This is a genomic window from Streptomyces sp. NBC_01429 (genome assembly GCF_036231945.1).
Classification (GTDB): domain Bacteria; phylum Actinomycetota; class Actinomycetes; order Streptomycetales; family Streptomycetaceae; genus Streptomyces.
In genome coordinates this window covers 114,721-172,039 of the sequence record NZ_CP109599.1, presented here as the reverse complement: position 1 = coordinate 172,039, position 57,319 = coordinate 114,721, and the positions used below count along the sequence as shown (strand labels likewise).

Below are 57,319 nucleotides of genomic sequence, written 5' to 3'. Positions count from 1 at the left end.
CCTTTCGCGAGTGGCGGGATGAAGCGTTCGGGATGAGGCGTTGTGGATACGGCCCGGCGACGCGGCTCGGCCGCGCGAGTCGTCGTGGACGGCGATCGTCGGCTCGCCGGTGCACATGTTCCTGGGGGTGCCGACCGGGTCCAGCGCCATGGACCCGATCCGCGGCGCGAACGAGCGCGGTTCAGAAGGAAACCCAAGAGGGTTGTAGACCCCGCCCACAGCCGGAGTCAAGGGTTCGAGAGGGAACCGGCCGACGAAAGTTACCCACGGTACCCTCACGTCAGGACGTTGCCTCGGGCGGCGTCCACATGAGCAACACACAATTGCCACAGGGTGGTTGACCCGCCTGATACCTGGGAGTAACTTGACGGCGACTCCCATGGCCGCGCCGGCGCCGTGTTCGAGGAAGCCCGTCGGTGCCGGGAGTGTCCGCGCCAGGGCATCGCCGCGCAAGCTCGTTCCGGTCAACACACCTTCGGGAGCAGCTCATGGCAACGTCCGAACACACCGGCGGTGAAACGCCCCTGAGAGCCGCGCCGCGAGGGCGGGTACGGCTGCGCCGGGCCGCTCTGATGGGGGTGCCCGCGTTCGCCGTGGCGGCCACCCTGGTGGTTCTCACGGCACAGGGGGCCATCGCCGCGCAGTTCGCGATCTCCGGCATGCCCTTCACGGTCACCGCCGACCGTCTGGAGGGCCAGGGCTTCGAGCAGTTCGGCGCCCTGGACAACATGGCTGAGGGCAGCCCCAACGCCGGTGACACCGGCGGTCAGGTCCTCACGGTCGTGTCCGCCATCAAGAGCGCCAAACTCACCAAGCTGTGCCAGAGCGTCGAACTCGGCGGCACGTACCTGCACATCACCGCCGGGGACAAGGGCACCCCCGTCGCGGCGACCGACCTCACGACCGACTCCACGGTGCTGTCGGGCGACGACGCCTCCTTCGACAACATCGAGATCGGCGGGGACGCCAGCACCTTCACCAAGGCGGGCGTCAAGGGTCCGCTGGGTGTCTTCGGGCAGCAGGCCGACACCGTCACCATCACCAAGTTGCGGCAGACCAACTGGGCCACCACGGCGGCCAAGTTCAGGCTGCCCAACCTGCACCTCAAGTTCAGTTCGAAGGGCTGCTGAGCGTGGCTTCCGCCGCGTCGCGTCCGCCGGCCGGGGCGGCTGTCCCGGCCGGCGGACGCCGCCCGCCGCGCGCCTTCGCCGCCTGGCGCAGACGCCGGCCCTTCTGGGGCGGGCTTCTGCTGCTGCTGGGCGGGGGAGAGATCCTGCTGACCGAGCAGGCGTCCATCTCGGTGGTGCTCCAGGCGGGCGCGGGAGGCATCGCCGCGTATCTTCTGCCGCTGGTCATGGCGGTGTGCGGGCTGCTGATGATCCTCAACCCGGCCCAGCGGCTGTTCTACTCGGTCGTCGGCGTACTGGTCTCGCTCGGCAGCTGGATCACCTCCAACCTGGGCGGCTTCTTCGTCGGCCTGCTTCTCGGCGTCATCGGCTCGTCCATGGCCTTCGGCTGGCTGCCCGATCAGGAGCCGCGCCGCTGGCGGAGGCGCGCGCCGGGGAAGAAGCCGGACCCCGAAGTCCGGGCGGATTCGGCCGGTTAGGACCTGTCGGCCGTTCGGTGTCAGTCGGCCGGTGAGTCGGCGTGCCCGGAGCCGGACGCGCGCATCCGGCGGGCGTAGCCGTCCACGAGCTGCCGCAGCACGGTGACGGTGGTGGTGATGTCCGCCTCCGCGAAACCGTGCAACGCCTGCTGGAGACTGGCCCTGTTGGCCAGCCGGAGCCGGGTCAGCAGCGCCGTACCGGACTCCGTGATCGCCACCCGGCGCGCCCGGCCGTCGAGCGGGTCGGTGGTGCGCTCGACCAGCCCCTGTGACTGGAGCCGGTCGATCTGCCGGGTGACGTGCGAGGGCTCGACCATGAGCCCGGTCGCGAGGTCACCGACCCGGCAGACGCCTTCCCGCTGGTCGAGCGCGAACAGCAGATAGACGTCCGAGCGGTGCGCGTTGACCCCGGCCCTGGAGATCTGTTCGCCGTGCGCCTGGGCGCGGGTGAGCAGATAGGACAGCGAGGTCAGCGTGTGTTCCAGTGCGGCGGTGGGTTCCTGAACCGTGGCGGCATCCGGCGTGGAGTGACTGGTGGCGTCCGGCATGGGGGAACTCTAGCGGCATCGCCGCGCAAGGGTGCGGGTGTGTCATGGACCGCATCCGGACAACCTGGACCTTCCCTGCCGTACCCCTTTCGCTCACCGCCGGTGGGCGTTAGCGTGACCGTGCGTTAATTGCTTTTGTCAAAGTAATCCAGGTAATCCAGGTCCGCTCCGCGCGCGAAGGAGACCCCCCCGTGACCGTCACCGAACACACTCCGCAGCTCACCGCGCCCGCCTCCCGGGGCGGCTGCCCCTTCGATCCGCCGCCCGCCTACGAACGGGCCCGCGAGGAGTCCCCCGTCACCCGCGTACAGCTGTGGGACGACTCCCCGTGCTGGCTGATCACCCGTCACGAGGACGTCAGAACGGTGCTGGGCGACCGGCGGTTCAGCGCCGATGCCCGGCGGCCCGGCTTCCCCTTCCTCAGCGCCGCGCGCAAGAGGCTTCCCAGGGGCAGGCCGAGCTTCATCGGCATGGACGACCCGGGCCACGCCAGGATGCGCCGAATGCTCACCGCCGAATTCATGGTCAAGAAGGTCGAGTCGATGCGCCCGGATGTCCGGCGCATCACCGACGACCTGCTGGACCGGATGACCGCCACCGGCCGCACCGCCGATCTGGTCGGCGAGTTCGCGCTGCCACTGCCCTCCCTGGTGATCTGCCGGCTGCTCGGAGTGCCCTACGAGGACCACGAGTTCTTCCAGAGCCGCAGCGCCGTCCTGCTGAACGTCCGCTCGTCGCCCGAGGCACTGGCCGCCGCCCAGGGAGAGGTGAGCCAGTATCTGACCGATCTGGCGAAGCTGAAGCGGAGCAGTCCCGACGACGGCATCATCAGCCGGCTGATGGAGCGCGGCGAACTGAGCGTCGAGGAGGTGGCCGGCATGGGCTTCCTGCTGCTCGTCGCCGGCCACGAGACGACCGCCAACATGACCGCGCTGTCCGTGCTGGCCCTGCTGCGCCGCCCCGACCAGCTCGCCCTGCTGCGCGACGACCCCTCCCTGATCAAGGGCGCGGTCGAGGAGCTGCTGCGCTATCTGAGCATCGTCCACAACGGACTCGCCAGGACCGCCACCGAGGACGTCACCGTAGGCGGCCGGACCATCCGCGCCGGCGAGGGCGTGCTGTGCCTGCTCAACACCGCCAACCGCGACGAGGAGGTCTTCCCGTCCGGCGACGGCCTCGACGTGGGGCGCGACGCGCGCCGCCACATCGCCTTCGGCTTCGGCGTGCACCAGTGCCTGGGCCAGCCGCTGGCGCGGCTGGAACTCCAGGTCGCCCTGGAGGCCGTGCTCCGCAGGCTGCCGGGGCTGCGGCTCGCGGTGCCGTTCGAGGACATCCGCTTCCGTACCGACATGATCGTGTACGGGGTCCACGGGCTCCCGGTCGCCTGGTGAGCGCACCGGCTCCGTAACGGAACCTCCCGCAGGGCGTGATGTGATGAGGCCGCGGCTCCCGAGCCGCGGCCTCCTCACGTATGTCCGGGCCGCACACGAGGATTCAGCCGGAGTCGAAGCGCTTCGATCCGACTATGGACAGGTCACAGCGCGGGACATTACGCTCGGAGGCCGGTGCGTCGAAGCGCTTCACCCCACAAGGCCCGCTTTGGAGAGCTGTATGGTCACCCTCGCCGATGTAGCTCAGCATGCCGGAGTCTCCGCCAGCACGGTGAGTTATGTCCTCAGCGGCAAGCGGTCCATCTCCGCCACCACACGGGAGCGGGTCGAGCGCAGTATCGAACAGCTCGGCTACCACCCCAACGCCGGGGCCCGCGCCCTGGCCAGCAGCCGGTCCAACATCATCGCGCTCATGGTGCCCCTGCGGACCGACATGTACGTACCGGTGATGATGGAGATCGCCATCGCGGTCGCCACCACCGCCCGCACCTTCGGATACGACGTCCTGCTGCTGACCGGCGAGGAAGGCCCCACCGCCGTCCGCCGCATCGAGGGCAGCGCGCTGGCCGACGCGATGATCCTCATGGACGTGGAGCTGCACGACGACCGGCTGCCCCTGCTGCGCGAGGCTCAGCGGCCCGCCGTCCTCATCGGACTGCCCGCCGACACCACCGGGCTGAGCTGCGTGGACCTCGACTTCGCCGCCGCCGGCGCGCTGTGCGCGGAGCATCTGGCCGGGCTCGGCCACCGCGAGATCGCGGTCATCGGCGAGGCGCCCGGCGTCTACGAACGGCTCACCGGCTTCGCCGAACGCACCCTGAGCGGACTGCGCGAACGCAGCGGCGAACTCGGACTCAGACTGCTGCACCGCCCCTGCGAGGGCAGCTACGCGGCCGTCTCCGCCACCGTCGGCCGGATCTTCGACGAACGCCCCGGCACCACCGCCTTCGTCGTACAGAACGAGGCCGCCACCGACCCGCTGCTCGCCCTGTTGCGCCAGCACCGCAGGGCCGTGCCCGAGGACGTCTCGGTGGTCGCCATCTGTCCCGACCAGGTGGCCGTCCACGCCTCGGTCCCCCTCACCTCCGTCGCCGTTCCCGCCCAGGAGATGGGGCGGCACGCCGTCGAACAGGTGGTCGCCAAGCTCGCGGGACGCGGCGCGGACGAGGTCGTGCTGATCAAGCCCGAGCTGACCGTACGGGAGAGCGCGGGCCCCCGGGCCGTGCCCGGGAACCCGCTGTAGCCGGTGATGCCCCGTCAGCTGCTCGACACCGAGAAGCTGTTGGTCGTGAAGTCCAGACCGCCGGAGGACGAGGTGATCTCGTACCCGAACTGGACGTCACCGACGGTCACATTGCCCCACCAGCCCTTGGTGTCCTTGATCCACTTCAGGATCGGCAGCACGTCGACCGTTCCCGAGGTGGAGTTCGAGGTGCGCAGGAACGAGAAGACCTCGTTGGAGCCGTTGCTCCCCTTGTAGACGGTCCAGGTGTGACCGCCCAGCGTCAGGTTCCCCTGCGAGGTGCCGAGCGGACCGACCGCTCCGCGGTAGTTCACCCAGAGCATGATCTCGTAGTTGTAGTTGGTGTCCCAGATGTCGTACGACGTGTTGTACGCGCCCGACGACGGTACGGTCACGTTGTAGCCGCTCTTGAGGGAAGTCAGCGAGTTGAGCGGCTTGTTCACGATCTTCTTGGCGTTGGGGTAGGACTTGATGCCGCCGGTGTTCGGGTGGTTGGCCCACACTCCCCAGTTCGAGGAGGAGTTGGCCCAGATGGACTGCGAGCCCGCGCCCGAACCCCAGATGTTGTTGTAGAGGATGTAGCCGTCGGAGGTGGTGTAGTTGCCCCACTGGTCCGACGAGGACCAGATGGCGGCCTGGGCGGGCGCGGCGGCGAAGCCGACGAGTGCGGCGAACGCGGCCACGGGGGCGAGCAGCAGCTTGCCCGGGGTGCGGAGTTTCATGGCGTCCCTTCCATGGGGGATTCGTGGGGGGATGGTGCGGCTCTGTTCAGGGCGTGGCCTCCCGCAGGACGGCCACGCCGTGGCGCTCCAGTTCCACCGGACCGTCCACCGGACGGCCGGCGAGCACATCGTGATGGTCACCGGCGACCGGGAAGGCGACGGCCTTCGCGCCGTGGTTGAGCAGGAAGAGCAGGTCGCCGCGGCGTACGGCCTCCACCCCGGACGGCAGCCCCTCCAGCGCGGGCGTCACCCCCGCGCCGTCCGCGATCCGGGCGAGCAGACCCCGCAGGGCCTCGGGCTCCGGCAGCGTCGAGACGTACCAGGCGCGTCCCGCCCGTACCACCGCCGGGAAGCCAGCCAGCTCCCCGCTGCGGTAGGAGGCGACGGCCTCGCCCGTCGACAGCTCCAGCTCCTCCGACCACAGGGTGGCGCGGAAACCGTCGCACTCCACGCTCTCGTCGGCGTCGAGCGGCCACCACTCGTGGACCGTGCCGATGCCGAAGAGTTCGCGCAGCCGTACGTCCATCCCGCCCGGCCGCACCCGGTCGTCCTCATCGGCGACCCCGGTCAGGAAGCCGGAGACCAGGGTGCCGCCGCCCCGCACGTACCCGGCCAGATTGTCGATCGCCGCGTCGCCGAGCAGATACAGGTGCGGCACCACGACCAGCCGGTACCCGCTCAGATCGTGGTCGGGACGGGCGAAGGCGGCCGGCAGGTTCGACTCCCACAGGGCCCGGTGCCAGGCGCGCATGACCTCGGTGTAGTCGAGCCGCGCCGAGGGCCGGCCGTCCTGCTGGTCCGCCCACCAGGAGTCCCAGTCGTGCAGGACGGCGATCTCGCTCTTCACCTGAGTGCCCGTCACATACGGTCCGAGCCGGTCGAGATCGGCGCCGAGCCGCTTGATCTCCCGGAAGGTGCGGCCCTGCTCGCCCGCGTGGGTCAGCATTCCGGAGTGGAACTTCTCCGCGCCCTGACGGGACTGGCGCCACTGGAAGTAGCACACCGCGTCGGCGCCCCTGGCCACCGACTGGAGCGACCACAGGCGGTTCAGCCCCGGCGGCTTGGGATGGTTGACACCCCGCCAGTTCACCGGACCGGCGGCCTGCTCCATCAGCACCCACGGGCCGCGCGCCTGCGAGCGGGTCATGTCGCCGACCATCGCGTTGTACTGACCGCCGAGCGGGTCCCGCGGATCCGGATAGATGTCGACGGAGACGACATCCTCCTCCTCGGCCCACCGCCAGGCGTCCTGACCCGACCAGAGCGGCATGAAGTTGCTGGTCACCGGGGTGTCAGGAGTGTGCCGCAGCACGATGTCGCGCTCCGCAGTGAAACACTCCAGCAGCGCGTCCGAGGTGAAGCGCCGGAAGTCCAGCACCTGCCCCGGGTTCTTCATGTACTGCGCGCGGCGCGGCGGGATGATCTCGTCCCAGTCGTCGTAGCGCTGGCTCCAGAAGGCCGTGCCCCACGACTCGTTGAGCGCGTCGAGATCGCCGTGCCGGGCCCGCAGCCAGCGTCGGAAGTGCCGGGCCGTCTCGTCGCACCAGCAGTGGGTGCAGTACTCGTTGTTGATGTGCCACATCCGCAGCGCCGGATGGCCCGCGTAGCGCTCCGCCAGATCCTCGGTGAGCGCCGCCGCGTAGTCCCGGTAGACCGGTGAGCTGGCGCAGAACTGCTGCCGCGAGCCCCACCACACCGTGCGCCCGTCCTCGTCGCGCGGCAGGGTCTCCGGATGGCGCGCGCCCATCCACGGCGGCGGAGAGGCAGTGGGAGTGGCCAGCAGCACCCCGATCCCGGCGTGCTCCATGAGATCCATCAGCCGGTCCAGCCAGCCGAAGTCCCGTGCGCCGGGGCGTGGTTCGATCTTCGCCCAGGAGAAGACCCCCAGGGTGACGGAGTTGACACCGGCCTCCCGCATCAGCCGTACGTCCTCGGACCACACCTCCTCCGGCCACTGCTCGGGGTTGTAGTCGCCGCCGAAGAGCACCCGGCCGCGGGTCGAGTCGTTCAGGGAGGACATCAGGCGGGATCTCCGTACTGGATGCCCCGGCCGTTGGTGCCGAGGTAGACGCGGCCGTACACCCGGGGGTCACCGGTGATCGTCTCGCCGGTCCACCCCCACTGACGGGAGTCGTCGTTGATCCGGGTCCAGCTGCCCCCGGTGTCGTCGGAGCGGTAGACCCCGACGAAGTTCTCGGTGGCGCCCGTCTGGAAGACCGCCGGATACGAGGCGCCGGGGGCCGCTCTGCCGAAGCCCAGGGCGTACGAGCCCCAGCAACTGGTCACCTTGGTGAAGGACGTACCGCCGTCGGTCGACCGGTACAGCCCGTTCCACTTGGCCGACAGCCACAGATCGCCGGTCCGGCCGGGGGCCGCCGCGATCCGGAACTGCACATCGCCGGCCGGCAGCCCGCTCGCGCCCCGTACGAAGGTCGCGCCCCCGTCCGTGGAGCGCAGCACGGCGCCCGCGTCCGTGTCGTACGCGTAGAACCGCCGGGGGTCCACCGGATCGGCGACGGGCACCGCGCCCTTGGGGAAGGTGGTCACCTCGCTCCAGCTCGCGCCGCCGTTCGTGGAGCGGAACCCGGGGTGCTTCGTACCGTCCCAGTGGACGAACGACCACAGCAGTGTCGCGCCGTCGGCGCTCACCGCGATCGGTCCCGGCGCGGAGGAGGCGATGGCGGGCTGCGCGGCGAAAGGACGCCAGCTCTGGCCGCCGTCCGTCGAGGAGGCCCCGTTGCCCGCGTCGCCCCAGCCCGCCCGCACCACGTACGTCGGGTTGAGCGTGGCCAGGGCCAGCCCGGTCGCCGAGCCGAAGACCGGATTGGCGGCCATGCCACGGGACGGCGATGCGGTCAGCGACTCGTGGTACATCACGCCGATGTCGCCCAGCCCGCTGAGGAGTTGGGCGCCCCCGGACGGCGGCGCGATGAGCTGGCGCACCGCCGACTCCTCCAGACCGCGGATCTCCGGCGCCCAGCGCACCAGGTCGCGGGTGCCGAAGAGGGTCGCGCCGGTCCCGAACACCAGGTGCTTCGAGTCGTACGGATCGAGCGCGACGGCCTGGATCCACCAGCCGAACTTGGCGGTGCCGCCCCAGTTCAGATACGGCGTCTCCCGGACGTCCAGCGTCGCGGAGTCCTTGAGCGAGGTCCAGACGCGTCCGCCGTCGGTGGACCGGTAGAGCGTGTCGACCGGACCCCAGCGGTTGTTGGTGGAGACCACGACCGTACCGGCGACCCGGGCGTCGACGGCCACACCGCCGTAGCCGAACTGATCGCCGCCCGACGGCTTGACGGGAGTCACGTCCGTCCAGGCGCCGGTGGCGGTGTCGAGCCTGCGGACGGATCCGTCGGTCTGGTTGTTGGGGCCCGGGGTGTTGGCGTAGGTGACGTACAGGGCGGCGGAGCCCGCGTCGTAGGCCGCGCGGATCGGCACCTGCGCCGACGCCCCGGACGGCTGGCCGGGGACCGCCTGCCAGTTCACCCCGTCGGTGGTGCGGTAGAGGGCGCTGCCGCCGTCGCCCCACCCCGCGTACACCACGCGCCCGGCGGCCACCAGGAACGTGATCCCCTGGCCGCCCGCGTTGACGGAGGCGGGGAACGGGGCCGAGGCCCAGCTGGCACCCCGGTCGGTCGACTTCAGCAGCCCGTCGTGCCGGGTCCCGAGGTAGAGGGTGTCACCGCTGAGCGGGGACACCAGCAGCCGTTCGCCCGTGCCGCGCCCGTCCTCGTTGGCACCGAGCTTCACGGAGAGGTCCGTCCGGCTCCAGGTCGCGCCCCGGTCGTTCGAGCGCAGCACGGCGCCGTTGCCCGCCCAGGACTGCGCGTAGGCGCCGAGCGCGAGATAGAGCCGGTCCGGCTGGTTCGGGTCGACGGCCAGGGCCTCGACGCCGAGCAGGTTGTAGTCGTCCCAGCCGAGATGGTCGGTGAGCGCCGTCCAGCGCTGCGCCCCGTCGTCCCAGCGGTAGGCGCCGCCGATGTCCGTACGGGCGTAGGCGAGCCCCTTGACCGCCGGATGGAACAGCACACCGGTGATGAACCCGGTGCCGCCGATGGCCGCCGTGCGCCAGGTGTACGCCTGCGCGGCGGCAGCGGCGGAGGCACCGGGCCGCGTGGTGTCCGCCGCCCGGTCGCGCGGCGCGGCGAGGGCGGGGGCCGAGGTGGAGGTGAGGGCGAGCGCGGCGGCGGCCCCCGAGGCCGTGGTGAGGACCGTACGTCTGCTGGGTCCGTGGGAGGGGTCGGACATGACGTCACCTTCCGTCGTGGGGGGAGCGGGGGGAGGGAGTGCGTGCGGGGCACCGGCCTCGTCAGCCCTTGACTGCGCCGGTGAGCATGCCTTTCTTGAAGTGCTTCTGGACGAACGGCGACAGCACGGCGACCGGGAGGAGCGCGATCACCATCACCGCCATCTGCACGGCCAGCTGGGAGAGTTCGCCCGCCCTGATCGCCTGGCCGAGACCGACCGGCGGCTCCTGTTTCTGGACGAGCTGGATCATGACGTTCTGCAGCGGCATCATGTCCTGGTCGCTGAGGTAGAGGGACGCGTTGAACCACGCGCTCCAGTACCCCACCGCGTAGAAGAGTGTGATCACCGCGATCACCGCGCGCGACAGCGGCAGCACGATGGTCCACAGGATGCGCAGATCACCCGCCCCGTCGATGCGCGCGCTGTCGGTGAGTTCGGCGGAGATTCCCATGAAGAACCCGCGCAGCACCAGGATGTTGAAGATGCTCACCGCGCTCGGCAGGATCAGCGCGAGATAGGTGTCGGTCAGCCCCAGCGTCTGCACCAGCAGATAGGTGGGGATCAGGCCGGCGCCGAAGAACATCGTGGCGAGCAGCAGCATCAGCATCCAGCGGTGCCCGAGCGATCCGGAGCGGGAGAGCCCGTACGCGCCGAGCACCGACACCGTCATCGAGAAGGCCGTGCCCACCAGGGTGACCGCCACACTGATCAGCGCCGCGCGGGTGACCTGGCCGCCGCTGAGCAGCTCCTGGTACGCGATGAACGTGATCCCGCGCGGGATCAGCACCAGGCCGCCCGCCTCCTGGATGGTCTGCTTGCTGGAGAGGCTGGTGACCAGCACGATCCAGAGCGGGAAGAGCACGGCGAGACAGGCGCCCGCCAGCACGATGCCCTTGCCGGCGAGTCCGGCCCTGCTGGGTTCCTCCTCCCACACGGGCCGGGGACCGGCCGCCCACGGACCGGTGCGGACCGCCGCCCGGGGGTTCGCGGCCGGCTCCGCCGGGGGAGTGGTCAGTGTGCTCACTTCTTGTACACCCCCTGCTCACCCATCAGATGGGCGATCTTGTTGGCGGCGAGCACCAGCCCGAGGCTGACCACGCCCTTGACGATGCCGGCCGCCGCCGCGTAACTGAAGTCCTGGTTGCGCACGCCGTTCCACCACACATAGGTGTCGAGGACCTCGGCGGCGCCCGGTCCCACCGCGTCCCGTTGCAGCAGGATCTGCTCGAAGCCGACGGTGAGCGCGTCGCCGACGCGCAGCACCAGCAGCAGGGCGATGACCGGCCGCAGCGCGGGCAGGGTGACGTGCCACATCCGGCGCCAGCGGTTCGCGCCGTCCATGGCGGCGGCCTCGTACAGATCGGGGCTGACGGAGGTGAGCGCGGCCAGGAAGACGATGATGCCCCAGCCCGCGTCCTTCCAGACGCCCTCGAAGGTGACCAGGAACTTGAAGACCTCCGGGTCGGTCATCAGGTCGAAGCCCTCGTAGCCGCGCTGCCGCAGGTTCTGCGCGATGATGCCGGCGCCGCCGAAGATCTGCTGGAAGACGGTGATGACCAGCACCCACGAGAAGAAGTGCGGCAGATAGAGCACGGCCTGCGCGACGGCCCGCACCCGGGGCCTGATCACACTGTTGATGACCAGCGCGAGCAGGATCGGGATCGGGAAGAACAGCACCAGCTGGATGATGAACAGCACCAGGGTGTTGGCCACGGCGTCCCAGAACGCCGAGTCCGCGAAGAGCCGCTGGAACTGCTCCACACCCACCCAGGGCGAATTGAGGATGGAGACCACGCCGTTGTCGCTGATGTACGGGTCGTAGTCCTGGAAGGCGACGACATTGCCCAGGATCGGCAGGTAGTTGAAGACCAGGACGAGCAGCACGACCGGCAGGGTCATCAGGATCAGGACACGGTCCCGCCTCAGCCGCACCCGCAGGGGCACACGGCCGGTGACTCCCGCGGCGGCCGCGCCGCCCGCCACGGGACCGGCACCGCGGCCCGCGCGGGCCCGGGGGACCCGGACATCGACGGAGCCGTCGTCGCTCCCGTCGCTCCCGCTGTCCTCGTTGCTCTTGTCGTCGGGCGTCCGGGCGGTGCCGGGCGCGGTACTGTGCGACACTCCGTCACCCCTGCGGCGCGTTGTCGTCCAGCAGCTTGCGGTACCAGTCGCGCAGCTTGTCGCCGCCACCGCTGCGCCAGTCGTTGACGGCCTGCTGCATGTCGCTGATCTTCTTCCGGCCGCGCACCACATCGTCCTCCAACTGCTCGAAGTCGTTGGCGAGATTGGTGTAGCGGGCCGGCTCGACGATCTGCAGCCCGTAGAAGGACGACTTCTTCGTGAAGGCGCCCATCCGCTGCTGCCACCGCACCATCGCCTTGGTGACCTCGGGCAGGTCGGGGTGCGCGATGGTGGGGGCCGGGCCGTCGAGCATCACATACGCGTTGACGACGTCGTTGTTGCCCTTCTCGTTCTTCACGGGCAGCCCGTCCTTGAGGGTGTAGTGCACCCCCTCCACCCCGTAGTTCGTGAGCATGTACTCCTTGGTGCCGTACGGCGCGGCCGTCACATTGGCGGCGGCCAGCGCGTCCCTGACCACCGACTCGGGCGCCTTCTTGCTGATGAACGACCAGATGCCGGCGGGGGACCCGGCCCACAGCGTCGGATCACCGCCGTCGTGGCCGAAGATGTCCATGCCCCAGATCACCACGCCGGTGTTCTGCGCTTCCTGCTCGGCGGTCTTCGCGTGCCAGTGGGAGATGTCCTGGTTGTAGATCAGGGTCTCGCCGGAGGTGAAGCGCAGCGCCGGGTCGCCCTGGGTTTTGCCCGCCTTGGCGTCCGGGTGGACCACCCCGGCCGCGTACAGCTTCCGGGTCCACTCCAGCGCTTCGAGATACGCGTCGGTCTCGATCCGGTAGACCAGCTTACCGTCGACCATGTTCCAGCCGAGCGGCTTCTCCTGGCCGGAGGCCACCCCGAAGCTGCTGAACGCCGTCCACTTCATGTCGTCGCACGCCCAGCGCTTGGCCTTGGCGTCGGTGATCTCCTTCGCCAGCGCCAGGAACGCGTCCGCCGAGGTGGGCAGGGTGTACCCCTCCTTGTCGAAGACGTCCTTGCGGTAGTACGGCACGATGTTCGGCACCCATGCCGCCGGCATCGGGATGCCCAGCAGCTTGCCGCCGAAGAGTGACCGCTGCCAGGCGTCGGTGGGGATCGCCGCGAGGTTCGGGTACTCCTTGACCTTGTCACCGGAGAGGTACGGCCCGAGGTCGGCGAACTTGCTGATCACCGCGGACGGGATCTTGCCGCCCAGGTTCCAGCCGGGGATCACCACCATGTCGGGGATCTCGCTGGAGGCCAGCACCGCGCCGAGCTTCTGGTCGTAGGTGTTGCCGTCCTGGTTCTGGAAGACGATATCGGCGCCGATGGCCTTGTTCATCGCCGTGTAGTACGGGTTCTGGCTCTTCGGCGGCGACCCCCAGAACGGTGCCATCACCTTGACCGTGCCGCCCTTGCCGAGCGGGGTGGGCACCGACGCCTTCAGGTCGGTCATCTTGAGCGGCTGGGTGAACCCGACGGAGGAGCCGTTCTTCGACGGAATGTCCGGGGTGACGACGTTCTGCGCCACGAAGGCCGGCAGGAGCTTGCCGGCGTCCTTGCCGGAGGTGGTGCCGCCCTTGCTGTTGCTCTCCGAGGAGCCCGAGCAGGCGGTGAGCAGCGGTGCCCCGCCGGCCACCGCCGCGGCGGCGACCGCGGTCGAGGCGAGGAAGCTTCTCCGGCTGGGGACGGAGGAGGACTTCGGCGTCATTGCGTCAACCCTTCGTGGTGCGCGGGAACACCGGCGGGAGAGCCCGCCGGTCCGCTGCGGTGTCATGCGTGGAGCGGGCGTAACCAGTGCCGGTCACGGCGCCGGCCTGACCGACTGATCTGGAGCGGGCGTTACGGGAAACATCCACCGCTGAACCGGCCGTGATCTGTCGAAGCGCTTCGATGTTGCTGCGAGGTTAAATGAACGCCTCCGGAGGCACAAGAGTCGATTCCAAGATTCCTTACTGACGGTGTGCACCAGGCCAACACAGCGGAGACACAGCGGCATTGCCGGGTCGTGGCTGATCCGTGTTGGTGTCCCGGGATGTCTTGACACCCGGGGAAGAGACTCGGAGCATCGAAGCGCTTCGAAAGGTCGGCGGGAGCCACCTCCACCGGCCCGGACGCCCGGGAGCCCGCCCGGGCTCCGCCACAACTCCTCCAGGGGGAAGACCCGTGACCGCAGACCAGCCGCCCTTCCGCGACCCGCGGCTCTCCCGCAGCGCGCGTGTCGACGATCTGCTCGCGCGGCTGACCCTCGACGAGAAGACCGCCATGCTCCACCAGTACGCCCCCGCCGTGGAACGCCTCGGTGTCGCCGCCTTCCGCACCGGACAGGAGGCGTTGCACGGGGTGGCCTGGATGGGGCCGGCCACCGTCTTCCCGCAGGCGGTCGGACTCGGCGCGACCTGGAACGAGGAGCTGGTGCGCCGGATCGGCGAGGCGGTGTCCACCGAGGTCCGCGCCATGCGCACCCGCGACGACCGGGTCGGCCTCAACGTCTGGGCGCCCACGGTGAATCTGCTCCGCAACCCCCTGTGGGGACGGAACGAGGAGGGGTACGCGGAGGACCCCGGCCTCACCTCCGCCATCGCCGTCGCCTACACCCGGGGCCTGCGCGGCGACCACCCCGACTACTGGCGCACCGCGCCGGTGCTCAAGCACTGGCTCGCGCACAACAACGAGACCGACCGGTCCACCTCGTCCTCCTCGGTCAGCGCCCGCGTCCTGCACGAGTACGACCTGCTCGCCTTCCGCGCGGCCGTCGAGGCGGGCGCCGTGGCCGGTGTCATGCCCGCGTACAACCTGGTCAACGGGCGCCCCAACCATCTCTCCCCCTATCTGCGCGAGCAGCTGCGCACCTGGACGGAGCAGGAGCTGCTGGTCTGCTCCGACGCCGGCGCGCCCAGCAACCTCACCGACTCCGAGGCGTACTTCGACACCCACGAGGAGGCCACCGCCGCGTCCCTGCGCGCGGGCGTGGACAGCTTCACCGACCACGGCACCGACTCCTCCGTCATGACCGGCCGGGTCCGCGGCGCCCTGGCCCGGGGGCTGATCGGCGAGGACGACATCGACACGGCGGTACGGCGCCAGCTCGCCGTCCGCTTCTCGCTCGGCGAGTTCGATCCGGGACTCGACCCGTACGCCGACATCAAGACCGACGGCGGCTGGGACACTCCCGGCCACCGGGCGCTCGCCCGGGAGGCCGCCGAGCAGGCCGTCGTCCTGCTCAAGAACGACGGCCTGCTGCCGCTGGCTCCCGGCGGCCGGATCGCGGTGGTCGGACTCCTCGCCGACGAGTGCAAACTCGACTGGTACAGCGGCACCCTGATCCACCGCTCCACCCCGCTCGACGGCGTGCGCGAGCGGTTCGGCGCCGACCGGGTCACCTTCGCCGAGGGCGTGGACCGGGTGAAGCTGAGGACCGCGAAGGGCGACTGGATCCGGGTACCGGAGCCGGCCGGGGACGCGGCCGCCGGGGACCCGGCGCGGGAGGGTTCGCTCGACCCGGCGCTCCTCGCGGGCCGTACCGACCTGCCGCCGCTGACCCGCACGGACGACCCGGCCGCCGCGAGCGAACTGGCCCTGATCGACTGGGGAAACGGGCTGCTCACCCTGCGTGCCCCCGGCGGCCGCTATCTGTCGGTCGCCGAGGACGGCCACGTACGGGCCGCCGCCGACCAGCCCGGCGGCTGGGTGGTCCAGGAGTCCTTCCGGCTCGAACCTCATGACCGGGGACACCTCCTTCTGCACCTGGGAACCGGTCGGTACGTGTCAGTCGCCGCGGACGGACTGAAGGTTGCCGAGCACGGGGAGCCGTTCGAGATCGTCGTCGTCGAGCGCGGCGAGGAAGCCGTGGCCCGCGCGGCGGCGAACGCCGAGGTGGTCGTCGTGGTGGCGGGCAACGACCCGCATCTGGCGGGCCGTGAGACCGAGGACCGCGAGACGCTCGCCCTGCCGGACCACCAGGACCGGCTGTGGCGGGCCGCCCACGCCGCCAATCCGCGCACCGCGCTCGTCCTCACCTCGTCCTACCCGTACGCCGTGCCCGACGCGCACGCCGCGCTCCCGGCGCTGCTGTGGACCGCGCACGGCGGGCAGGCCGCGGGCACCGCGCTCGCCGGCGTGCTGGCCGGGGACGTGTCCCCGGCGGGCCGGCTGCCGCAGACCTGGTACGCGAACGACACCGATCCGGCCGGGCTGCTCGACTACGACATCATCGGGTCGCGGCAGACCTATCTCTACTTCGACGGCACCCCGCTCTACCCCTTCGGGCACGGCCTCTCGTACGCCTCCTTCGCCTACGACGGCCTGGAGGTGGACCTGCCCGACGGGCCCGACGGCGCCGCCGTGCGCGCCCGGATCACCGTCGCCAACACCGGCGCGCGCGCCGCCGACGAGGTGGTGCAGCTGTACGTGCGCGAGGCCGACCCCCGGGTCCGCGTCCCGCACCGCCGCCTCGCCGGGCACGCGCGCGTCCGGCTGGCCGCGGGGGAGTCCCGTACGGTCGAACTGACCGTGCCCACGGCCGCGCTCGGCCATCACGACGTGGCGCACGGGGTGTGGACCGTGCCCGGCGGGCCGTACGTGTTCGAGGCGGCGGCCTCCAGCGCGGACATCCGCCGCAGCGCCGAACTCACCCTGCCGAGGAACGAACCGCGCGCCAGGCCCGTCCTGGCGAAGGGGCTGTCCGCCGCCGACTACGACGAACAGTCCGGCACCGCGATCGTCGACCTGACGAAGGTGACGGGCGACGCGGTCACCGCCGACGGCGGGACGGGCCGACTGGTCTTCCGCGACTGCGACTTCGGCGACGGCGCCCTGGCCGCCGAGATCGAGGTGTCGGGCGCGGGGACCGTGCTGCTCTCGCTGCCCGGGGGCACCCGGGTGGCGTCCTTCGAGATCCCGGCGGGCGACGGCGGGCCGTACGACTACACCACCCTGCGGACCGGCATCCATCTCTCCGGCGTGCGCGATCTCCATGTCGCGCTGAGCGGCTCCGTACGGCTGGCCCGGATGGAGTTCCCGGCCTGATCAGGAAGGTCCTGGGCCGGGGGCCGGGAGTGCCGGCGCTCCCGGCCCCCGTCTCCCCGGCCCCCGTCTCCCCGGCCTCCGTCTCCGCCGTCTGTTCCGACGTAGGGCTCGACCAGGCGGCCCAGAGCGCGGCGTAGCGGCCTCCCGCCGCGATCAGCCGGTCGTGCGGTCCCTCCTCCACGATCCGTCCCGCCTCCAGCATGATCACCCGGTCCGAGGTGACGGCCTGGGCCAGCCGATGGGCGATGTCCGGAGATAGCCGTCGGCGTCCTGGGCCGCGGTGAGCAGCGCCGTCAATTCCAATACGGAGGAGGCGAGTTCCTCGTTCCCGGGGCTCACCCGCGCGTTGGTCGCGCGCCGCTCCGCCCGGAATCCGCCGGTGACGCGGGCGGCGGTGGCCGGACGCAACGCGGTGTGCGACCGGTCCGTGAGCCGGATGGTTCCCGTGGTCATCGGCATCAGCCCTTCAGTCCCGCCGAGGCCATGCCCTCGACGAAGTACCGCTGCGCGACGAGGAACAGCGCGATCATCGGAAGTGTGGCGAGGGCCGTCCCCGCCATCAGGTAGTTCCACTGCACCTCGATGTCGGCATGGCTGAACACGGCCAGTCCGAGCTGGATCGGACGCATCTCGTCGGTGCGGGTGACCAGCAGCGGCCACAGGAAGTCGTTCCACGACGACTGGAACTGGAACACCGCGATGGTGATCACCGCGGGCTTGATCAGCGGGGTCATCACCCGGGCCCAGATACCGATCTCGGAGAGCCCGTCGATCCGTGCCGCGTCCGCCAGTTCGTCCGGCAGATCGACATAGAACTGGCGCGCCAGGAAGATGTACAGCGGCGCCAGCGCGCCCGGCACGATCAGCGCCCACCACGAGTCGAGCCACCCCGTGCCGCCCTGCCCCAGCCAGTCGTTGCCGCCGAAGAAGGGGATCGAGCGGACGATCAGGAAGCGCGGGATGAGGATCACGTACACCGGCACCATGATCATGCCGACGGTGAGCCCGAAGAACAGCCCGCGGCCCCGGATCGGGGTACGGGCCAGGGCGTAGCCGGCCGCACTCGCGAAGACCACCGTGATCAGGGTCTGACTGACCGACATGAGCAGGCTGTTGCGGAAGTAGACGTCGAACGGCGCGGCGCTGAAGGCGTCCGCGAAGTTGCCCCACCGCACCCGCTCCGGCAGCCAGGTCCCCTTGCCCAGCTCGGCGGCCGGCTTGAGCGCCGTGAGGACCATCCAGGCGAAGGGTACGAGCATCACGGCCGCGCCCAGCGTGAGGACCGCGTACAGCAGGGCGCGCGGCAGCCGTGCGGTGGACATGGTGGTGTTACGCATCGCGCGCCCCCCTGTTGATTCGCATCACCGCGAGCGTGACCAGACCGATGATCAGCAGGAAGACGACCGCCTCGGCGCAGGCGTAGCCGAACTTCAGCCGGGTGAAGGCGTTGAGATAGATGTCGTAGGTGAGGACGAGCGTGCTGTTGATCGGGCCGCCGCGCGTCATCACGTACACCTGCTCGAACACCTGGAACGAGAAGATGACGGACGTGATGAGGACGAAGAGGTTCCCGGACGCGATCGCCGGCCAGGTGACATTGCGGAAGACCTGCCACCGGTTCGCGCCGTCCAGCCGGGCCGCCTCCTTCAGCTCGGCCGGTACGGTCTGGAGCGCGGCGAGGTAGATCACCATCTTGGTGCCGAGCCCCTGCCAGATGCCCAGCGCCATGATGGCGGGCAGCGCCCATGTCGTGGAGCCGAGCCAGTTGACCCGGGCGACGCCGAACAGGGCGAGGAAGTTGTTGAGCGCGCCGGCGTTCGGGTCGAGCAGCCAGAGCCAGACGACGGCGACGGCCACGGTCGCCGTCATGTGCGGCAGATAGTAGGCGGTACGGAAGAAGGCGCGCGCCTTGATCTTCTGGTCCAGGCCGAGGGCGATGGCCAGCGCCAGCGCCATGCCCACCGGCACGATCACCACCGTGTACAGCGTGGTGTTCCACAGCGCGGTGTGGAACCGGTCGTCGTGCAGCAGTGTGCGGTAGTTGTCCAGCCCGACCCAGCGCGGCGCCTGGAGGAAGTCGTACTCGAAGAAGCTGAAACCGAGCGCCAGCAGCATCGGCACGGCCACGAAGAGGGTCATGTGGGCGAGGCCGGGCGCGAGCAGCAGCCAGCCCGCCCGGCGCTGCGGGCGGGTCAGGGCCCGGGCGGCCTTCGGGGAGTGGACGGCGGGCGCGGAGCGCGGCGGACGCCGGGTGGCGGGCAGGGGGCCCGTGTCGGTGGTGGTCACATCGAACCCGCCTTCCGGGCGAGAGTGTCGAGCGCCTGCTGAGGAGTGCGGCGGCGCAGCAGGGCCTCGTCGAGGGCGGGCGCGAACTCGTCCTGGAGCTGGAGCCAGTTGTCGGCGCCGCCGGAGTAGGCGGAGTAGGCGGTGTTCTTCCCCGCGAACTCGCTCGCCGGATTGGAGGACTCGACCGCGGAGCCCTCGGCGGCCCGCGCGGCGGGGATCGCCAGATTGAGCTTCGCCAGATCCTGTTCCGCCTCCGGCGAGGTGATGATCTTGAGCAACTGGTAGGCGGCGCCGGGCAGTTCGGTGCGTGACGAGATCGAGGCGATCTGGCCGCCCATGAACATCGCCTGCTCCTTGTCGGTGATGTCGAAGAAGCCCAGGTCGTCGCAGACCTTCTTGCCCACCCCGGTCTTGTCGTCGCAGTCGACGTAGGCGCCCATGAAGCCCATCGCCGCGCGCCCCGACAGGACCATCGGACGTGACCACGGCGAGGGGCAGCAGCACGGCGGTGGCCAGCGCCAGCAGGGGCCCCGGCGCGCCGAGCCAGAAGGAGACGGACAGCCACAGCCCGGCCGTCGTCACCAGCCCGGCGGCGGCCAGCGGCAGCGAACCGCGCACCCGGGCGCGGAACTCCCGGAAGAAGACGGCCGCGACCCGGCTCTCGCCGTCCTCGCGCCAGGCGCGCAGCGCCACATGCAGGGCGATCCCGGCGCCGTACGAGGTGACCACCGGCAGCGCGGCGGCCAGCCAGCACAGGTTGAGCACCGCGAGGTGGGCGGGGAACTCCAGCCACCGCAGCGCGCGCGTGGTCAGGGCGGGGGAGGCCGCGGGGGCGGGGGCGGAGCCGGTCACGGCGCGCCGGCCCTTCCGGCGGCCGGGGCGGCCACCGAACCGCGCACCACCACGTGTGTTCCCAGCAGCAGATGCTCGTCCGCCCCGTGGGAGCCGTCCGGCGCGCGGCCCAGCGCCGAGCGCACCGCGAGCCGGCCCAGCTCCTCGTACGGCACATGCACCGTGGTGAGCGGCGGATGCAGGTCACGGGCGAACGGGATGTCGTCGTACCCCGCGAGCGACACATCGCCCGGCACGTCCAGCCCCGCCTCGCGCAGCGCGGTCAGCGCCCCGGCGGCCACCATGTCGGTGGCGGCCAATACGGCGGTGAAGTCGAGCCCGGCCGCGAGGGCCCGCGCGGTGCGGCGGTGGCCGGAGTCCCGGGTGAAGTCCCCCTCGATCCGCAGCGCGGGATCGGGATCGAGCCCCAGGGCGTCGTGCGCCGCGAGATAGCCGCGGGCGCGCCCACGCGCCGTCGAGTTGTCCGGCGCGCCCCCGAGGTAGAGGATCCGGCGGTGTCCCCGGGCCAGCAGATAGGCGCAGATCGCCTGGGCGCCGCCCTCGTTGTCGTACTCGATCACCGTCACCGGGGCGTCCCCGCCGAGCGGCGGCCGTCCGCACAGCACGAGCCGGGAACCGGCCGCCCGCAGGGACTCGGCCGTCCGGATCATCCGCTCCCGTTCCCGCGGTGTGTCCGCCGCGCCGCCCACCAGGATCACGGCGGCGGCGCGCTGGGCGCGCATCATCTCGACGAACGCCAGCCGCTGGTCGGCGTCGCCGTCGGTGCTGCACACCAGGCACAGATGGCCGCGCAGGGTGGCCTCGCGCTCCACGCCGTGTGCCATGTGCGTGAACGAGGGGCCCGTGATGTCGTCGAGTACGAACGCGAGGGTCGGGGTGCCCGCCCCCGCGACGGCCTTGGCGCGCGCGTCGGCGACGTAGTCGAGGTCGCGTACGGCGCCCATCACCCGCGTCCGGGTGGCCGCGCTCACCGGATAGGCGCCGCCGAGGACGCGCGAGACCGTCGAGGCGGAGACCCCCGCGCGGGCCGCGACGTCCCGGATGGTGTGCCGGCCGTGTGTACCGGCGCTTCGCCTCGTCATGCCCCGCCCTTCCCTCACCGGTGGCCGAGGCCGACGACGGTGTCGGCGCGGCATGGAAACCGGTTCCCGGAATCGGAGGCTAGCAGCGCCGGGCGCCGTGGAGGAGGGGGAGACAGGAGATTTCCGCGTACCGTCCGCGATCCGCCGGGCACCATGGTGAAACCGCTGTGAACAGGAAGATCCTCTTACGGTCCGGGGGAGAGGGCAGCGATCGGCGCCGGCCGGTGCGCCGGAAGGGTCGTCCGGCAACCGGTTGCCTCATTGCACCGTCGACTGCTGGCGCACCGTCAGCGGATCGGCGGGCGTCTCCCGGGTCAGATACTGCGGCACCGGCGCCCCGTCGTCGCCGGTGTCCCGGACGAATCCGTACCGCACCCGTCCGTCCGCGCCGTCGGACGCCGGTGGCCTCGTGAGATCGGCGCTGACGGCGTCCCAGCTCATCGGCAGCACATCGAGGTTGTAGTCGGCGTCCGTCTCGTTGAGGTGCACCGTGACCTCGCCGTCCAGATGGAAGTACTCGTCGCGCCACATCACCTGGGCGCCCGACGGCAGGTCGATGGAGCCCTCGTCCGGGTTGCCCTGCCAGGTGTGGCCGGACGGGGTCCCGGGCTGGGCGTCGTCCATCCGGTGACCGCCGCCGGAGGCCACATGGAACAGTTCTCCTCTCAGCCCGGTCCAGGACGGCATGGTCAGGCCGCCGGGGCGTTCCATGTACATCAGGTCCCAGCGGACGGTGAAGTAGCCCGTGCCCCGGATGGTCACCCACTCGCCCCGGTGCACGATCTGGTAGCCGTTCTCGCCCGACACCTTCCCCGGGAAGCTCGTCATGGTCACCCCGCTCCCGGCCCGGCGCGGCAGCGGCGCGGGCCGCGCGTCGGGGCGCGGAGCGGGATCCGGCCGGTCCACTGCCGTCCCGTACGTCCCACCTGCGGGCGAGGCGGCGGCGGATGCGGAGGCGGACGTGCTCGGCTTCGGCCTGGACGTCGCCGCCGGGGACGAGGCGACGGCGACGAGGGAGGGCGAGAGCGAGGGCGACGCGGATCCCCGCGTGACCCGGTCGGTGGCGGGCGAGGACGCCGGAGCGGGCGTCGCGCGGTGCTCCCCGCCCTCCCACGGCGCTTGGTACACCAGGGCCGCGCCGCCGCCGAGGGCGAGCACTCCGGCGGCGAGCAGCGCGGCCGGCTTGGCCGCCAGCGTCGCGGACCCGGCGGATCCCGCGGGCACCGAGGTGCCGCTCGCGGCCGCGCCGTGCGCACCGGCCGTGGGCGCACCGGCCGTGTGCGCTCCAGCCGTGTGCGCACCGGCCCCCACCGCCCCCGTACCCGTACCGGCGGTGCTCGCACCGGCCCCCGCCGCGCCCGTGCCGATCGCGCCCGGGAGCAGGTCGCGTACGGCGAGAGCGACCGGCAGCGGCAGCAGCGCCAGCCGTGCCAGCAGCCCCTCGGCGGGCAGCAGTTCGGACTGCTGCACGGCGCAGCGCGGGCACTCGCGCACATGGCGGGCGAGCCGCTTGCGCCACAGCGCTCCCGGCACTCCGTCCCAGTCCACCGTCAGCAGCACCAGATCGTCGCAGCGCGGGCGCGCCCCCAGGGCCCGCACCACCAGCCGGGCCGCCTCCAGCCGTGCCTTCATCCGCTGCACGCGGACCGCGACATGGTGTCCCGGCAGCCCCAGCGACTCGGTGGTCTCGGCCCGGGTGAGCTGCCCCGCCGTCTCCAGCCACCACAGCGACAGCAGCTCGCGCTCCTCGGCCTCCAGCCAGCGCGTCGCCTCCGCCACCTCGCGCCGCTGACCGGAGAGCCGCAGTTCCAGGATGGTCAGATCGACGAAGTCCGCGCCGGGGTCGGCCGTTTCCGGCGTCTCGTCCAGCGGTCCCGGTACGGCGCCGGCCGACCGCGCGCGCCAGCGCTCGCGTATCTGGTTCATGGCGATGGCCACCGCCCAGGAGCGGAACCGCCGGGGGTCCTCCAGGCCCGCCAGCCCGTTGAGCACCCGCAGCATGGTCTCCTGCACGACGTCGTCGACGTCCGCGTGACCGTCGAGGGCCCGCCCCACGATGTTGTAGATCAGCGGCAGATAACCGGTGATCAGCGCGTCCACGGCGCGCTGGTCCCCGGCCCGCGCGGCGCTCACCACATCGGGCCCCGGCTGGTTGTGCACCCTCATCGATCCGTTCCTCGCCCTCGTGGTTCCCGGGCCGCGCCCCGCCCGGCAGGCTATCCGAGCGGGCAGTGCGCGGCGCGGGACGCCCGGCTCCGGGCCCGTGGGCCGGGCCGGAGCCGGGTGTCCCGCGCACAGGAGACGGACGGGGGCCGGGCGGATCACAGAAATCCGCGAGGGTTTTCAGCACGCGCCGGTCAGCACGCGCCGGTCGGAGCGCTCCGGTCAGGGAGCGTCGACGAGGTGGTGCGGAGGCACCGTCACCGTACGGGCGCCGGGCTCCCCGCTCAGGACGACCTCGCGCAGCGCGACGTTGTTGGTCAGATCCGTCTCGTGGAGCCGGTTCTCCGGGTTGGCGATCACTTCGATGTAGTAGGTGCCGTTGGGCAGATCGGTGATCTCGAAGGACTGGCCGGGACGGTACTGCGTGTACGTGTCGCCGGAGCCGACGTCGAGCACCTCACGTACGGAGATCGAGTTCTCCACCCCGCAGGCGGTGGACAGATCCGTGTTGTTCGGGTGCCAGTTGGCGTTCTCCACCGTGTAGTCGATGGCGTCGGTGTTGGCGAGGCAGAACGCCTCCTTGCCACTGCGCACGACCTCCTTCTGGTCGGCGCCGAGCAGCCGGTAGCTGGCGAAGTCGGTGAAGTGCCAGTGCTCGTGCCCGATGCGCGCGTCCCACTCCATGGTGCCCGCGGGGGCGTAGCCGACCTGCTTGCCCTGGGCGTCGTGGAAGTACTGGTAGGCGTCCATCAGGTCCTCGCCGGGACTGCGGAAGCCGTCCACGACCAGGGGCGCGGGGCCCGCGTTCCACACATTGGCGCTGAAGGCGAGATAGTCCTTGCCGGGGACGTCGCCGTCCTCGCCGTCGGTCACGGCGATGTCGTACGCGGGCAGCGCGCGGAGGTCGGGCATGGGCACGTCGGGCACGCTCGCGCGGCCGGTGGGGCGCTTGGCCTCGGCCTTGAGCGCCGGCGCGATCCGGGAGCCGTCCGTACGGCCCGGCCCGTCACCCGCCTGAGCGGCCCGGGGACCGGCCACGAGCGCGTGCGGCGCCGCGGGCGGCGTGGGGGCGTCGGCGCCCCGGCTCTGATGGCCCGTGTGGCCGCTCGCGCCCAGGGACTGCCCGGGAGGGGCCGCGGCGTGGGCGCCGTGGCCGGAATGCGCGGAGTGGCCGGAGTGCGCGGAGTCGGAGGACTTCGCCAGGCCTCCCCTGCCGCCCTCGTCGTCCCAGTTGCGCTCGCGGACGGTCACCTTCACCGTCCGCTGCTCGTCGCCCATGCCGAACAGCTCCCGGTAGTTCTCCGCGACCGAGACCTTGGCGGTGTACTCCCCGGCCGGCAGATCGACCGGCTCGGAGTCCCAGCCCTGGTTGGTGTTGGTCGCCCAGCCGTTCTCGACGCCCCACACCGAGCCGAGCGTGAAGGGATTGGTGGGGCAGCTCTCGGGATACGGCGACACGGACGGGGCGTCGGGCCGGATCCGTCCCGAGGCGTTGTTCGGACAGAACTTCTCGGTGGTGTTCAGGACCTCCTTGCCGGACGCGTCCTCGAAGCTCACCCGGAGGAAGTCCGGCAGCCCGGAGAAGTCCTTGACCAGACCCTCCGGAAGCGTCGTGGTCCGCGACGTGCCCCCCTCGCGGACGATCTGCCGGGCGACCACGGGTTCCTCGTAGGACGCGCGGGTCACCCGGAACTCCAGCGGCCCGCCCTCGGCCGTGATGTACGTGCCGAGGTCCAGGTAGACCCCCGGCTCGCCCTCCCAGCGGTCCAGTGTGACCGTCTTGGAGGCGGCGAGCAGGCTCAGCCGGGGACCGGGCTCGGCCGCCCCCGCTATCGGAGCCGCTCCGGCCACGCCCGCGACGACGGAGAGCGTCGCGGCGCCGGCTATGGCCGAACGGCGTAGCCGGTCGTGGTGGTGTCTTGTCATCGATTCCTCGTTCCGTGCGTGCCGCAAGGGGCATCGAGTGGGGTCGGATGCCGCACGGATTCACCCGGTACGTCACGGTACGCACCGGGCGAATCTGTGAGCGACCTGTGAGATCCCGAAAGAATCGATTCGGTTGGTCGACGGTCGTCAAGTGGCAGATCTTGACCGAAAGATGACCCTGGAGAGATGGATCAAGCCATCCGTCGACAGCGCCCCGCGGCCCCCGGTGGTTCAGCCGCGCACCATCCGCCACGCCCTCATCGCGGCCGCCGCAGCGTCAGCCGGTACGTCAGCGGTGAGCGGCCGGTGATGAGCACCCGTATCCCGTCCGGGGTCAGCGAACCACCGAGCCAGGTGTAGCGCTCGCCGGGATCCACCACCGGCGGCTGCTTGCCGCCCTTGCCGTTGCCGGGTCCGAAGGCGATCCGGTCGTCGCCGACCGCGTACACCGCCTCCCCGGAGACCAGTTGGTAGGTGTCCGCCAGGCCGGCCACCGGTTCGAGACCGTCCCCGGTCAGCTGCCCGCCGCGCCGGAAGCACAGCTCCAGCGCCAGCGGCACCTCGGACTCCGTCACCTCGAAGGACAGCTCCCAGCCGTCCGCCCGCTCCCGCGCCCGTACCTCGGTGCGCAGGGTGCGGTACTCCTTCTCCCGGTGCGGGAAGTCCATCGCCGACCAGAACCGGCCGTCGTCGGTGAGCGGATACGCCCCGTCGCGCCGCCGGTGACGGCGCGGCAGGGGCTGGTGGAAGGCGGCCCGCACCCGCGCGCGCAGCCGCCAGCCGTCCCCGTCGCGCTCCAGGCTCTCGGCCCGGAAGTGCCCGAGCGAGAAGAACTGCGGGGACAGCCGCAGCGAGTCGAGGATCGCCGCGCCGTCGCGCATCTTGAAGAACGTCGGGTTGGACGACAGACCCGAGGAGATGGCGTGCGGCTCGGGGAAGTCCGTACCGCCGAAAAGGCTCGCGCTGCGCTCCCCGCGCCGCACCCGCACCAGCCCGCAGGAGCTGTCGTGGTGCGCGAAATCCGTCGGCACGGAAGTCGCGCGCGGCAGCTCGCGAGCCAGCTCGGGACGGTCGAGCACCTCGGCGAGACGGTCGCCGAGCGGTGTCTCGCCGAAGACCTGCCCGGCGCCGCGCCCGCGCAGCAGCGCGGCCATCGCGGCGAACCGCCCGTCCCCGTCACGGATCGCCATCTCCCGGTACTGTAACCAGAATTCGGGCACGTAGCGCAGCGCCGTCTGGTCCTGGCGCCGTGAATGGACGCTCTCCACCTCGCCGTTGGGTTCGGTGACCAGCAACGTCGCGGCCAGATTGGCCCGTACGCACGCGTACAGGTCCGTGCGCCCGTAATGGCGGGCGAGCGTGAGCAGCGCCGGGTTGGTGACGACCGCCGAGTAGGTGGGGCTGCGCTCGCTGTACTCACCGCCCGGCAGCAGGTCGATGCCCTCCGCCAGCCAGTCGTCGATCCGCCGCGCGTACGAGGGGTCCGGCCATCTGCGGTGGATACGGGAGAGCGCCGAGCACACCAGCCAGCGGTGGTTCGCGGTGTGCACCCCGCCGGTGGCGAGCCCGGAACCGGCCTTGCGCAGGATCCGCTCGACCGTGGCGCGCACGCCCTCGGTGGGCCGGTGGCCGTCCTCGGCGAGCAGGCTGTACGCGATGTTCAGATCGACGATGGAGAAGGCGGTGTCCGGCGGCGAGTGGACCGCTCCCTGGTCCCACAGCCCGTCGTCGAACTGCTCGCGGGCGAGGGCGTCCGCGAGCTGCCCGAGCGGCTCCAGCAGGGCGGCGTCGTGGTGGCGCGCCGCGGCCTTGTGCACATAGACCGAGGTCAGGGTGCGCAGTGAACGGGCGGCGGCGCGTGCCTTGCCCTTGTCGCGCAGCTCGGTCAGCTCGCCCGGGTAGGCGCCGAGTACGGCCGTCGCCCGGGTGTCCGCCGCCGTGGTGAGGAACGCGAGGAAGTCCTCGTCCACCCGGTGCCCGGAGCCGGAGCCCGGGGCAGGGCCCGCGGCGGCCGTGCCCTGTCCCGCCGTCACGGCGAGCCCGGTCGCGGCGGCGGTGGTCGTGCCGAGGAACGCTCTGCGGGGGATCATGCCGCCTCCTGCTCAGGGGTTACGGATGTGTGGTCCCGTACGGTCCGCGCCCTCCCCGCGCGCCGCCGCGCCGCCCCCGCGTCCCGTACGTCGATCGCGGTGAGCGCGAGCGCCAGCGGCCCCGGCGCCAGGAACGCCAGCGGCAGCATCATCCACGCGCACAGCACGGCCGCCGCCAGGGCGGACAGCACCAGCGCGCTGCCGCCCGGATCCCGTACGGCGTCACCGGCCGCCCGGCGCACCGCCTCGCGCCAGCCGGTCGCCGACTCGGGGCGCGCACACGCGCGCAACGCCACCACCAGCGCGGACGCGCCCGCGAGCGCGGCCACCACCGAGAAGGCCCGCGCCCCCGGCAGCCCCGCCCCGGCGAGCGCCAGGTCCGCCGCCAGCAGCAGCACACCGGCCAGCGCGACGGCCCCCGCGACCAGATCGCGGCCCAGCTGCCTGCGCCGCAGCAGCGCGAGGTAACGCCCGGCGGTCACCGGCTGGTTGTCCCGGGTGCCGCGCAGCACCGCACAGGCGGTGGAGAGCGCGGCCGGGACCGTGACCAGCGGCAGACAGGCCAGCGCCGTCACGACACCGATGCTCAGCACATCGGCGAACAGGGTGGTGCGCGGCCCGAAGATCTCACCCGGTTCGCGGGTACGCGCCGCGCTCATCCCTTCACCCCCGAGCTGGCCATACCCTCGACCAGGAACCGCTGGAAGGCGAGGAAGAACAGCACGATCGGCAGCAGCGCGATCACCGACATCGCGAACATCGGCCCGAACGCCGACTGGCTGGACGCGTCCACGAACGAGCGCAGCGCCAGCGTCAGGGTGAACTTCTCGGGCGAGAAGAGATAGATCAGCTGGGTGAAGAAGTCGTTCCAGGTCCAGATGAAGGTGAAGATCGCCGTGGTGATCAGCGCGGGCCTGGTGAGCGGCAGGATGATCAGGAAGAAGCTCCGGAACGGGCCGCAGCCGTCGATCCTGGCCGCCTCCTCCAGCTCCCGGGGCAGCCCCCGCATGAACTGCACGATGAGGAAGACGAAGAACGCCTCGGTCGCCAGGAACTTCGGCAGGATCAGCGGCCAGTAGGTGTTCACCATGCCCAGCTGGTTGAAGATGATGTACTGCGGGATCAGCACCGCGTGGTGCGGCAGCATGATCGTCGCGATCATGAAGGCGAACAGCGGTCCCCGGAAGCGGAATCGCAGCCGCGCGAAGGCGTAGGCAGCCAGCGAACAGCTCAGTACGTTTCCGAGGACGGCGCCGCCCGCGATCAGCAGTGAGTTGGTCAGCAACTGCCAGACACTCACCCCGTTCACCCCTTCCAGGGCGGTCGTGTAGTTCGACCACTCCAGATGGCTGGGCAGCAGATTGAGGCTGGCGATCACCTCCTTGGCCGGCTTGAGCGAGGTCGCCAGCAGCCAGGCCAGCGGATACAGCATCACCGCGAGCACGGCCAGGGCGCCGGCGTGCAGCGCCACCCGGGGCCAGGGCACGGACCGGCGGGGCGCGGCGGCGGGCGGGGTGGTCCCGGTGGGCGGGATGGCGGTCATCGGCCCTCCTCATCGGCGTAGAAGACCCAGGAGCGCGAGGTGCGGAACATCACCGCGGTGACCGCGCCGATGACCAGCAGCAGCACCCAGGCCATGGCGGAGGCGTAGCCCATGTGGGAAGCGACGAAGCCGCGGTCGTAGAGATAGAGCGTGTAGAAGAGCGTCGAGTCGGCCGGTCCGCCCTTGCCGCCGCTGACCGCGAAGGCCGGGGTGAAGACCTGGAACGCCTGGATGGTCTGGAGGACGAGGTTGAAGAAGACCACCGGCGAGAGCATCGGCAGCGTGATGGACAGGAACTGCCGCCACCGGCCCGCCCCGTCCACCGCCGCCGCCTCGTACAGCTCGCCGGGGATCTGCTGGAGCCCCGCCAGGAAGATCACCATGGGCGCGCCGAACTGCCACACCGTCAGCAGCGCCACGGCCAGCATCGCCCAGCCGGGCCGGTTGACCCAGCCGCCCGTGCCCAGCAGGTTGTCGACCGTACCGCCGTCGTTGAAGATCGCCCGCCAGACGAGAGCGATCGACATCGAGGCGCCGAGCAGCGAGGGCGCGTAGAACGCCGAACGGTAGAACGCCTTGCCGCGCCGCATGAACTTCAGCGCGAGCGCGACGGCCAGCGCCACCGCCAGTTGCAGCGGCACGGCGATCACGACATAGGTCAGGGTCGAGCCGACCGAGCGCCAGTAACGGGGGTCCTCGGTGAACATCTGGACGTAGTTGCGCAGCCCCACCCAGCGCGGCGCGTTGAACATGTCGTAGTCCGTGAACGACAGGTACAGCGACACGGCCATCGGCAGCAGCGTCAGCACGCTCGCGCCCAGCACCCAGGGGGAGAGGAACACCCAGGCGGCGCCCTCGCGCCGTCGTCCGCCGCGCTTCTTCGGCGGCTTTCCGTGCCCCTCGCGCGCCGGGGCCACGGGTATGTCGGTGGTGGTCATTTACCTCAGCTCCGCCTTCGCCTCGGTGACGTAGTTCTCGGCCGCCTCGCGCGGCGACATCCGTCCGAACGACACCTGGTCGTAGTCGCGGGTGAAGGTGTTCTGGAGCGCGCTGTCGCCCGAGGGCGGCGCCTGCGGCGGGGCGTTGAGGGTGCCCTCCACCGAGGACTGGTACGCGGCGACCGTCGTGTCGAAGCCTTCGAGACCGGGCACCACGTCCGTGCGGATCGACTCGTTGACCGGGATGCCCCGGGTCGCGCCGAGGATCTTCGCCGCGTCCTTGTCATTGATCATGAAGTCGATGAGCTGGGCCGCCTCCCCGGGATGCGAGGTGGTGGCCCCGGCGCCGATGAACATCGACGGCTTGAAGTACTGCCCCGGCGTGCCGTCCCGCCACACCGGCATCGGCGCCAGTGTCAGCCCCTCGCCCACGAGGTCCTGGAATCCACTGGCCGGCGCGTCCCAGTTGAAGTCGGAGACGGCCTTGCCGCGCCCGAGCGGGGTGTTCTCCACCGAACCGTCGATCTGCGTCGTCTGCTCGGCGGGTGAGACCGCTCCCTCGCGCCGCAGCCCGTCGGTGAAGGTCCACCAGCGCGTCAGGTCGTCGGCGGTGAAGCCGAGCCCGCCGTCCTTCGTGTACAGGGACTTGCCCTGGCCGCGCAGCCACACCTCGAAGCAGTCCTCGCTCTGCCCGGGGTCGATGGAGCCGGGCTTGCCGCTCGCGCGTGCCACCTCGCGCACGCTGTCCGCCCACTCGTCCCAGGTCCAGCTGGCCCGGGGCAGGGCCACCCCGGTGGCCTTCCACTGCTTGGCGTCGTACACGACCGCCTCGGTGCCCCGGGCCATCGGGATCGCGAACTGCGTACCGCCCAGCCGTCCCGTGGCCAGCAGCCCCTTGTCGATCTCGGCGGTGCTCAGCTCCGCCGACCGCTTGCCCAGGTCGAGCAGGACCCCGCCCGAGGCGTACTGGTCGATCATGCGGTAGTCGAGCTGCATCACATCGGGGGCGTCGCCGCCGGCCGCCTGGGTGGCGAGCTTCTGCTTGTAGGCGTCGTAACCGGCGAAGGACGTCTGCACGTCGATCCCGGGGTGCTTCTTCTTGAACAGCGCGACGGCCTGGTCGGTACGGGCCGCGCGGTCGGGGTTGCCCCACCACGTGTAGCGCAGGGTGACCTTGCCGCCGCCCCCGCTCGTGTCGTCGGAACCGCCGCAGGCGGTGAGCAGGGCACTGAGCGCGAGGGTCACCAGAAGCGTGCAGGACCTCTTTGTCCTGTTTCCGGGCATGCTGAACTCACCTCTCCTCTCGGTAAGTCGATGGTGGTGTGTGCTGAAGCGCTGGGGGTGTTGTGACGTCCGCTGTTACGTGTGCTGTGACGTGTGGGATTCCGCGTCGGGAACGGGGAGTGTGGTGCCCGGCAGTGTGTACTCGTCGCGCCGGCCGCACATGCCGTAGCCGCCCAGCCGGGTGGGGGCGGCCGCGTACACGTCGGAGCCGGCCAGATAGCCGGGCGTGCCCGCCTCCAGGGCGTCGAGCTGCGCGCCGGTGCGTTCGGCGGCGGCCAGCGCCCCGGCCCGCCACAGCTCCCGCCAGGCGGGGACCTTCGCCCGCACGAGCCGGGCGGCGGCGCGCTGGAAGTCGAGGTACGGACCGTTCTCGCCCGCTTCGAGCGCCTCGCGCAGGACGAGATATCCCTCCACCGCGAGATCCCGGCGCCGCCGGGCGGCGGCCTCCGCCTCCGGCCCGGACACGGCGGGCAGCGCCGCGGCGGCCGCGTACCGCTCCGGATCGTCCAGATGGTCCGGCGGGAAGGTGAAGACCGCGTCGCCCGCCTCGGGCAGTCCGCTGTTCTGCATCAGTACGGTGATCCGCAGCCCGCCCCCCTGCACCATCCGGTGCACGGTGCCCGGGGTGAACCAGGCGACCGAGCCGGCCTCCAGAGGAGTCTCCCGGTAGCCGTCGGGGCTCAGCGTCTGCACCGCGCCCCGGCCGCCGGTCACCACGTACGCCTCGGTGCACACCAGGTGCAGATGCGGCGATCCGCCGCACACCCCGTCGGCCGCCTCCCAGTCGTAGGCGCTCAGGTGCGACAGCCCGACGGCGCCCGGCAGCGGGTGCGGCAGGCTCACCATGTCAGCGCCTTGAGGTGCGCGCCGACCCGGTCCCGGTCCCAGGCGCCGTCGGCGACGACCAGCCGGTAGCGGTACGCGAAGGACTCGCCCGGCTCCAGCGCGAACTCGTCGAAGAACGCCCACGAGAACGCGACGGTCGGGATCGGCTCGGCGCGGACGAACCAGTGCGAGGCGTGCACCGCGCTGCCCTCCTCGCCCTCGGGCGCGTGCGCGAAGACCAGGGTGGAGTGCGCGTCGACGTCGTCGTGCTCGGCGGTGTAGGCGAGCCAAGGGCCGCGCGTGCCCATCAGCCCGTTCTCCTGCCGCGCCGGGTCTCCGGGGCCGAAGACCGTTCCGCCGGTGAAGTCGCGCGGACCGCGCCACTGGAGCCCCGTGTAACCGGCCATCTCCCGGCCCGCCGTGGTCGGCGAGCCGAACCGCAGCGGCTCCTCGCGGAGATTGGTGAGCCGGATCGACCAGTCCAGGGCCCAGGCCCCGGCCTCCTCGTCGACCGAGTGCACCGTGATGCCGCGCTCCTCGCGCGCCCACTCCTGACCGCCGTTGGCCATCCAGGTCAGCTCCTCGGCGAGGGTGAACCGGTCGTCCTCCACCGCGAGGACCGGGAAGGAGTCGTGGCGCATCGAGCCGACCCGCTCGGGCAGGGGGAGATAACCCTCGCCGTGCACATACGAGTTGCCGCCCCAGAAGTTCTGCCCCGACAGATGGCTCGCGGTCATCTGCAGACCCTTGTGCCAGCGGTGGTCGCTCGGCCGGTATCCGCTGACCCGCTGCCCGCCGAGGGTGCGCAGCGGATGGATGTACGGTTTGCGCGCTTCGAAGGCGTCGGGGTCGGGCCGGTACACGTACCGCAGCAGCTCGACGCCGCCGGAGCGCACCGTGATGTCCTCGCCGTGGGTGTGGGTGACCTGAATCGTCATCGCTGGGGGCTCCAGTCCGGGTGGTCGCCGTGCATGGCCGTGTAGTAGGGATCCCCGGGCGTGATCTCGCCCGCGTGGACGGGATGCCCGGTGAAGGCCGCCTTGTAGAGGGCGGCGGCGAATTCGAGGGTGGAGCGGGCCGACGGGCCGCTGCCCGGCGGACGTACCCCGGCCGCCCGCGCGTCGAGGACCGCGCCGAGCTGCGCGGTGTGCGAACTGGGCACGTCCGTGGCGGGGGAGCGCCACGCCCGTGCCCGCTCCGGCGCGACGTGCGGGGCCGGGGTGTAGGCCCAGTCCTTGTTGGTGTGGCCGTACAGATGGGTCAGTTCGACCGTCGCGTCGGCGCAGTCCACCCGGATGCGGCTGACCTCGTCCGGGGACAGGACGCTGTTGACGACGGTGGCCAGCGCGCCGTTCGCGAACCGCACCAGGGCGGTCGAGACGTCCTCGCTCTCGGTGTCGTGCACCAGCCGGGACGCCATGGCCCGCACCTCGGTCCACTCGCCGAGCAGATGCAGCAGCAGGTCGTACTGGTGGATGCCGTGCCCCATCGTGGGCCCGCCGCCCTCGGTGGACCACCGGCCGCGCCACGGCACCGCGTAGTAGGCGCTGTCGCGGTGCCAGGTCGTCTGGCAGTGCGCCACCAGCGGCGCGCCCAGCTCCCCGCTCGCCAGCAGCCCCGCGGCATGGGTGGCCCCCGAGCCGTAACGGTGCTGGAAGACCACGGAGGCGTACGCGCCCGACGCCCGCTCGGCCGCCGCTATCTCGTCGTACTCGGCGAGCGTGAGGCACAGCGGCTTCTCGCACAGCACCCAGGCACCGGCCCTCAGCGCGGCGACGGTCTGCGCGCGGTGCAGCGACGGCGGGGTGCCGATGAGCACCAGATCGGGGCGTACGGCGTCGAGCATGGCGCCCAGATCCTCGTACCCGGTCACCTCGGATCCCGCGGCGGCGGCCGTGGCGCGGAACGCGTCCAGCCGGCCCGGATCCACATCGACGGCGGCGACCAGCTCGACCCGGTCGGAGTGGGCCGTCAGGGCCGGCAGATGGCTGCCGCCGACGATGGCGCCGGTTCCGACGACGGCGGCGCGGAGACGGTCGGGCTGGCGTGGCATATACGGCGCTCCTCGGAGACGGGTGACACGGCGGTCGGTGCGGGACGGACGAGAGGTACGCGGGAGACCCGGGGCCGGTGCGGCATCGCGCGATCTTCATTGACGCCGGTGGGCCGGGGTGTCAACCTCGGGGCGTGCAGGTGACGATTCGAGAGGTAGCCAAGGCGGCGGGGGTCTCCCCGTCCACCGTGTCGCGGGCGCTGGCGTCCGGCGGAACGGTCAGCGCGGTGACCCGCGAGCGGGTCAGGGCCGCCGCCGACCGGCTCGGTTATCAGCCCAACCCGGCCGCGCGCGGCCTGATCACCGGGCGCACGGGCCATCTGGGTCTGATCGTCCCCGACCTGCTGAACCCTTTCTTCGCGGATATCTGCAAAGGGGTGCAGGCCCGCGCCCGGGGGCTCGGCCACGCGGTGTTCGTCAGCGACGCCGAACGCGACGAGGGTCTGGAGCTGGACGCGATCCGTACCCTCGCCCCGCAGGTCGACGGCATCCTGCTCTGCTCGCCCCACCTCAGCAGCGAGGAACTGGCCTCCCTGCCCGGACTCACCGACAAGCCGATCGTGCTGCTCCACCGCAAGGAGCCCGGGTTCGCCAGCGTCACCGCGGACCTGATGGAGGGGATGACCGACGCGCTGACCCATCTGCACGCGCTGGGCCACCGCCGGGTCGCGTACGTGGGCGGCCCGCGCTCCACCTGGGCCGCGAAGGAACGCGCCGCCGGGATCGAGGCGGTGGCCGAGTCCGGCCTGCTCGACATCGTCAGGGTGGGCAGCGTCGCCCCCCACTTCGACGGCGGGATCACCGGAGCCGCCGACGTGGTGCTGGCCAGCGGGGCGAGCGCGGTGGTGGCCTTCAACGACATCGTCGCCTTCGGCCTGATCAGCCGCTTCACCGCGCGCGGGGTCCGGGTGCCGGACGAGATGAGCGTGGTCGGCTGCGACGACATCGCCCTGTCGGGCATGGCCGCGCCACCCCTGACCACCGTCTCGGTCCCGAAGTCGCACGGCTCCAGGGCCGCCGTCGATCTGCTCTTCCGCATGCTGGGCACGCCCGTCGTCGACGGCGCGCCGCCCCTTCAGCGGGTGCTGCCGACCCACCTGGTCGTACGGGGGTCGACGGCCGCCCTCGAACGCGGCTGACCTCGGCACATCTCGGCCTTTCACTCGACGCGCAGCGGGCGGCTGCAAACGTTGCCAGTCTGTTTCCAACTGGCCGGGAAGTTACGCCCGCAGTCGTATCCCAGTCAATGAAATCTCCCGGATCAAATGTAATTACATAGTCCGCGGCGGCCTCTTGTCGATCCCCTGGTGGCATGCAATCGTTGCCGCACCGCCCCGTCATTCAGCAGCGCGCCCCGCTGTCCGTCCACCGATCGGAGTTCCCGCATGTCCCCCGACACCGCACGCCGGCGCTGCGCCGTCGTGGGGCTGGGCGCCCGTGCCCAGCTCTACACCGAGGCGATCGGCGGACCGTACGCGGACCGCGTCGAACTGGTCGGCCTCTGCGACGTCAACACGCACCGCATGGCCGTCCACAACGGCTGGATCGCCGCCGCCCGGCCGGGCCGTCCGCCCGTACCCGCCTACGCCGCCGAAGAGTTCGACGAGATGCTGCGCCGCGAGCGCGTCGACCTCGTCGTCGTGTGCGGCGTGGACCGCACCCACGACGACTACATCGTGCGGGCCCTGGAGGCAGGCTGCGACGTGGTGACCGAGAAGCCGATGACCACGGACGCCGCGCGGGCCCGCCGCATCCTGGACGCCCAGCGCCGCACCGGCCGCGAGGTGCGGGTGGCCTTCAACTACCGGTACAACCCGGTGCACGCCGCCGTGCGGGAGACCCTCGCCGCCGGCCGGATCGGCGAGGTCGGCTCGGTGCACTTCGAGTGGCTGCTCGATCTGCGGCACGGCGCCGACTACTTCCGCCGCTGGCACCGCGACAAGGCCAACTCCGGCGGCCTGATGGTGCACAAGGCCACCCACCACTTCGACCTGGTCAACTGGTGGCTGGGCACGGCCCCCGAGACGGTGTTCGCCCAGGGCGGGCTGTTCTTCTACGGCGAAGAAGCAGGCCGCCGCCGCGGCCTGGCCCGCGACTACACCCGCGCGCACGGCTCCCCGGCCGCCGCCGACGACCCCTTCGCCGTCCACCTGGCGGACTCCTCCGTCCTCACCGCGCTCTACCTCGACGCCGAGGCCGAGGACGGCTACCACCGCGACCAGAACGTGTTCGGCCCCGGCGTGAGCATCGAGGACGACATGGCCGTCCTCGTGCGCTACGCCTCCGGCGCCACCCTGAGCTACCACCTCACCGCGTACGCCCCCTGGGAGGGCTACCGGATCGCCTTCAACGGCAGCGAGGGCCGTCTCGAACTGCTGGTCGAGGAGTCGACCTGGACCCGGCCCGCCGCCCGCACCGCCGGTACGAGCGCGGTGATGCACGGCGCCGCCGTGGGGGACGAGGCCGGGCGTACGGAGCTGACGCTGCGCCGGTTCTGGGAGGAACCGCGCGAGGTGAAGGTCGTCACCGGCGAGGGCGGCCACGGCGGCGGCGACGCGCGCATGCTCGCTGACCTCTTCGGGGAGCGGGAGCCCGGCGCGACGGACGCCCTGGGACGCGCCGCCGATGCCACCGACGGGGCCCGCTCGCTGGTCACCGGCCTGGCCGCGAACGAGTCCTTCGTCACCGGACTGCCGGTCCGCGCAAAGGACTTGCTGGACATCTGAGCCGCGCGCCCGCGCGCCCACCCACCCCCTTTCCGGCGGCCCCGCCCGCGCGTCCCACGCGCCCGGCGGGGCCGCCGCGTTGTGTTTCCGTGCCGGTCCCCGCTGCGCCAACCATTGACGCCCCCGGCGCCGCTCCCTATCTTTCCGTTCGAGGTTCTGACCATCGTCCGATATATCGAACGAGGAGCCAAGCAGACTATGCCCCGCACGCGTTGGAGACTGGCTCTCACGGCCGCGGCGATCCTGGTGACGGCCGGTTCGCTCCAGGCACCCGCGAACGCCGCGCAGGACACCACCGACTACACCCTGGCCGTCGACACGTCCCGTCAGGGGCCGAAGATCGACGACACCATGTACGGCGTCTTCTTCGAGGACATCAACCGCGCCGCCGACGGCGGTCTGTACGCCGAACTCGTCCAGAACCGGTCCTTCGAGTACAGCACCGCCGACAACGCCTCCTACACCCCGATGACCGCGTGGACCCCCACCGGCACCGGCGAGGCCGCCGCGGTCTCCGACGACGGCCGGCTCAACGCCCGCAACCGCACCTACCTCCGGCTGCGCCCCGACGGCACCACGACCGGCACCGGCGTCGTCAACTCCGGCTACAGCGCCGGGATCCCGGTGACCGAGGGCAAGCGCTACGACTTCTCCGTCCGGGCCCGCACCGACCGCGCGGCCGGCACCCCGCTCACCCTCGCCCTGCGCTCCGCCGACGGCGTCGCGCTCGCGAACCCACTGCGCGTCACCGCGCGCGGCGACCGGTGGGCCAAGTACACCGGCACCCTCACCGCCACCGCCACCAGCACCACCGGACGCCTCGCCCTCACCGCCGGCGGCACCGGGACCGTACGCCTCGACATGGTCTCCCTCTTCCCCCGGGACACCTACAAGGGCCGGCCCGGCGGTCTGCGCGAGGACCTCGCCGAGAAGATCGCCGCCCTGCGCCCCGGATTCGTCCGCTTCCCCGGCGGCTGCCTGGTCAACACCGGCAGCCACGAGGGGTACGACGCGGCCTCCGGCTGGCAGCGCAAGCGCTCGTACCAGTGGAAGGACACCATCGGTCCGGTCGAGGAACGCGCGACCAACGCCAACTTCTGGGGGTACAACCAGAGTTACGGCCTCGGCTACTACGAGTACTTCCAGTACTCCGAGGACATCGGCGCGATGGCCCTGCCCGTCGTCCCCGCGCTCGTCACCGGATGCGGACAGAACCGGGCCACCGACGACCCCGTCCTGCTGCGGCGCCACATCCAGGACACCCTCGACCTCATCGAGTTCGCCAACGGCCCGGCGACCTCGGAGTGGGGCGGCAAGCGCGCGCGGATGGGCCACCCCGAGCCCTTCGGTCTCACCCACATCGAGGTGGGCAACGAGGAGAACCTGCCCGACGCCTTCTTCGAGCGCTTCGTGGAGTTCCGCGAGGCCGTCGAGGCCCGCCACCCGGACATCACGGTGATCTCCAACTCCGGCCCCGATGCCAGTGGCGCCACCTTCGACCGGGCCTGGCAGCTCAACCGGGACGCCGGCGTGGCCATGGTCGACGAGCACTACTACAAGAGCCCGCAGTGGTTCCTGGAGAACAACGACCGCTACGACTCCTACGACCGCTCCGGGCCGAAGGTCTTCCTCGGCGAGTACGCCTCCCAGGACAACCGCTTCCGCAACGCCCTCTCCGAAGCGGCCTTCATGACCGGCCTGGAACGCAACGCCGACGTCGTCAAGCTCGCCTCGTATGCCCCGCTGCTCGCCAGCACCACCGCCGTGCAGTGGCGGCCCGACATGATCTGGTTCGACAGCACCCGGTCATGGGGCTCCACGAGCTACGAGACGCAGAAGCTGTTCATGACCAACACCGGCGACCGCGTCGTCCCCAGCACCTCCAGCGCCACCCCGGCCCTCTCCGGCCCGATCGAGGGCGCGATCGGCCTCTCCACCTGGGCCACCAGCGCCGCCTACGACGACGTGAGCGTCACCGCCGCCGACGGCACGCCCCTGTTCTCCGACGACTTCTCGGCCGGTGACTCCCGGTGGACCCGGGCGACCGGCACCGGCAGCTGGACGGTCCAGGACGGACGGTACGTACAGTCCGACGCCACCGCGGAGAACACCCTCGTCACGGCGGGCGACCCGGCCTGGCACGACTACGACCTGCGGACGAAGGCCACCAAGCTCTCCGGCGAGGAGGGCTTCCTGATCGCCTTCGGCGTCAAGGACACCGGAAACCACTACTGGTGGAACCTGGGCGGCTGGAACAACACCCAGTCCGCCGTCGAGAAGTCGGTCGGCGGCGCCAAGCGGACCATGGTCTCCGACGGCACCAGCATCGAGACCGGCCGGACCTACGACGTCCGCGTCGAGGTGAGGGGCCGTCAGGTCACCCTCTACCTCGACGACAGGAAGTGGGGGAGCTTCACCGACGACAAGGTCGCCGAGCCCTTCCGCCAGGTCGTCACCCGGGACGGCAAGGACCTCGTCGTCAAGGTCGTCAACGCCCAGGACGCCGCCGCCCGTACCGCGATCGACCTCGGCCGGGCGACCAGGGTCGCACCGACCGCCCGCGTCACCACCCTCAGCGGCAGCCCGGACGCGGTGAACACCGCGGACGACCGGCCCATCGCCCCGCGCACCTCCACACTGACAGGCGTGGCGGCCACCTTCACCCACACCTTCCCACCGAACTCGATCACCTTCCTGCGCGTCAGGACCCAATGAGCTGACGCATCGTCATATACCCGCACCCCGAAGCCGGATCACCGAATGGTCCGGCTTCCCCAACGGCAGGAGCCGCACGTATGAACACTGAATCACCGCTGACGGGCCCCACCACCAGACGCACCGTGCTGGCGGGCGCGGCGGCCGTCGGACTGAGCGCCGCCATGGCGGGAACCGCGAGCGCCTCCGCGTCCGGCCGCGCGGGCGCGAGCCCGACGCGCGAGCTGTTCGGCAGGCTCCCGGACGGCACCAAGGTCCACCGCTGGACACTGGAGAACGGCGGCACCCGGCTGCGCGTCCTCAGCTACGGCGGCATCGTCCAGTCCCTGGAGATCCCCGACCGGCGCGGCCGGTACGCCAACGTCTCCCTGGGCTTCGACAACCTCGACGATTATCTGACGGCGACCACCTTCTTCGGCGCGCTCATCGGCCGGTACGGCAACCGCATCGCCGGCGGCCGCTTCACCCTCGACGGCCGCACCTACCAACTCCCGCTCAACGACGGGCCGAACAGCCTGCACGGCGGCACGAAGGGCTTCGACACCCGAGTCTGGGACGTCGAGCCGTTCAGCGCCGCCACCGGCGTCGGCCTCGTGCTGTCCCGGGTCAGCCCGGACGGCGAGATGGGCTACCCCGGCACCCTGCGGGTGAAGGTGACCTACACCCTGACCCCGCGCGGCACCTGGCGCATCGACTACGCGGCCACCACCGACCGGCCCACCGTCGTCAACCTCACCAACCACACCTACTTCAACCTCGCGGGCGAGGGAAGCGGCGATGTGTACGGTCATGAACTGACCCTCGACGCCTCCCGCTACACCCCCGTCGACACCACCCTGATCCCCACCGGCGAACTGGCGAAGGTCGCCGGAACCCCCTTCGACTTCCGGGGCGGCAAGGCGGTGGGCCGCGACATCCGCACCGGCCATCCCCAACTGCTGCGCGGCCAGGGCTTCGACCACAACTGGGTCCTCGACAAGGGAGTCACCGCCTCGGCCCGGCCCGCCGCCACCCTCCGCGACCCCGGCTCGGGCCGTACCCTGCGGCTCGCCACCACCGAGCCCGGAGTGCAGTTCTACTCCGGCAACTTCGTCGTCGGCACCCTGATCGGCACCTCCGGCCGGATCTACCGGCAGGGCGACGGCATGTGCCTGGAGACCCAGCACTTCCCGGACTCCCCGAACCAGCCGTCGTTCCCCTCGACGGTGCTGCGCCCCGGCGCGACCTACCGGTCCACCACCGAACACACCTTCACCGCCTGAGCGCCGCCCCGGCCGGGCTCCGTACCGCCGTACGGAGCCCGGCCGGGGCGCACCATGTTTCACCGGGCGCCCACGGGCGCACACTGCGGAACGGACGTGTTCTTCCCGGACCGGAACAAGGAGTGTCCGCATGCGGCTTCCCTCCCGCACCCGCGTGGGCGTCGTCGGGGCCGGCCCGGCCGGTCTGCTGCTGGCCCGGCTGCTGCACCGGGCGGGCGTCGACTGCGTCGTCCTGGAGAGCCGGGAGCGGGCCTACGTGGAGCGGCGCCAGCGCGCCGGAATCCTGGAACAGGCCACCGTGGACGCCCTGCGCGGCTGCGGCGCCGCCGACCGGCTGGAGCGCGAGGGCCTGGCGCACGACGGGATCGAGCTGCGCTGGAACCGCCGCGCGCAGCGGATCGACTTCCCCTCCCTGACCGGTGGCCGCCGGGTCTGGGTGTACGCGCAGACCGAGGTGGTCAAGGACCTGATCGCGCTCAACCTCGCCTCCGGCGTCCCCCTCGCCTTCGCCGCCCCGGCCCTCGCCGTGACCGGCGCTGACACCGGCCGTCCCGTCGTGACCTACCGACACGAGGGCCGGGAACAGACCCTGGCCTGCGACTACGTGGTGGGCTGCGACGGCTTCCACGGCATCGTCCGCGCCGCGGTCCCCGCGTCGGCGCGCACCACCTACGAGCGGCTCTACCCGTACTCCTGGCTGGGCGTGCTGGCCGATGTCCCGCCCTCCTGCGACGAGTTGATCTACGCGCACTCACCGCGCGGCTTCGCGCTGCACTCCCTGCGCTCCGCCACCGTCTCGCGCCTCTACCTCCAGGTGGCGAACGGCACGGACCCCGCCGACTGGAGCGACGAGCGGATCTGGGACGAACTGGACGCCAGATTCGCCGTCGACGGTGACTGGACGCTCCGGCGTGGACCCCTCACCCAGAAGTCGGTCCTGCCGATGCGCGGCTCCGTCACCGAGCCGATGCGCTACGGGAGCATCTTCCTCGCGGGCGACGCCGCCCACATCGTCCCGCCCACCGGCGCCAAGGGCCTCAACCTGGCGGCCGGCGACGTCATCGAGCTGGCCCGGGCCTTCGCCCTGCGCTACGCGGACGGTACGGACCGGGCGCTGGCCGCCTACTCGGACAGCCGCCTCGGCCGGATCTGGCGCGCCCAGCACTTCTCGTACTCCATGACCACCATGCTCCACACCGACCCCGGCGATTCCGGCTTCGGCGCCCGGCTCCAGCTCTCCCGGCTGGACCGCATCGCCGCCTCCCGGGCCGCCCGCGCCGAACTCGCCGAGAACTACGTGGGCCCGCCCCCGGACTGACGGCCGGACGCACCGGACCCACCGGACGCACCGGGCCCGCCCGGGTCCCCGGTGAAGTGCGCCCGCAGCGCGCCGGTCACGGCCCCCGGGCGCTCGGCGGGCGCCAGATGCGAGGCGCGCGCCAGCTCCATGAGCGTGGCGCCCGGCACCGCGTCGGCGATCTCCCGGGCGTGCGCGGGCGGGGTCACCGGGGCGTCACGGCCCGCCAGCACCAGCGTGGGCACGGCGATGGTGCCGAGCCGGTCCCGGATGTCGTACGCGGCCAGCGCGTCGCAGCACGCCGCGTACCCGGCCGGATCGACGCCCCGTACCTCCGCGACCAGCCCCGGCGCGCTGAAGCCGGGCGTGAACCAGCGCGCCGGCGCCGCACGCGCGATCGCCTCCATGCCCTCGCGCCGTACCAGCGCGGCCCGCTCCTCCCAGGGCTCCGGCCCGCCGAAGTGCGCCGACGAGCACACCACGGCCAGGCTCGTCACCCGCTCGGGGAAGTGGGCGGCCAGATGCAGCCCCACCGCCCCGCCGAGCGACACCCCGGCGTACGCGAACCGGTCGAGCGAGAGCGAGTCGGCCAGCGCCAGCACGAGGTCCGCCAGATCGGCGACGCTCGCGCCGGGACCGATCAGATCCGCGGCGGAGCCGCCGTGGCCGGGCAGGTCCCAGCGCACCACCCGGTGCGCGGGGACCAGTTCGGGCGCGACCGCGTCCCACAGGGCGGTGGAGGTGCCCAGGGACGGCCCGAGCAGCAGCGGGGGAGCGGAGCCGGGCCCCTCGGCGCGATGGTGCGGCAGCGCCGGGACAGGCCCGGGGGCCGTCGGGTTCCGTACGGTCATGATCGCTCCAGCGCGCGGTCGGTGAGGGCTCCGGCGCTGCCGGTGTACCGGGTGGGATCGGTCAGCCCGTCCGGATCGAGGCCCTCACCGGCCAGGTCTTCGAGGCCGGGCTCGGCCGCGAGGATCTCCCCGAGCGACCGGCCCCCGTCCCGGGCCAGCCGCGCCGCCTCGGTCAGCAGCTCCTTCGCGCGGGCGCGGCCCAGGCGGGGCGTGAGCACGGCGGCCAGCCGCTCGGAGACCAGCAGACCGCCAGTGAGGCGCAGATGCGCGGCCATCGCCTCGGGATGGACCCGCAGGCCCCCGGCCAGCTCCGCCGCGTCGTGCGCGGCGCCCCCGACCAGCCGCAGCAGGTCGCGCAGGGGCTCCCACTCGGCGTGCCAGGCACCCGCGGGCCGTTCGTCCTCGGCGGCCATCGACGCGTAGAGCGTGGCCGCCTGCGCGGGGGCCCGGCGAGCCGCGGCGGCGATCAGTGTGGCCCGTACCGGATTGGCCTTGTGCGGCATCGCGGAGGACGGGCCGCCGGCGCCCTCGGACAGCTCCGCGATCTCGGTACGGGAGAGGACCAGCACATCGGCCGCCGTCTTGCCGAGCGCGCCCGCGGTGAAGGCGAGCGCCCCCGCGAGATCGGCGACCGGGGTACGCAGGGTGTGCCAGGGCAGCACCGGCTCCGCCAGGGCGAGTTCCCGCGCGAAGGCCCCGGTCAGCGCCGGTCCGTCCGCGCCGTACGCCTCGAATGCGGCCAACGTGCCCGCCGCGCCGCCCAGTTGGACGGGGAGCGAGCCGCGTACCGCACGCAGCCGGTCGCGGGCGTCCAGCACCAGGCTCCGCCAGCCCGCCGCCTTGAGGCCGAAGGTCGTCGGAACCGCGTGCTGGGTGAGGGTGCGCCCCGGCATCACCGTGTCCCGGTGCGCCGCCGCGAGCCGGGCCAGCGACCGTTCGGCGCGGCCGAGGTCCGTCAGCACCGTGTCGAGCGTCCGGGCGGCCACCAGCATGGCCGCCGTGTCCAGGATGTCCTGACTGGTCGCGCCCCGGTGGACGTAGGGCGCTGCCTCGGGCGGCACGGCCGCGGTGAGATCGGCGACCAGGGGGATCACGGGATTGCCGCCCTCCCGGCCGCGCAGCGCGAGGGAGCGCAGGTCGTACCCGTCCGCGTCGGCCGCCCCGGTGATGTCCCGCGCCGCCCGCGCCGGAGCCAGCCCCAGACCCGCCTGGGCCCGGGTCAGCGCGGCCTCGGCGTCCAGCATCGCCTGGAGGAAGGCCCGGTCACCGGTGGCCGCCTCGGCGCGGGTGCCCGCCCGCCCGGGGGCGAGCAGCCCGGCGTCGAGCGGATCGTCCGGCCGGCCGGCGCTCACCCGAACTCCAGGAAGGCCGTCTCGCCCTCGCCCTGAAGGCGGATGTCGAAACGGTGGGTGCCCGGCGCCCCGGGATCGGCGGCGGCGAGCAGTGTGGCGCGGCGGTCCGGCTCCAGCGAGTCGAGCAGGGGGTCGCCCCTGCCCGCCAGGCAGGCGGGCAGATACGCGCGCGTGTACAGATGGTGCAGCAGCCCCCGCGCGAAGACCGCGACCGCGATGTAGGGGACGCCGCCCGGCGGCAGCGTACGGACGGCCCAGTGTCCGTCCGTGTCCGTGGGCACCCGCGCGAAGCCGGTGAAGGCGACCCCGTCGCGGCCGATGACCCGCCCGTCGACCGGATCGCGCCGCAGCGATCCCGGCCGGCCCGCGCGCGAGCCGTCGGGCGCGGGCTGCCAGGTCTCCACCAGCGCGTCGGGCACCGGATCGCCCGCGCCGTCGACGACGTACCCGTGCAGGGTGATGGTGTCGGGATGGCCGGCCGGGGCTACCTCGCCGCCGCCGGGGAAGGGCAGCGCGTACCCGTAGAACGGGCCGACGGTCTGGGAGGGGGTGGGCGCGAGGGACATCAGAGGTCGTGGCCTTCCTCGAAGAGGGTGGCGGACGGGCCGTCCAGGACGATGTCCCAGTGGTAGCCGAGGGACCGTTCGGGCACGGACAGGGCGTGGTCGTACGTCGCGATCAGCCGCTCGCGCGCCGCCGCGTCGCTCACCGACTGGAGGACCGGGTCGTGGGGGATGACCGGATCGCCGGGGAAGTACATCTGGGTCACGAGACGCTGCGCGAACGCCGTGCCGAACACCGAGAAGTGCAGATGCGCGGGGCGCCAGGCGTTGACGTGGTTGCGCCACGGATACGCGCCCGGTTTGACGGTCGTGAAGGCGTAGCCGCCCTCGTCGTCCGTCAGACACCGCCCGAAACCGGTGAAGTTGGGGTCCAGCGGCGCCGGATGCCGGTCGAGCTGATGGGCGTACCGCCCGGAGGCGTTGGCCTGCCACAGCTCCACGAGCTGCCCGCGCACCGGCCGCCCGGAGCGGTCGAGCACCCGGCCGGTGACGGTGATCCGCTCGCCGAGCGGCTCGCCCGGATGATGGGCGGTCAGATCGCGGTCGAGAGCGGTGATGTCGGTGACGCCGAACGCGGGCCCCGACAGCTCCACCGCCTCGGGGTCGCGCAGCGGTATCAGGGGCCGCCGGGGATGGCGCAGCCGGGTGCTGCGGTACGGGGGGTAGTCGCGCGGCGGATGGTGCCCGCCGGCCGAAGCGGCCCGCGCTTTCGCGACCGCGAGGTCGATCTCGTGCTGGCTGAGCCCGTCGGGCAGGGCGGGGGTGCTGGTCATGGGACGGCTCCATGAGTACGGGGGACGTGGAGTACGTGCGGCGGCGGCGCCGTTGGCGGCTACGGGCTGCGGGCTACGGGCTACGGGCTGCGGGCTACGTGCGGCGGGTCAGCGTTCGAGTACGAGGGCGAGGCCCTGGCCCACGCCGATGCAGAGGGCGGCCACCCCGGTCCCCGAGCCCCGCGCCGCGAGCTGGTGGGCGACCGTACCGGCGAGCCGGGCCCCGGAGGCGCCCAGCGGATGGCCGAGGGCGATGGCGCCCCCGCGCGGGTTGAGGATCGCCGGATCGAGGTCCGGCCACTCGGCGACACAGCCGAGCACCTGCGCGGCGAACGCCTCGTTCAGCTCCAGCGTCGCCAGCTCGCCGAAGGTACGGCCCGCCTTCGCCAGGGCGAGGCGCACGGCCTCGACGGGCGCCAGCCCGAAGTAGTGCGGCTCCAGGGCGGCCACACCGGACGCGGAGATCCGGGCGAGCGGTTCACGGCCGGTCGCCCTGAGCCCCGCCTCGTCGGTGAGCAGCAGCGCCGCCGCTCCGTCGTTCAGCGGCGAGGAACTGCCCGCCGTGACCGTTCCGCCGCTCTCCCGGAACGCCGGCCGCAGCGCGGCCAGCGCCTGCGCCGACGCGTCGGACCGTACACACTCGTCACGGTCGAAGAGGACCGGCCCGCCCTTGCGCCGCTCCACCTGGACCGGCACCACCTCGGCGTCGAACAGGCCCTCCCGCCAGGCTTGTGCCGCCTTTCGGTGGCTGTCCAGCGCGAAGGCGTCCTGCCGCTCGCGGGTGATCCCGTGCTTCTCCGCGACGAGTTCGGCGCTCTCCCCGAGCGGCACGGTCCACTGCGGCGCCATCCTCGGGTTGACCATGCGCCAGCCCAGCGTGGTGGAGAACACCTCGGGGTGGCCGGCCGGGAAGGGGCGGTCGTTCTTCGGCAGCACGTAGGGGGCGCGGGTCATCGACTCGACACCGCCCGCCACGGCCACGGAGAGATCCCCGAGCGCGATGGCCCGCGCCGCCTGGACGACGGCCTCCAGGCCGGAGGCGCACAGCCGGTTGACGGTGACACCGGGCACGGTCACCGGCAGCCCCGCCAGCAGCCCGGCCATCCGGCCGACATTGCGGTTCTCCTCGCCCGCGCCATTGGCGTTGCCGAAGTACACATCGCCGATCAGCGCGGGATCCAGCTCCGGGGTACGGGCGAGCAGCGCGCGGATCGCGTGGGCGCCCAGGTCGTCCGGCCGTACGCTCCCGAGCCCTCCGGCGTACTTGCCGATCGGCGTGCGCACCGCGTCGACGACAAAGACCTCACGGGACTGCGGCATCAGTTGACTCCTTCGGCGATACGTAGGCGCGCCGCGGTTCTGCCCGCGACCTCGGCCGCGGGCACCCCCGGCGCGCACTCCACCAGCAGCAGACCGTCCGGGGTGACATCGAGGACGCCGAGGTCGGTGACGATCCGGTCCACACAGGCCCTGCCGGTGAGCGGCAGGGTGCACTCCTGGAGGATCTTCGCACCGCCGTCCCTGGCCGTGTGGGTCATCACGGCGATCACCGTACGGGCGCCGTGCACCAGGTCCATCGCACCGCCGATCCCCGTGATCATCTTGCCGGGCACCGCCCAGTTGGCCAGATCGCCCCGGGCCGAGACCTGCATCGCGCCCAGCACCGCCACATCGACATGGCCCCCGCGGATCATCCCGAAGGAGAGCGAGGAGTCGAAGAAGGAGGCGCCCGGCAGGACGGTGACGGTCTCCTTGCCCGCGTTGATCAGATCGGGATCGACCTCGTCCTCGCGGGGGTAGGGGCCCACCCCGAGGACGCCGTTCTCCGACTCCAGGACGACCTCCACGCCCTCGGGCAGGAAGTTGGGTATCAGCGTCGGCAGCCCGATGCCGAGATTGACGTAACTCCCGTCGGGCAGCTCGCGCGCCGCGCGAGCTGCCATCTCCTGCCTGGTCCAGGCCATCAGCCGGTCACCGTCCTGTTCTCGACGCCCTTGTCGGCCGCCTGCTCCGGGGTGAGCGCGACGACGCGCCGCACGAAGATGCCGGGCAGATGCACCTCGTCCGGATCGATCGCGCCCGGTTCCACCAGCTCCTCCACCTCGGCCACCGTCACCCGCCCCGCCATGGCGGCCAGCGGGTTGAAGTTGCGGCTCGACTTGTTGAAGACGAGGTTCCCGTGCCGGTCGCCCCGGGCGGCGCGCACCAGCGCGAAGTCGGTACGGATGGAGCGCTCCAGGACGTAGCGCGTCCCGTCGAACTCGCGCACCTCCTTGGGCGGCGAGGCGACCGCGACCCCGCCCCGCCCGTCGTAACGCCAGGGCAGCCCGCCCTCGGCGACCAGGGTGCCCACACCGGCCGGGGTGTAGAAGGCGGGGATGCCGCAGCCGCCGGCCCGCAGCCGTTCGGCCAGCGTGCCCTGCGGGATCATCTCGACCTCGATCTCACCGGCCAGATACTGCCGGGCGAACTCCTTGTTCGCCCCGATGTACGAGCCGGTCACCCGGGCGATGCGGCCGGCCGCCAGCAGGCGCGCGAGCCCCGACTCCAGCGCACCGCAGTTGTTGGACACCACGTCGAGGCGGCGGACCCCGAGCCGGTGCAACGCCTTGATCAGCTCGTTCGGCACACCGCTCAGCCCGAAGCCGCCCACGGCCAGCGACACCCCGTCCCGGACATCGGCCACCGCCTCGGCGGCGGTGGCGACCACCTTGTCCATGCGTGAGGTCCCTCTCTCCCGGGCGCTGCGCACCCCTCGACGAGCCAGAGCCTGTGCGGCCGAATAGTCAGCGCACTGACTGTTCCGGCGAGGTTTCGCTCACGCTGCCACCCGCCTGCGACCTCGTCAATACCCTCTGCACGGACCGTAAGAACAGACCGGTACGCTCGACAACAGGGCGAGCGCGGGTGACGATCGCTCAGTACACATACGAATATGCCGAGGAACGGGAACGAGGAACGCGCATGGCGGCGGTGGACCTGACCACGCATCCGGGGCATCTGGCCCGGCGTCTCCAGCAGGCGCACCACCTCCTGTGGAACGCCATGGTCTCCGAGGAGATCACCTCCCCCCAGTACGCCGTCCTCAACGCCCTCGTCGCCGAACCCGGCCTCGACCAGCGCACCGTCGGCGCACGCGTGGGCCTGGACCGCTCGACCATCGCCGAGGTCATCAGCAGACTGGACCGCCGGGGCCTGCTCGCCAAGGCCCGCGACCCCCGGGACGGCCGCCGCTTCCTGCTGCGCCTCACCGACGAGGGCGACCGGACCCACCGCAGACTGACCGTGCGCACCGCCCGGATGAACCAGGTCTTCCTCGGCCCGCTCTCCGCCGATGAACAGCACCTCCTCCTCGACCTGCTGCGCCGGGTCTCCGACGCGGCGGAGGCGCTCCGCGACCCCGGGTGACCTCTGACCGGCGCGTTGTCTCACGAAGCCGTAACGTGTGCAACGTTCGGGGCCCGGGGAGTGTCTACGCCGTCATGAGGATTTCCTTTCTGATTCACAACGCGTACGGGATCGGGGGCACGATCACCACCACCTTCAATCTGGCCCGAGCCCTCGCGGACCGGCACGAGGTGGACGTCGTCTCCGTCCTCCGGCACCGGGAGACGCCCCACCTCACCCCCGACCCGAGGGTGCGGCTGCGGGCTCTGGTGGATCTGCGCCACGAGGAGGACCACCCCGACCATCTGCGCCCGGCCACGGTCTTCCCGGCCGCCGAGCGCCGCTACGGTCAGTACAGCCGGCTCACCGACCGGCGGATCGCCGCGTTCCTCGCGGAGACGGACGCCGACGTCCTGGTGGGGACGCGGCCCGGTCTCAACGTCCACCTCGCCCTCCAGGCGCCGCCGCACACCGTGCGGGTCGGACAGGAACATCTCACGCTCGACCGCCACTCACCGAGGCTGCGCACGGCGCTGCGCCGCGCCTATCCCCGGCTGGACGCGCTGACCACCGTCACGGAGGCGGACGCGGCGGCCTACCGGCGCAAGGCGCGGCTTCCCGGCGTCCGGGTGGAGGCGCTGCCCAACAGCGTGCCCGACCCGGTTCTGCCGCCCTCGGACGGCGAGTCGCACACCGTGGTCGCCGCCGGCCGGCTCGTCCGCGTCAAGCGCTACGACCTGCTCATCGAGGCGTTCGCCGCGGTGGTCGCCGAGCACCCCCACTGGCGGCTGCGGCTGTACGGGAAGGGCGAGGAGCACGACAGACTCCGGCGGCTCATCGAAGAGCTGGGCCTCTACGACAACGTTTTCCTGATGGGCGCCGCCACTCCCATGGAGGCGCAGTGGGTCAAGGGATCCATCGCGGCGGCGACCTCCGACTTCGAGCCCTTCGGCATGACCATCGTCGAGGCCATGCGCTGCGGGCTCCCGGTCGTCAGCACCGACTGCCCCTACGGTCCCGGCGAGATCATCGCGGACGGCGTGGACGGCCGGCTGGTGCCCGTGGGGGACCGGGACGCCCTGTCCGCCGCCCTGCTCGGCCTCGTACGGGACGACGAGGCGCGCCGCCGGATGGGCCGCGCCGCCCTGGAGAACTCCCGCCGCTTCGCCCCGGGCCCCGTCGTCGCCCAGGCCGAGCGGCTGTTCGAGGAGCTGCTCGCGGCCCGCGCCGGCGGACACCCCGCCGCACCCCGCCGGACGAGCCACCCCCTCTCCGGCCGGGGCCACGCGGTCAAGGACGGCGCCCTGGTCGTCGCGAGCACCGTCGTGCGCACCATACGAAAGGCCGGCCGATGAGCAAGGACCGCTCCGAGAGCCCCCGCGCCGACTGCCTGGCGGACCGGGAGGGCCGGCTCACCGTGGACATCGCCCTGCCAGCCGCCCAGCGCCCCCGGCTGCTGCTGCTCCCGCGCCCGAAGAAGGGCCGCCCCGGGGACGAGGGGCACACGCTTGAGCTGCGCCCCCTGGCGGAGGGCCGCTGGCGCGCCGTCGTGGAACCCCGCCCGCACCTCGCCGAGGGCCGCTGGGACGCCTACGTTCTGGACGGGACCGGCGAAGCACGCCAACGGCTCCTGCCCGGCCTGCTCGATCTGCGCGCCCTCCAGCCCGTCCGCGACCCCGGCCGCACGCCGATGCCCCTGGCCGTCCGTGTCCCGTACACCACCCAGGACGGCTTCTTCGCCGTCAGGGCCTGGCTGCGCACCCCGCACGCCGAGATAGACACGATCCGCGTCTCCGGCGACTCGATGACGGTACGCGGACGCCTCTTCGGCGCCCGGTTCGGCGACGGTGCGACGGTGCGGCTGGTCCGCCGGGGCAAGAACCACGCCGTACGGGAGGGCGCGGTCCACCACGACGGCGGCCACGGCTTCTCCCTCACCGCGGCCTACCGCGACCTGCTGGACGAGCGCGGTGCGGGCGGTGAGCCGCGGCGCTCCTTCTGGGACGTCTTCGTCCACCCCGCACCGGACGGCCCCCGGATCCGGCTGGGCCGGCTGCTGGACGACGTGGCGGACCGCAAGACCGTCTTCGTCTACCCGTCAGCGGATCTCGACGGGTCGACCGTACGGCCGTACTACACCGTCGACAACGACCTCGCCGTGGTGGTCGACGGAGCCTGAGCGCGCCGCGCGCCTCCCCGGTCAGGCCCGGCCCAGCAGGCGGCGGCCGACCGGGGAGTCGGCGCGGCCCGCGAAGAACGCGCCGAGCCCCGCCGCGAACTCCGCGACCGTGACCCGGCCGTCCCCGTCGGTGTCCAGCCGCCGGAAGCTCTCCAGCAGCTCCGGCCCGTGCCCACCGCCGCCGAGCAGATGGGCGTACTCGGCCTGGTCGACGAAGCCGTCGCCGTCCCGGTCCACGGCGGCGGCCACGGTGTCCATCGCGGCCCGCAGCGCCGCGCCGCCCGGGTCCGTCCGCGCGTACTCCTCCCGGCTGATCAGCCCGTCGCCGTCCGTGTCCGATCCGGCGCGCAGCTCCAGCCACCAGGTGTGGAAGGCGTCGTAGAGGGCCGTCTCCGTGGCCTCGTCCACCTCCAGCCGGACCGCCACCACCCGCGCCACCGCCGCGAGATCGGCCCAGCTGACGAACCCGTCGCCGGTCTGGTCCAGAATCCGGTCGAACAGCTCGGGGACCGCTGCCGCCGGCCGCGCGGCACGGCGCGTCAGACTGCGCCTGAGTTCAAGCTCGGCGGCGATCGCCGTGGCCGCCACCGGCATGTAGCGCAGCCGGGGCGGCGCGATCCGGTCGAGCAGCCCGGCCGCCCGGCACACCACGGCGGCGATCGCCGGCCCGGCGGGACCCGGCCGCAGACCGAGCCGCTCCCGCAGCGCGGGGGAGAGCAGCGCGGCCGTCATGTCGACATACGCGCGCGCCGCCGTACCGCGCACCGCCCGCCAGAGCGGCGCGGGCAGGAAATCGAGCTGCTCCGGGGGAGGGAAGTCGCCGGCCAGGGCCGAGAGCAGCCCGCGCAGCCCGCCCGTGGCGTCGAGCCGCTCGCTGGTCATCCGCTCGAAGTACACCCAGAACGCGGCGACATCGGCGGGCATCACCTCGTCACCCAGCCCGACCACCCGGCCGTAGGCCCGCCACTCCTCGTACAGCAGCTCCTCGTCGCGCGCCGTGAGCGGATCCCCGCCGGCCCGGCACATCGTCACGATCGCCTCGAACAGGGTGAGATGGACCCACGCCTTGGCCTCCGGGTCGAGCGCGTCGAAGGAACGGCCCGCGCCGTCCACGCCCTTGATGTGCCGGTGCAGCCGCACCAGCCTGGCCGCCTCCTTCTCCCGCCCCCGCACGTCGAGATACACGATCCGCTGGAGACTGAGCAGGGTCTGCTGGGCCCGGCGCCACGGGTGGTAGCGGTACGTCGAGAACGCCTCGACGCCCGCGCCCACCACCGGATGGGCCGTCTCCAGCACCAGGGCCCGGCCCAGGACGGTCAGCAGCCGCCACTGCCCGACATACCGCCAGGCGACCGAGTCGGGTCCGGGGAGCGGAAGGGCGTCGGGCGCGGTGCCGGGGCCCGACTGGCCGGGGATGTCGCTCATGGTGCCGCCTCAACACGTTGGGGAACGGGGAACGGGGAACGGGAAACGGTGGAACGGGAAAAACGAGCCAGGGACGGGACGGGGACGGGACAGGCGGGGGCCGTCGGATCAGTGCCCGCCGAAGCGCCGTTCGCGACGGCTGTACGCCACCGTCGCCGCCCACAGGTCATGACGTCCGAAGTCCGGCCAGAGGGTTTCGGTGAACAGCAGTTCGGCGTAAGCGCTCTGCCACAGAAGGAAGTTGCTCAGCCGCTGCTCCCCGGAGGTACGGATGAACAGATCGACGTCCGGCAGATCCGGCCGGTACAGATAGCGGGCGAAAGTGCGGGCGTCGATGTCCGCGGGGTCGATCCGGCCCTCCGCGCTCTGCCGCGCCAGCTCCCTCGCCGCCCGCCACAGTTCGTCGCGGGCACCGTAGTTGAGCCATACGGTCATCTCCAGCCGGGCGTTTCCCGCCGTCCGCTCCTGGAGGGCGTCCAGGTCGCCGAGCAGCCCCGCGCCCATCCGGCCGCGACCGCCGGACCAGGTGACCCGCACGCCCCGCCGGTCCAGCCAGTCACCGTGGTCCGTCGCGAACCCGTTGATCAGCCGCAGCACTTCACCGACCTCCGCCGGGTCGCGCCGCCAGTTCTCGGTGGAGAACGCGAAGAGCGACAGATGCCGCAACCCGAGCTGGAGCGCGCCGTCGACCGTGTCGAGCACGGCCTTCGCCCCCGCGCGGTGGCCCTCGGTACGCGGCAGCCCGCGCCCGGTCGCCCAGCGGCCGTTGCCGTCGAGCACCACGGCGACATGACCGGGCAGCCGCCCGTCGGGGATCGGCGGCGGCCCGTCGTCCGGACACGGCCGGGGGCCGGGGGCCCGCTCCGTGGGGTCAGTGGGAACAGAAGGGATCACCACGGGCTCACCTTCGCCGACCGGTGCGTCTGTGAACGGGACACGGGATACGGACACGGGATACGGAACACGGGATACGGGGAGCGGGCATCCGATGCGTCCGGGCGGCACGGCGCCCGGACGCATCGGATACTCTCCGTACCTCAATAGTAACATCAGGTAGTTGTGCGGCGGTTGCGGTTCGTCCTGCCCGGACGCGCGGGCAACCTCCGCCCCGAGCGAGGGAGATCGCATGAACGGCTGGCGGCGCGGGCTGACGGAGGCCGGAGTGCGCGAACCGGGGCTGCGTGAGAGCTACACGCGGCAGGCGACGCGACTGGCCCGCTACGCGCCCGCCCAGTACGCCGCCCTGCGGTTGCTGCTGCCGCCCGCGACGGCGGTGCACGTGGTGGCCGCTGTGTCGTTCATGCACACCTGCGACGAACTGCTCGACCAGGACGGCCGGGCGCCCGTCGAGGTGCGGGCCGCCCGGTTCGCGCGCTACGAGGCGCGGGTGCGCGGCGCGCTGGACTCCCCGAGCGCCCCCGCCGGCGACCTCGCGCCGCTGTGGCACACCGTCCGCGCCCATCCGCGACTGGCCGCTTGCGTCGACGACTTCTTCCGGGCGGCCCCGGCCGATCTGTACTTCACCGGCTTCGCCGGCGAGCCCGACTTCCTGGCCTACGTCGACGAGTACGTCCTGCCCGGACTGATGCTGATCGGCGCCGTCCTCGCCGGGCCCGAGGAGTCCGACGAGCGGTTGCGGGAGAGCGTGCGGCTGCTCGCCGTACCGATCCAGCGGATCGACTTCCTGACCGATCTGGCCGAGGATCTCCGCGCGGGCCGGGTCTGTCTGCCGCGCTCCGACCTGCGGGCCGCCGGGGTCGGTCCGGACGAGCTGCGGCAGGGGCGCGCCACCGTCCGGGTGCGCGCGCTGCTGTCCCGTACCGCCGCCAAGTGCTGGGCCGACCTCGCGGCGGCCAGGCCCGCCGTGGCCGGTGTCCCCGCCCTCTACGCGCCCATGATCGCGGCCCAACTCGACGTGTACGCCCACCTGCTCCAGGAGGCGCAGGCGCACGGGTCCCGGCTGCTGCGCGCCGGCGTACGGCCGAGGATCCCGGCGGCCGTCGCCATCCTGCGGCGCCACCGCCGGACGGTCCCGGTGGCCGGTTCCGGCGGATGAGCGGCCCGTAACGGAAAAATGCCTCATCCGGGTGAGGATGCCGTTTCAGTCTGGCGAACGCGACGTTGGCCATGTCATAAGGAGGTAACACCCAAAAGGGAAAGAGGCAATCGTGCACAAGCTCCGCATCAACCACCGCGTCACCGCCGTCCTCGCCGCCGCCCTCATCGCCGGATCTGGAGCCCTCGCCGCCACCCCCGCCCTCGCGGACGGCACTCCCGACACCGCCACGGGGCTCGTCGCCGCCGCGCCCGCGGCCCTGCCCAAGGGCAAGGTCGTCTCCCGGCTCCCGCTGCACATCCGGGAGCGGGCGACGAGCGGCTCGCCGTCCCTGGGCGTCCTCCAGCCGGGCGCCGTCGTCCCGTTGTCCTGCAAGGTCCGCGGCGAGAACGTGGACGGCAATGACCTCTGGTACCGGCTCGGGGACGGCTGGACCGGCTATGTCGCCGCCCGCTACGTGCAGAACCTGGCGCCCGTGGACTTCTGCCGCCGCTGAGTCCCCGCTCCACGCCGACGGTCGTGCCGGTCAGCGCGGGCGAGCCCGCCAGGATCCGGAAGCGGCCCGGGTGGTGACCGCGGCGCCGGCGGGCGCCGTCGGCACCACCCGGGCCGCCCCCCCCGCGGGTCCGCCCGGCCGCACGGGGCGAAGTGGCCCGTCCGCGCCGCGCCTTGGACCGGCCGGTCGCGCCGACGCCCGTACGGACCGCCCCGCACCTGGGCTTACGATCACTGCGTGCGCGACCACGAGGCGGAGGCTCCCATGCCGTACCAGCAGCCGGTGCTCGACGAACTCGACCGGCGGATCCTCGCCGCGCTCGTCGCCAACGCCAGGACCAGCTTCACCGAGATCGGCCAGGCGATCGGGCTCTCGGCGCCCGCCGTCAAACGGCGCGTCGACCGGCTGCGCGACCATGAAGTGATCACCGGCTTCACCACCATCGTGCGGCCCTCCGCCCTCGGCTGGCGCACCGAGGCGTACGTCGAGATCTTCTGCGACGCCGCGGCCCCGCCCCGGCGCATCGCCGAGGTCGCGCGCACCTACCCCGAGGTCGTGGCGGCGGTGACCGTGACCGGGGGAGCCGACGCGCTGCTGCACATCAGGGCCGCCGACATCCAGCATTTCGAGGAGGTGCTGGAGCGGATCAGGACCGAGCCGTTCGTCACCAGGACCAACAGCTTCATCGTCCTGACGCATCTGCTGCCCAACAGCCCCGAGGCCGGTTCCCCCGCCGATTTCCCGGCCGTGCCGCCCGCCGATCAGCCCGGCACACCGCCGAATGGAACGATCAGCCGCTGAATGGCCCCACCACGCAACACTCTTGCGCGTACACGCAATCCTTGATCCTTGGCTGCCACCACCCGCGGTTCCTATCGTTGAGAACATCCCCCGGCAACGAGAGGAGAGCCGCGTGCCGCCCGTACGCGTGTCACGTCCCCGGCGCTATCTCACCTGCGCGCCCACGCATTTCGACGTCACGTATGCCATCAACCCCTGGATGCGCGAGAACGCGCCGGTCGACACCGTCCTGGCCCGTACCCAGTGGGACGCGCTGGTGCGCGCCTACCGCGAGGCCGGCCACACCGTGGAGAGCGCCGACCCCGTCGCCGGCCTGCCCGACATGGTGTTCGCCGCCAACGCGGCGCTGGTCCTCGACGGCAAGGTCCTGCGCGCCCGGTTCCACGCCGTGCAGCGGCAGCCCGAATCGGCCGCGTACGCGACCTGGTTCAAGGCGGCGGGCTTCGACGTGCACGAACCCGAGCCCGGCCCGGTCTGCGAGGGGGAGGGAGATCTCGTCCCCGTCGCCGGACTGATCCTGGCGGGCACCGGATTCCGTACGACGGTTCCCGCGCACCAGGAGGCGCAGGAGTTCTTCGGCGTCCCCACGGTCAGCCTCCACCTCACCGACCCGTACTTCTACCACCTGGACACCGCGCTGTTCGCCCTGGACGACGAGAACGTCGCCTACTACCCCGAGGCGTTCTCGCCCGGGAGCCGCGAGGTCCTGCGCCGCCTCTTCCCCGACGCCGTCACCGCCACCGCGGACGACGCCATGGCCTTCGGGCTGAACTCCGTCTCCGACGGACGCCACGTGTTCATCTCGCCGCGCGCCACCGGCCTCATCGACGGCCTCGCCCGGCACGGATATGTCCCCGTCCCCGTCGACCTGTCCGAGTTCCACAAGGCGGGCGGCGGAATCAAGTGCTGCACCCAGGAGGTCCGTACCCCATGACGTACACCGCTGCCGCCCCCGTAACCGCCGCCACCGCCGCGCCGCGTACGTCGGCGGAGCTGATCCGCGCCGACGAGGCCGCCCTCGCGCACAACTACCACCCGCTGCCCGTGGTCGTCGCCCGCGCCGAGGGCGCGTGGGTCGAGGACGTCGAGGGGCGCCGCTACCTCGACATGCTGGCCGGCTACTCGGCCCTCAACTTCGGCCACCGGCACCCCGCGCTGATCGAGGCGGCCAAGCGCCAGCTCGACGAGGTCACCCTCACCTCCCGGGCCTTCCACAACGACCGGCTCGCCGCATTCGCCGAGTCGCTGTCCGCGCTGGTGGGGCTGGAGATGACCCTGCCGATGAACACCGGCGCCGAGGCGGTGGAGAGCGCCGTCAAGGTCGCCCGCAAGTGGGCGTACGAGGTCAAGGGCGTCGCCCAGGACCGGGCCACCATCATCGTGGCCGCCGGGAACTTCCACGGCCGGACGACCACCATCGTCAGCTTCTCCGACGACGAGGTGGCGCGCGGCGGCTTCGGCCCGTTCACCCCCGGCTTCCGGATCGTGCCCTACGACGACCTCGCGGCCCT

Annotated in this window: 48 protein-coding genes and 1 pseudogene (1 of these 49 cut by a window edge); 18 read left to right on the top strand and 31 right to left on the bottom strand. The window is 72.1% G+C overall.

The genetic code is table 11. The features are described from left to right. Positions 1–488 precede the first annotated feature (488 nt). On the top strand, positions 489–1,130 hold the full coding sequence (locus OG627_RS00785) for a DUF6230 family protein (RefSeq protein ID WP_329060362.1): 642 nt from the start codon (positions 489–491) through the stop codon (positions 1,128–1,130). Positions 1,131–1,132: 2 nt separating this feature from the next. Beyond that, on the top strand, positions 1,133–1,606 hold the full coding sequence (locus tag OG627_RS00780; RefSeq protein WP_329060360.1) for a DUF6114 domain-containing protein: 474 nt from the start codon (positions 1,133–1,135) through the stop codon (positions 1,604–1,606). Positions 1,607–1,626: 20 nt separating this feature from the next. Here OG627_RS00780 and OG627_RS00775 read toward each other — a convergent pair whose 3' ends face one another. After that, positions 1,627–2,154, bottom strand: a complete 528-nt coding sequence (locus OG627_RS00775) for a MarR family winged helix-turn-helix transcriptional regulator (protein ID WP_329060358.1) — start codon at positions 2,152–2,154, stop codon at positions 1,627–1,629. A gap of 191 nt (positions 2,155–2,345) precedes the next feature. Here OG627_RS00775 and OG627_RS00770 point away from each other — a divergent pair, with 191 nt between their 5' ends. Both OG627_RS00770 and OG627_RS00765 read left to right on the top strand, forming a co-directional pair. Then, complete coding sequence (locus tag OG627_RS00770; RefSeq protein WP_329060356.1) at positions 2,346–3,545, top strand: cytochrome P450; 1,200 nt, start codon at positions 2,346–2,348, stop codon at positions 3,543–3,545. A 220-nt stretch (positions 3,546–3,765) separates the two neighbouring features. Next, positions 3,766–4,788 carry a LacI family DNA-binding transcriptional regulator gene (locus OG627_RS00765; protein WP_329060354.1) on the top strand — a complete coding sequence of 341 codons (1,023 nt, stop codon included), beginning with the start codon at positions 3,766–3,768 and terminating at the stop codon, positions 4,786–4,788. A 14-nt stretch (positions 4,789–4,802) separates the two neighbouring features. Here the strand turns inward: OG627_RS00765 and OG627_RS00760 are convergent, their stop codons facing one another. From OG627_RS00760 to OG627_RS00735, 6 genes are all read right to left on the bottom strand, one after another. Then, positions 4,803–5,510, bottom strand: coding sequence for a glycoside hydrolase family 12 protein (locus tag OG627_RS00760; protein WP_329060352.1), 708 nt, complete (start codon positions 5,508–5,510; stop codon positions 4,803–4,805). Positions 5,511–5,556: 46 nt separating this feature from the next. Next, positions 5,557–7,530 carry a beta-galactosidase gene (locus OG627_RS00755; RefSeq protein ID WP_329060350.1) on the bottom strand — a complete coding sequence of 658 codons (1,974 nt, stop codon included), beginning with the start codon at positions 7,528–7,530 and terminating at the stop codon, positions 5,557–5,559. After that, entirely contained in the window at positions 7,530–9,758 is a 2,229-nt protein-coding gene (locus OG627_RS00750; protein ID WP_329060348.1) for a WD40/YVTN/BNR-like repeat-containing protein, read from the bottom strand. The genes OG627_RS00755 and OG627_RS00750 overlap by 1 nt, the downstream gene beginning before the upstream one ends. A 61-nt stretch (positions 9,759–9,819) precedes the next feature. Next, positions 9,820–10,773, bottom strand: a complete 954-nt coding sequence (locus OG627_RS00745; RefSeq protein ID WP_329072244.1) for a carbohydrate ABC transporter permease — start codon at positions 10,771–10,773, stop codon at positions 9,820–9,822. Positions 10,774–10,778: 5 nt separating this feature from the next. Beyond that, positions 10,779–11,879, bottom strand: a complete 1,101-nt coding sequence (locus OG627_RS00740; protein ID WP_443073400.1) for an ABC transporter permease — start codon at positions 11,877–11,879, stop codon at positions 10,779–10,781. A 4-nt stretch (positions 11,880–11,883) separates the two neighbouring features. Continuing rightward, positions 11,884–13,566 (bottom strand): extracellular solute-binding protein, encoded by a 1,683-nt coding sequence (locus OG627_RS00735; RefSeq protein ID WP_329060346.1) that lies wholly within the window; start codon positions 13,564–13,566, stop codon positions 11,884–11,886. Between the two features lie 455 nt (positions 13,567–14,021). Between OG627_RS00735 and OG627_RS00730 the strand changes: the two genes are divergently transcribed. Next, entirely contained in the window at positions 14,022–16,883 is a 2,862-nt protein-coding gene (locus OG627_RS00730; RefSeq protein ID WP_329060344.1) for a glycoside hydrolase family 3 C-terminal domain-containing protein, read from the top strand. Positions 16,884–17,087: 204 nt separating this feature from the next. Here OG627_RS00730 and OG627_RS00725 read toward each other — a convergent pair whose 3' ends face one another. From OG627_RS00725 to OG627_RS00655, 15 genes are all read right to left on the bottom strand, one after another. Beyond that, entirely contained in the window at positions 17,088–17,336 is a 249-nt protein-coding gene (locus OG627_RS00725; RefSeq protein ID WP_329060341.1) for a hypothetical protein, read from the bottom strand. Between the two features lie 5 nt (positions 17,337–17,341). Then, positions 17,342–18,220: a carbohydrate ABC transporter permease gene (locus OG627_RS00720; RefSeq protein ID WP_329060339.1), complete on the bottom strand. Its 879-nt coding sequence runs from the start codon at positions 18,218–18,220 to the stop codon at positions 17,342–17,344. After that, the gene (locus OG627_RS00715; RefSeq protein WP_329060337.1) at positions 18,213–19,169 is read right to left on the bottom strand and encodes a carbohydrate ABC transporter permease; all 957 of its coding nucleotides are present in this window, start codon (positions 19,167–19,169) and stop codon (positions 18,213–18,215) included. Before OG627_RS00715 ends, OG627_RS00720 begins: the two co-directional genes overlap by 8 nt. Next, positions 19,166–19,642, bottom strand: coding sequence for a hypothetical protein (locus tag OG627_RS00710; RefSeq protein ID WP_329060335.1), 477 nt, complete (start codon positions 19,640–19,642; stop codon positions 19,166–19,168). The genes OG627_RS00715 and OG627_RS00710 overlap by 4 nt, the downstream gene beginning before the upstream one ends. 375 nt (positions 19,643–20,017) lie before the next feature. Beyond that, positions 20,018–21,103 carry a LacI family DNA-binding transcriptional regulator gene (locus OG627_RS00705; RefSeq protein ID WP_329060333.1) on the bottom strand — a complete coding sequence of 362 codons (1,086 nt, stop codon included), beginning with the start codon at positions 21,101–21,103 and terminating at the stop codon, positions 20,018–20,020. A 258-nt stretch (positions 21,104–21,361) separates the two neighbouring features. Further along, the gene (locus OG627_RS00700; protein WP_329060331.1) at positions 21,362–23,269 is read right to left on the bottom strand and encodes an RNA polymerase sigma factor; all 1,908 of its coding nucleotides are present in this window, start codon (positions 23,267–23,269) and stop codon (positions 21,362–21,364) included. A 219-nt stretch (positions 23,270–23,488) separates the two neighbouring features. Further along, a complete protein-coding gene (locus OG627_RS00695) occupies positions 23,489–25,192 on the bottom strand; it encodes a lysyl oxidase family protein (protein WP_329060329.1) in 1,704 nt (567 codons plus the stop codon). A 257-nt stretch (positions 25,193–25,449) separates the two neighbouring features. Continuing rightward, positions 25,450–27,282: a hypothetical protein gene (locus OG627_RS00690; protein WP_329060327.1), complete on the bottom strand. Its 1,833-nt coding sequence runs from the start codon at positions 27,280–27,282 to the stop codon at positions 25,450–25,452. Continuing rightward, entirely contained in the window at positions 27,279–27,941 is a 663-nt protein-coding gene (locus OG627_RS00685; RefSeq protein WP_329060325.1) for a hypothetical protein, read from the bottom strand. Before OG627_RS00685 ends, OG627_RS00690 begins: the two co-directional genes overlap by 4 nt. Beyond that, a complete protein-coding gene (locus OG627_RS00680; protein WP_443073399.1) occupies positions 27,938–28,825 on the bottom strand; it encodes a carbohydrate ABC transporter permease in 888 nt (295 codons plus the stop codon). The genes OG627_RS00685 and OG627_RS00680 overlap by 4 nt, the downstream gene beginning before the upstream one ends. Next, positions 28,822–29,763 carry a carbohydrate ABC transporter permease gene (locus OG627_RS00675; RefSeq protein ID WP_329060323.1) on the bottom strand — a complete coding sequence of 314 codons (942 nt, stop codon included), beginning with the start codon at positions 29,761–29,763 and terminating at the stop codon, positions 28,822–28,824. Before OG627_RS00675 ends, OG627_RS00680 begins: the two co-directional genes overlap by 4 nt. After that, a complete protein-coding gene (locus tag OG627_RS00670) occupies positions 29,764–31,047 on the bottom strand; it encodes an ABC transporter substrate-binding protein (protein WP_329060321.1) in 1,284 nt (427 codons plus the stop codon). 75 nt (positions 31,048–31,122) lie between these two features. Next, positions 31,123–31,893, bottom strand: coding sequence for a cupin (locus tag OG627_RS00665; protein WP_329060320.1), 771 nt, complete (start codon positions 31,891–31,893; stop codon positions 31,123–31,125). Next, positions 31,887–32,810, bottom strand: coding sequence for a PmoA family protein (locus OG627_RS00660; protein WP_329060318.1), 924 nt, complete (start codon positions 32,808–32,810; stop codon positions 31,887–31,889). Before OG627_RS00660 ends, OG627_RS00665 begins: the two co-directional genes overlap by 7 nt. Then, positions 32,807–33,925, bottom strand: coding sequence for a Gfo/Idh/MocA family protein (locus OG627_RS00655; RefSeq protein ID WP_329060316.1), 1,119 nt, complete (start codon positions 33,923–33,925; stop codon positions 32,807–32,809). The genes OG627_RS00660 and OG627_RS00655 overlap by 4 nt, the downstream gene beginning before the upstream one ends. 134 nt (positions 33,926–34,059) lie before the next feature. On the opposite strand from OG627_RS00655, the gene OG627_RS00650 reads away from it, so the two are divergent. The 5 genes from OG627_RS00650 to OG627_RS00630 all read left to right on the top strand — a co-directional run bounded on the left by OG627_RS00650 (position 34,060) and on the right by OG627_RS00630 (position 41,946). After that, positions 34,060–35,064 carry a LacI family DNA-binding transcriptional regulator gene (locus OG627_RS00650; RefSeq protein WP_329060314.1) on the top strand — a complete coding sequence of 335 codons (1,005 nt, stop codon included), beginning with the start codon at positions 34,060–34,062 and terminating at the stop codon, positions 35,062–35,064. Positions 35,065–35,310: 246 nt separating this feature from the next. Then, positions 35,311–36,651, top strand: a complete 1,341-nt coding sequence (locus OG627_RS00645) for a Gfo/Idh/MocA family protein (protein WP_329060313.1) — start codon at positions 35,311–35,313, stop codon at positions 36,649–36,651. A 198-nt stretch (positions 36,652–36,849) separates the two neighbouring features. Further along, the gene (locus tag OG627_RS00640; protein ID WP_329060311.1) at positions 36,850–39,366 is read left to right on the top strand and encodes an alpha-L-arabinofuranosidase C-terminal domain-containing protein; all 2,517 of its coding nucleotides are present in this window, start codon (positions 36,850–36,852) and stop codon (positions 39,364–39,366) included. 80 nt (positions 39,367–39,446) lie between these two features. Continuing rightward, positions 39,447–40,628, top strand: a complete 1,182-nt coding sequence (locus OG627_RS00635) for an aldose epimerase family protein (RefSeq protein ID WP_329060310.1) — start codon at positions 39,447–39,449, stop codon at positions 40,626–40,628. A gap of 130 nt (positions 40,629–40,758) precedes the next feature. Then, positions 40,759–41,946, top strand: coding sequence for a 4-hydroxybenzoate 3-monooxygenase (locus tag OG627_RS00630; RefSeq protein WP_329060308.1), 1,188 nt, complete (start codon positions 40,759–40,761; stop codon positions 41,944–41,946). Positions 41,947–41,993: 47 nt separating this feature from the next. Here the strand turns inward: OG627_RS00630 and pcaD are convergent. The 7 genes and pseudogenes from pcaD to OG627_RS00595 form a co-directional block, all read right to left on the bottom strand. Continuing rightward, positions 41,994–42,776: pseudogene (pcaD, locus tag OG627_RS00625) on the bottom strand (3-oxoadipate enol-lactonase); the annotation flags it as partial. Then, positions 42,773–44,128, bottom strand: a complete 1,356-nt coding sequence (pcaB, locus tag OG627_RS00620) for a 3-carboxy-cis,cis-muconate cycloisomerase (protein ID WP_329060306.1) — start codon at positions 44,126–44,128, stop codon at positions 42,773–42,775. The gene pcaB and the pseudogene pcaD, both read right to left, overlap by 4 nt. Beyond that, the gene (gene pcaG, locus OG627_RS00615) at positions 44,125–44,694 is read right to left on the bottom strand and encodes a protocatechuate 3,4-dioxygenase subunit alpha (RefSeq protein ID WP_329060304.1); all 570 of its coding nucleotides are present in this window, start codon (positions 44,692–44,694) and stop codon (positions 44,125–44,127) included. The genes pcaB and pcaG overlap by 4 nt, the downstream gene beginning before the upstream one ends. Continuing rightward, positions 44,694–45,464, bottom strand: coding sequence for a protocatechuate 3,4-dioxygenase subunit beta (gene pcaH / locus OG627_RS00610; protein WP_329060302.1), 771 nt, complete (start codon positions 45,462–45,464; stop codon positions 44,694–44,696). Before pcaH ends, pcaG begins: the two co-directional genes overlap by 1 nt. Positions 45,465–45,572: 108 nt before the next feature. Next, the gene (locus OG627_RS00605) at positions 45,573–46,784 is read right to left on the bottom strand and encodes a thiolase family protein (RefSeq protein WP_329060300.1); all 1,212 of its coding nucleotides are present in this window, start codon (positions 46,782–46,784) and stop codon (positions 45,573–45,575) included. Beyond that, on the bottom strand, positions 46,784–47,428 hold the full coding sequence (locus OG627_RS00600) for a CoA transferase subunit B (protein ID WP_329060298.1): 645 nt from the start codon (positions 47,426–47,428) through the stop codon (positions 46,784–46,786). The genes OG627_RS00605 and OG627_RS00600 overlap by 1 nt, the downstream gene beginning before the upstream one ends. After that, complete coding sequence (locus tag OG627_RS00595) at positions 47,428–48,183, bottom strand: CoA transferase subunit A (protein WP_329060296.1); 756 nt, start codon at positions 48,181–48,183, stop codon at positions 47,428–47,430. The genes OG627_RS00600 and OG627_RS00595 overlap by 1 nt, the downstream gene beginning before the upstream one ends. A 245-nt stretch (positions 48,184–48,428) precedes the next feature. On the opposite strand from OG627_RS00595, the gene OG627_RS00590 reads away from it, so the two are divergent. From OG627_RS00590 to OG627_RS00580, 3 genes are all read left to right on the top strand, one after another. After that, positions 48,429–48,872: a MarR family winged helix-turn-helix transcriptional regulator gene (locus OG627_RS00590; protein WP_329060294.1), complete on the top strand. Its 444-nt coding sequence runs from the start codon at positions 48,429–48,431 to the stop codon at positions 48,870–48,872. A gap of 74 nt (positions 48,873–48,946) precedes the next feature. Beyond that, the gene (locus OG627_RS00585; protein WP_329060292.1) at positions 48,947–50,206 is read left to right on the top strand and encodes a glycosyltransferase family 4 protein; all 1,260 of its coding nucleotides are present in this window, start codon (positions 48,947–48,949) and stop codon (positions 50,204–50,206) included. Next, complete coding sequence (locus OG627_RS00580; protein WP_329060290.1) at positions 50,203–51,030, top strand: hypothetical protein; 828 nt, start codon at positions 50,203–50,205, stop codon at positions 51,028–51,030. Before OG627_RS00585 ends, OG627_RS00580 begins: the two co-directional genes overlap by 4 nt. A gap of 21 nt (positions 51,031–51,051) precedes the next feature. Here OG627_RS00580 and OG627_RS00575 read toward each other — a convergent pair whose 3' ends face one another. Together OG627_RS00575 and uppS are read right to left on the bottom strand one after the other, a co-directional pair. Continuing rightward, positions 51,052–52,455: an oxygenase MpaB family protein gene (locus tag OG627_RS00575; RefSeq protein ID WP_329060289.1), complete on the bottom strand. Its 1,404-nt coding sequence runs from the start codon at positions 52,453–52,455 to the stop codon at positions 51,052–51,054. Positions 52,456–52,563: 108 nt separating this feature from the next. Continuing rightward, entirely contained in the window at positions 52,564–53,352 is a 789-nt protein-coding gene (gene uppS / locus OG627_RS00570; protein ID WP_329060287.1) for a polyprenyl diphosphate synthase, read from the bottom strand. A 229-nt stretch (positions 53,353–53,581) separates the two neighbouring features. Here uppS and OG627_RS00565 point away from each other — a divergent pair, with 229 nt between their 5' ends. From OG627_RS00565 to rocD, 5 genes are all read left to right on the top strand, one after another. Then, positions 53,582–54,511 carry a phytoene/squalene synthase family protein gene (locus tag OG627_RS00565; protein ID WP_329060285.1) on the top strand — a complete coding sequence of 310 codons (930 nt, stop codon included), beginning with the start codon at positions 53,582–53,584 and terminating at the stop codon, positions 54,509–54,511. A 112-nt stretch (positions 54,512–54,623) separates the two neighbouring features. After that, positions 54,624–55,007 (top strand): SH3 domain-containing protein, encoded by a 384-nt coding sequence (locus tag OG627_RS00560; protein WP_329060283.1) that lies wholly within the window; start codon positions 54,624–54,626, stop codon positions 55,005–55,007. Between the two features lie 264 nt (positions 55,008–55,271). Next, positions 55,272–55,808, top strand: coding sequence for an Lrp/AsnC family transcriptional regulator (locus OG627_RS00555; RefSeq protein WP_329072238.1), 537 nt, complete (start codon positions 55,272–55,274; stop codon positions 55,806–55,808). A gap of 112 nt (positions 55,809–55,920) precedes the next feature. After that, complete coding sequence (gene ddaH, locus OG627_RS00550) at positions 55,921–56,742, top strand: dimethylargininase (RefSeq protein WP_329060281.1); 822 nt, start codon at positions 55,921–55,923, stop codon at positions 56,740–56,742. After that, positions 56,739–57,319 carry the 5' portion of an ornithine--oxo-acid transaminase gene (rocD, locus tag OG627_RS00545; protein ID WP_329060279.1) on the top strand. It continues 664 nt past the right edge of the window, so the window shows 581 of its 1,245 coding nt (coding positions 1–581); it begins with the start codon at positions 56,739–56,741; the stop codon falls past the right edge of the window. The genes ddaH and rocD overlap by 4 nt, the downstream gene beginning before the upstream one ends.

Bases quoted from the DNA above. Each gene is read 5' to 3' on its own strand.
- pcaH (WP_329060302.1), bottom strand. From the start codon at position 45,464: ATGACCAGCACCCCCGCCCTGCCCGACGGGCTCAGCCAGCACGAGATC.
- OG627_RS00665 (WP_329060320.1), bottom strand. From the start codon at position 31,893: ATGGTGAGCCTGCCGCACCCGCTGCCGGGCGCCGTCGGGCTGTCGCAC.
- OG627_RS00695 (WP_329060329.1), bottom strand. From the start codon at position 25,192: ATGACAAGACACCACCACGACCGGCTACGCCGTTCGGCCATAGCCGGC.
- OG627_RS00735 (WP_329060346.1), bottom strand. From the start codon at position 13,566: ATGACGCCGAAGTCCTCCTCCGTCCCCAGCCGGAGAAGCTTCCTCGCC.
- OG627_RS00555 (WP_329072238.1), top strand. From the start codon at position 55,272: ATGCCGTACCAGCAGCCGGTGCTCGACGAACTCGACCGGCGGATCCTC.
- OG627_RS00630 (WP_329060308.1), top strand. From the start codon at position 40,759: ATGCGGCTTCCCTCCCGCACCCGCGTGGGCGTCGTCGGGGCCGGCCCG.
- OG627_RS00575 (WP_329060289.1), bottom strand. From the start codon at position 52,455: ATGAGCGACATCCCCGGCCAGTCGGGCCCCGGCACCGCGCCCGACGCC.
- OG627_RS00755 (WP_329060350.1), bottom strand. From the start codon at position 7,530: ATGTCCTCCCTGAACGACTCGACCCGCGGCCGGGTGCTCTTCGGCGGC.
- OG627_RS00590 (WP_329060294.1), top strand. From the start codon at position 48,429: ATGGCGGCGGTGGACCTGACCACGCATCCGGGGCATCTGGCCCGGCGT.
- OG627_RS00750 (WP_329060348.1), bottom strand. From the start codon at position 9,758: ATGTCCGACCCCTCCCACGGACCCAGCAGACGTACGGTCCTCACCACG.
- OG627_RS00785 (WP_329060362.1), top strand. From the start codon at position 489: ATGGCAACGTCCGAACACACCGGCGGTGAAACGCCCCTGAGAGCCGCG.
- OG627_RS00580 (WP_329060290.1), top strand. From the start codon at position 50,203: ATGAGCAAGGACCGCTCCGAGAGCCCCCGCGCCGACTGCCTGGCGGAC.
- OG627_RS00595 (WP_329060296.1), bottom strand. From the start codon at position 48,183: ATGGACAAGGTGGTCGCCACCGCCGCCGAGGCGGTGGCCGATGTCCGG.
- OG627_RS00660 (WP_329060318.1), bottom strand. From the start codon at position 32,810: ATGACGATTCAGGTCACCCACACCCACGGCGAGGACATCACGGTGCGC.
- pcaG (WP_329060304.1), bottom strand. From the start codon at position 44,694: ATGTCCCTCGCGCCCACCCCCTCCCAGACCGTCGGCCCGTTCTACGGG.
- OG627_RS00645 (WP_329060313.1), top strand. From the start codon at position 35,311: ATGTCCCCCGACACCGCACGCCGGCGCTGCGCCGTCGTGGGGCTGGGC.
- OG627_RS00635 (WP_329060310.1), top strand. From the start codon at position 39,447: ATGAACACTGAATCACCGCTGACGGGCCCCACCACCAGACGCACCGTG.
- OG627_RS00765 (WP_329060354.1), top strand. From the start codon at position 3,766: ATGGTCACCCTCGCCGATGTAGCTCAGCATGCCGGAGTCTCCGCCAGC.
- OG627_RS00675 (WP_329060323.1), bottom strand. From the start codon at position 29,763: ATGACCACCACCGACATACCCGTGGCCCCGGCGCGCGAGGGGCACGGA.
- OG627_RS00775 (WP_329060358.1), bottom strand. From the start codon at position 2,154: ATGCCGGACGCCACCAGTCACTCCACGCCGGATGCCGCCACGGTTCAG.
- OG627_RS00690 (WP_329060327.1), bottom strand. From the start codon at position 27,282: ATGATCCCCCGCAGAGCGTTCCTCGGCACGACCACCGCCGCCGCGACC.
- OG627_RS00720 (WP_329060339.1), bottom strand. From the start codon at position 18,220: ATGCGTAACACCACCATGTCCACCGCACGGCTGCCGCGCGCCCTGCTG.
- OG627_RS00640 (WP_329060311.1), top strand. From the start codon at position 36,850: ATGCCCCGCACGCGTTGGAGACTGGCTCTCACGGCCGCGGCGATCCTG.
- OG627_RS00585 (WP_329060292.1), top strand. From the start codon at position 48,947: ATGAGGATTTCCTTTCTGATTCACAACGCGTACGGGATCGGGGGCACG.
- OG627_RS00760 (WP_329060352.1), bottom strand. From the start codon at position 5,510: ATGAAACTCCGCACCCCGGGCAAGCTGCTGCTCGCCCCCGTGGCCGCG.
- OG627_RS00685 (WP_329060325.1), bottom strand. From the start codon at position 27,941: ATGAGCGCGGCGCGTACCCGCGAACCGGGTGAGATCTTCGGGCCGCGC.
- OG627_RS00605 (WP_329060300.1), bottom strand. From the start codon at position 46,784: ATGCCGCAGTCCCGTGAGGTCTTTGTCGTCGACGCGGTGCGCACGCCG.
- OG627_RS00655 (WP_329060316.1), bottom strand. From the start codon at position 33,925: ATGCCACGCCAGCCCGACCGTCTCCGCGCCGCCGTCGTCGGAACCGGC.
- OG627_RS00705 (WP_329060333.1), bottom strand. From the start codon at position 21,103: ATGACGAGGCGAAGCGCCGGTACACACGGCCGGCACACCATCCGGGAC.
- OG627_RS00565 (WP_329060285.1), top strand. From the start codon at position 53,582: ATGAACGGCTGGCGGCGCGGGCTGACGGAGGCCGGAGTGCGCGAACCG.
- OG627_RS00600 (WP_329060298.1), bottom strand. From the start codon at position 47,428: ATGGCCTGGACCAGGCAGGAGATGGCAGCTCGCGCGGCGCGCGAGCTG.
- OG627_RS00725 (WP_329060341.1), bottom strand. From the start codon at position 17,336: ATGACCACGGGAACCATCCGGCTCACGGACCGGTCGCACACCGCGTTG.
- OG627_RS00670 (WP_329060321.1), bottom strand. From the start codon at position 31,047: ATGCCCGGAAACAGGACAAAGAGGTCCTGCACGCTTCTGGTGACCCTC.
- OG627_RS00710 (WP_329060335.1), bottom strand. From the start codon at position 19,642: ATGGTCCTGTCGGGGCGCGCGGCGATGGGCTTCATGGGCGCCTACGTC.
- OG627_RS00700 (WP_329060331.1), bottom strand. From the start codon at position 23,269: ATGAGGGTGCACAACCAGCCGGGGCCCGATGTGGTGAGCGCCGCGCGG.
- OG627_RS00680 (WP_443073399.1), bottom strand. From the start codon at position 28,825: ATGACCGCCATCCCGCCCACCGGGACCACCCCGCCCGCCGCCGCGCCC.